Genomic DNA, 42,007 nt, shown 5'->3' on the forward strand with positions numbered 1-42,007 from the left:
AATCTCCAAAAAATGGAGTATGCCAATTCGCGATTGGGGCATTATAATTGGGCAACTGATGATATTTTTTGAGGACCGGCTGCAAGGTAAAATGGTTTCGTGATCGGGGGCGCTGCCCCCGAACCCCCGGAGTTTATCGCTTGGTTTTCCAAGACGGCAGATAAAAGCGACGGTCTCCATCGGAATCCGCCGCCTCGCCAAACCTCAAGCGCCGCTCGGGTCGCGCTCCCGCGTTGCCCTATCCTGCGCATGAGTAAAAGCATTATTAGTGTGTACAATTACTTGTGAGATTATTCCATTTACACGGAAGCCGGTACACTCCCGTTGGAGCACTCATATCTCTTCCATCCCCCTAAAAGGACCCTTCTTTAAAGGGAGGGTTATAACCCCCTCCCTTACTAATACACCATACTGACCAGAGGCATATTTCTCTCGGTTTTAATCAATTCGCTTTCTAATTCTTTGACTACTTCCCTGGCAATTTCCCTCGGGGATTTATCCGAGCCATTAATATTAATCGTGATATTTGACTGAAACGGCCTAGTCTTGGATTGCCTATTTTCTGCCGCCGTCATAACTCTTTCTCCGCGGTGCAAGAGAGCCGGGTAATTATCATAAGGAACGTAGGGCAGTCCTGAAGCATGCCCAAAGAGTCCCTGCCAACCTTTATTTTTAATTCCTCCCAATGTTCCTTCTGGAGTGCTGGTTTCCCCTATACTGTTCCAGCGTTCCTCGTTTTTATCAGGGGCACTCCCAAAAACGCCTGCTTCTTTTCTTGTTTGCCATCTACTCTCAAATTCTGTAAATGGATTTGTGAATTCTGCACCAGCATTTTTAAGTTCCGGGGTTATGGCTATAGCACCAAACGCGGCTAATTTCGCCCATGGCGGTCCTGGTACGCTTAAGCCTGCCCAAGCAGCAACCAGCAGACCAACCCTTCGATCGCTTTCGATGGTTGATATAACCCCTTTGGCAAATTTAGAGCCAAACTCTGCTCCGATTTTACTAGCTACCTCACCGGCTTTTGGGACTACTACGGTTTGGACATCATCAAGTATTGACGATAATTTACCCTGCCAATCCAGCTCTTGAAACCCAGGGTCATCGAATTTAGCCATTAACCCCCCAAGAAAGTATTCACCCTTTGACAGAATCCCCTCAAATGTTTCCTGCCCAAGACTCACAAGTCTGCTTTTCCATGCGGCAACCGTATCCTGGTTCTTGTCAAACCAGTCTGATATTTTCTGGAGTCTTGGCTGTATAGATTCAAGCATCCCTTCACCGGTACTACGAAACATGGCATTTATATTTCCAGTTATCGAGTTCCATAGACCGATTGAGGTCCGCCCTTGCTCCTTAACGGTCTCATAAGTAAACCCCAGGTTTTCAGCAGCCTTTTGAACCACTTGAAGGTATTCTTTGGCGGTTGTCTTGCCTTCTTTAAGCTGGTTAATTACACTCCTTGGTAAATTAAACCGTTCCTGAAGGGACACAAAGTCACCAGACAATGCCTCACGTAGGGCAAACGCTCCGCCCGCCATGCCCTCAGCCGGGTTTATACTTGCAAGAACTTCTGCTGTTCGCATCATTTCTTTAAAATCAGAAATGTTCTCACGGGCATATGGCGTCAAAGACAATGCAGAAGTCATCATTTCAACGTCATTGAACATGGTATCGGCTGACTCTTGCATGGTCCATGCCATGTATTCACGGGCTTTTTGCTGGTCTTTAAGCACTGCCTGCATTGTCTTTAATTGCAATTCCGATTTAGCGGCCGCGCCAATAGTGGCCTCGCCCAGCTTGCCGATTCCGAAGGCTCCAAGAGCCATGGTTGCCGCTCCCTGCAGTGAAAAAAGACCATTCTTTATTTTGCTGATCTGCCCCACGGTTTCGTCTTTGAGACGAACCACAGGCCGGACGGTCATAGCACCAATAATTTTCAGCTTGGATTGTATCTGAGTGGTATCCTTAAATGCTTTAGAAAATGTACCTGAAAACGCATCTCTAATACGTAAATCCGCACTTAAAATCATTATTCAAACACCTCCCCTTGATCAATTAAAAATATTAATTTCTCTATGGTTTTTATGAGCCCCTTACAATCCCTCAAGCTGCTTTTGGCTTGCCTTTTAATTGCCCCTTTTGAGTCGGCAATATATTCTTTAAGCTGGGCTTTCATATTGAGGTGTGAATCAAGAAGATCTACTATAATTGCCCGAAATTCTTCTACAGTTATTTTGCCGATCACAAGGTTTTCACCGGCATTACAAAGCATAGCTTCATTTTTTTTAGAAGTTGCAATCCATTCCTGAATCTTTACAGGTATTTCTTTTACTTGGGATGTATTCATTTGAGATACCACCTCTCCCTAATACGACAAGAAAAACAGTTAAAGGTAATTTGCCGTTAATTCCCGTAGTTCCTCCAAGCGTTTTACTTCAAAAGGTTTCGCTTGCCCTACAATTTGCTATATAGTTCCTCCCATTTCTTTAAAGCTTGTTCACCAAGAAGTTTTGCCTGCCTGTTAAAATTCTGGCAGGCATTTTTGAACTCATCAGGGCTTAATTTTTGAACCATTCTTAACCATGAAAACCTATTTTCCAGAATGAATAGATAATTTGTTAAAATTTTCTCCCATTCCTCAGGACTAACTTCCCCCGCCCTAATCAAATACTCCCAGTCTTCTTCATCCGGTAAGCGTTCAAGTTTTGGGTGCTCATAGGTCCACCAAGCGCCAGGTCTACGTCCTTCATGGCTCCATTTCGCCATTAAATCATCTCTATGTTCAAGCCACGCTTGCCGGCGCTCCTCTGGAGAGGAAAAAGCAGGCCGAACTTTATCCTGTTCATCGGATCTTCTTAGTCGGAGATTCCAAAACTGGTCATTAGTGAGTTTTCTACGTTTCCGGGAGCGGGTGCGTTTTTTGATTGTAGCCATATTGTTAAGCCTCCGGAACTAACAGATTTGGCATTAACTTAGCCCCCTGCTTGGTAAGCTCTTTAATCTCCCATGGCTGCAGTTCGCCAATTCGGTAGAGTAACTGAATCTTAGTTTCCGTAAGGATGTATTTAAAAACATCACCATTACCTAGATTCACCGACCTCTCACCAAATTCCAGAAACTCTTTTTTGCAATCGAATTGCCACCATGCCCATGGCCGATAGCCAGCCCTCTTCTCTGCTGCACATTTATCCATGATTTCCTTCCGGTGTTCCTTCCAGGCAGCCTCTTGGCGTTTCCTGTTGGTTTCAAAGTCTGGATCAATATCTTTTAAATCACCAAAGAAGTCGTGACCAGTTTCAAGGAATATCCTGTGCTCATCAGTGAATCCCGCGCTTTTACGTGCTCGCATCCGCTTTTTAACTGTCGCCATTTATCTCCCTCCTGGCCGGCCGACTGGTCCGGGTGGCTCAACATCAAGATTCAAAGCCCGAATACACCGCAGAACAACTGCCCGGCTTTCTTTCAGTTGTTGAAGTGCTGGGTGTACGTGTGCGGCACCGCTGGCGGGATTTACAATGGTTGTGCCTTCTCTGCGAACCTGATCGGCCAGGGACTCCGCCTCATCCCATGCCGTTGTTAGAAGATTCAAGAGGGTCAGGCCGGCCGTATCAGATAGGTCATATTCGTCCATGAATTCTTTCCATAGCTTCCTAGCTGCTGAAGATAGGTGTTTAGGTGGTTTTAGTTTTGCCATAATTACCGGACTCCTCAAAAAGTAATGTTTTTACCTAGTTTTGTTTACGCTGTGGGGCACAGTCGGTCTGGGGCCAAAGGATGGTAGAGATTTCCACCCCCCCTTACCACCCTTTGAGTAGTGTTAAATGCCTACACCTTGCAGGTCAACTAACCAATCCTTTAGACGTTGTAGTTTCCGCTCATCTGCTTCTTGTATCCGCTGGCAGGTTTGTAATTCAAGCTCCGCCTGCCTCCGTCACCTGCAATAGGAAAGTTTCTTATTTCTTCACGGATACTTGATAGTTCTGTACGACGCTGGGAAAGCAACCCCTCCGCCTCCTGGTATTCTCGTTCTGCATCCTTTAAAGCTTCCTCCGCAATTTGCCTCTGACTCTTTTTCATAGTTATAACCTCCTTATTTTTTAGATGGTAGCTAACATCTCCCAATTTCATACAGAATAATTCCGAGGGTGGCGCTCGGTCTGGGGCTGAGGACTGGCAGAAAATGATATAGCCCCTACCCCTTAACCACGCCTATGGGGCTCCCTGGTACCTTGTTATTCCTGGCCTGCCCAACCCTTGCTCTCTTGATACTTTTGCCTCTCCTTATGGCTTCCTCCCACAAAGAAGGGTTAAGAGATAGAAGGGTTTTTATCTCAATTTCCGTTAAAAACAACACATATTTGCTCAATTTTATCTCAATAAACTGCGTTTTTTGTGTCATTTCGTACCCTTTTACCTTTACACTCACGGGGTTCAAATACCCTTCTGCCGCCCTGAATAACTCTTAATTCCAGTTCCCTTGGTTCGTAGTTCCCGCATCCTCGATACTCAATCAGTAGCGGGATAAGATCATCACTAAAGCAATCACCGTTCTTATTATTTACGCAATCATCCACGGTGCAAAAGATTTGTTTGTATGATTTCATGTCAACCACAAGAATCACTCCCACAATGTTTTACCCTGCGGTTCCCTTGTCCTAGCCGTCGAAAATAAATTACCACTTTATTTCGTGACCTGACACTTCCTATAAGTCAAAGACCTTGCCGGTTTCCTTGGAGGTCCGAATACATGCCAGGCAACGGTCCTCATTGATTGGTTTGGTGTTCTTTTTGCGGGCACTGTCCTTGAAGGTCTTACCCAATGCTTTCTATCTCCCATTAATTCCCTTTTAGTTACCCATTGTTTTAATCAAGTTACCCATAGTTACCCTTTAGCAATCTCAGAAATCCAGTATTATCAAGGGTTTGAGAGCCATTAGTTACCCATAGTTACCCATTTTTCAGGTTTTTTCTATATGAAAAGAAATTTATAAAAAAAAGTGTAAATTAGGGTAACTAAGGGTAACTCTGTGCTTTGTGAATACCCAAGAAATTCAGTATTTTCAAGGCTTTCAGGGATTTCAGCCTTTTAGTCAATGGGTAACTTTTTGGGTAACTATTTTCCATGTTGTGGAATTTTAATCTTGAACCCATGACTTGCTTCCAGGTATATCCACCAGGCCGATCCCTCTCCATATATTGCGGTTGCCGGTCCCACGGTCGCGCTGGAAACCACGTTCACTCAAAGCCATACCAAACTTCCTTTGCGTCTGAGCCTCTTCCCCGTTCTCTCGGCACCATTGGCAATAAGCCCCATAGATAGCTCCAGCCTGTACAGACACCGCCGGGTGAACATGACAACAATCATCAATAAAACCTGCTATTACATCCATCTCCGCCCGGTATCCTTCTGTTGCCGCCAGTACTTCATCAGGTGTTTTGAGCCCTAACTGCTGCCATGCTAGACACCCTTTTACCGCCCAGTTCAGGATTCCCGGCAGTTCGGCTTTGAGCTTGTCCAACAAGTGCTTGTCCTGCTCTTTTTCCGGGATAGTAACAGTGAAGGGTATCATTCTAATCCTGCGCCAAATAGCATGATCGGTACCTTTAATAACAGGCTTGTGGTTTGCCGAAAGAAAAATCTTACATTGTGGTTTAAACTCGAAGAATTCTTGATGTAGGAAACGAGCTGTAATTGTATCCCCACCGGTTAACTGTTTAACCAATACCTCTGCCATCCGGCGACCTTCCCCGGCCTCCACAGCTGCCACAAAGCGGGCTCCTTTAAGCCTGGCTATGTCATTGGGTATCCCGCCCCTATCGGCCAGCATCAGCGTTTCTGTGGGCGTTTGCATTGCATAGTCACCTAACAACGCCAGCAGAATATTTATAAGCGTGCTCTTTCCATTTGCTCCAACACCATATAGAAAAAACATAACCTGTTCCCGTGTGCTTCCTGTCAAGAGATAGCCTGCAACTAACTGTAAGAAGGTTACCAGGCCTGTAGTGCCTTGAAATATCTTATCCAGAAAGGAAATCCACGTTGGACACTCGGCATGAATGTCATATTCAACAGGCACTATTTTGGTAATCAGGTCTTCTCTCCTGGGATATCTAAGCTCACCTGTAATAAGGTTTAATGTCCCGTTGAGGCAGTTCAATAGCCAGGGATTTCCGTCCAACTGGTCAGTGGTTACCGCGATCCCTGGCTCTGACTCAGCCAAGGAAACCATTGCCTTTATTCTTGCTTCACTCTCAGACCTGGCCGCATGTTTAGCAAGGGCCTTCCGTTCCTCGCTGTCTATAGCGTTTGCAGCCTCTATGTAAATGCCAGCAACGGTATCCTTAGCCAGCCGATAGATCCCCCCGGTAGTATCCTTGACCCACCGTACACCATCCCACAGGAGCCAGCAGCCCCAGGCATAACAATATCGAACATCTCGCCCATGCTGGGCAATAAAGCGGCGGGCATTACCCAGGTCGGTGAGGTTGAACCTTTCCTGCTGTCCTTCAATTTCCTTAAGTAAGGCCTGGATTTTCTCGGGAGGGACTACATCTGTCAAGCCCAACCGCACCACCGCCTTACTTGCTTATCTCCCAGGACGGCAAACCGCTCTGCCGGTGTTCCGGTCCTAAGCACCTCCAAAACGTGTTCAAGCGGCGTGGCGATATGGTACAGTCCGCCGAAAAGCTCCAGGTCCTCCTCAGTTTTTATTTCCGCCAGAGTTTGGTCTACCGCCCGGTAAAGACTGGCAAGACGTTGATAGGCCTCACCTTCCTTCACCTTAAAGCGGGCTTCCAACTCCCTTTTTGCCTTTGCAAACAGGCCCTTCCTTCGGGCCTCAGCCCGCTCCTCTGGGGTGGAGCCTATTATCATTATTCCGAAGTCAGCAGCCATTATTTGGACCGCTTCTTTGAAATCGATGTTAAAGGCCTTCATCGCCAGGTCAATGGTGCTGCCGCCCTGTCCACACCCAAAACAATGCCATCTGTTTGAATGGGTATAGATAACCAGACTTGGATTCCGATCCCCATCAGGACCACCATGCCAGGGGCAACGGGTTATCCACCGGTTACCACAGCGGCGCAAGTCATTGTTAATATAGCGCCGCCAAACTTCATCAATGGGTAATGTTTTCAATTGCTCAGTTATGTTAAAATAAGCAAGATCCATTTCAATTTTCCTCACCGCCCGGCCCGCCAGCCGGGTTTTTATTTAAGCCGACGAATTTGGCCGACCAGCTCTGGAGCAAGCGCCACGGAGGCCTGTTCCTGGGCTTCAAGCCATGACAGGAGGCTTGTCCGTCTGAACAGTACTCTACGAGATAACTTCACGTGTGGAATTATGTGCCGCCGGGCAAGGTCATACACGCTCCACTCTGAAACTCCAAGCAATTGAGCGGCCTCACCAGCTGTGATCGTCTCGCGAAGAAATGGCAGTTCATCTTCTTTCAACTGCTCTGCGCTGCGCATTAATTTTGCACCTCCTGGAAAAGTTCTTCTTCCGGCATCTTGAATGCTTCAGCCAGACGCTTCCGCCATCCTGAATAAGGAAAGATATATCCCCGCTCGATTCTGCTTAAATTCCCCGGGTCAATCCCAGTCATCTGGCAAAGTTTGACTAAACTCAGTCCTCGTTCTTCTCTAATCTTTTTAAGCCTTAAAACCACCCTTGTCCTACCCCCCTTGATTTTGTTCTTAAATCTATGTTACAATAAGGGGGTACACAGGGGGGACATTGATAAAACAGAGGGGTACAGGAGGGGGACTATAATGAATCCACTAAAGACTATTTGTGCGGACGTTGTTTATGTTCCAATCAAGTGGAAAGGCGCTTCTATAGCTGAGGCAAAAGGAATTATTATCAATAGAGGGACTATAGATCTGCATGCAAAAGATCTTTTAAAGTCTAATCCTGTTGAGGAAAATCCGCGTTTTTGGCGTGAAGTCCGTCAACTGTATTTTGATTTTGAGAACCAGAAATGGGAGTCAATTAATAATTTTTACCAACAATATGGACGCATTGGAAAAACACCAGATGATCGTCAATTTGGCGGGGAGTGGGAAATTATTAAGGATGTACAGGCATGGCTTAATTGGTTTCGTGTGCTCACCGTAATGACGGAACATGCCAAAACAGAAAGGCTTGCACCTTTATGGGAAATGTTCGGGCCACCGAGGGAAAGTAAAGATTTACAAATAATCTATTTTGTGAACATGGCGAAAGTCACCTTCCCCATATTCCCCGATGATCCACCACAACAATTAATTCAACCTATAAATGAACAGCCCACTATTAGGTATTCACCGAAGTTCGATCCCAGGCGATCAAGGATGCTATGGGTTACCCCTCAAAATGATGTTGAATTATTAGAGGCCACATGGCAGGCCGTCATTGATGCTGTAACGGATGGTTTACGGCCTATAAAGCTTGTCCCCAATAATACCCACACCTTATCAACGAAAACCCCACTTATTACATGGGGATTCCTTGTTGATGGAGCACTCCAGGCCGCTTTTATGCAATGGTTTTTTCAAGAAATAGCACATATGAACGTCACAACTTGTGAAGCCGATGACTGCAAAAACATTGTTTTACCACCTCGGGAGAGATTCTGTTCGGAAAGGTGTAGACAAAGGGAAAAGAAAAGACGGCAACGTCAGAATAAAAAGGGGGTCTAACTAATGGCTGGTTGGGTTGAAGAAAGAAGTCCAGGCCGCTGGCGCCTAAATGTGCCAAGCGGATCGGACGATGAGGGAAATCGAATTATTTACAGGAAAATGGTTGATGCCAAAAGCAAACGGGAAGCTACAAAGTTACTGGACCTATTCTCGGCCGAGGTCCAGAAAGGCGAATATATTGAACCGTCAAAACTGACCTTCTCAAGATTTGTTGAGCGTTGGCTAAGGGATTACGCCGAAACCAATCTAGCGCCAAAAACTCTTTTTCGTTACAAAGATATACTTATTACCAGGATCCTGCCGGCCATGGGCCACCTCAAGCTTGAACAGATCAAACCATTTCACTTGATGGAGTTTTACAAAAACCTGCAAGAGGATGGAATTCGAAAGGATGGAAAAAAAGGCGGGTTATCAGCAAAAACAATCTTGCAGCACCATCGGGTCATTTCAAGTATTTTTAGCTGTGCCGTAGAATGGCAGGTGGTGTCTTCTAATCCGGCATCCAGGGTTAAACCGCCTAAGGTGCAAAAGAAGCAGATCAACTGCTATGATGAAGGACAAACAGCATTACTCCTGCAGTTGCTGGAAGAGGAAGAATTGAAATACCGGGCACTTGTTCATCTCGCTTTATTTACCGGCCTCCGCCGCGGGGAATTAATGGGCCTCGAATGGCCTGACATTGACTTTAACAAAAATACCTTGATGGTAAGACAAGCCAGCCAGTACCTCCCCGGTGAAGGTATATTTCAAAAAGCGCCGAAGAATGAAACTTCTGTAAGACTCTTATCGCTACCAAAGTTCTTAATTGATATACTCCGGCAGCTAAAAAAAGAACAGGCGGCATATCGGCTTGAAAAAGTCGGTGATGCGTGGCAGAAGGATTCAAACTGGATATTTACGACCTGGAACGGCGGACCAATGCACCCGGATACAGTCACCTCATGGTTTCCAAAGTTTGTTAGAATCTGTAACCTCAAGGAAACGTTCAATGCTGAGATAAAACGCTGTGAGAAGAAACTGAGCACCGAGGAATTAGTTACGCTGATAGACCTAAAAGAACAGTATCTGAAGTTGAGTAACGATAAGTCAGCGGCATCAAAAAAGAAATTAGCCACCTTGGAAAATTCACTTGCTACACTCATTGGGAAAGACGGTCTTGAAAGGATTAAACAAAACCAAATACTACCCCCGCTCTCTTTTCATGGCCTTCGGCATACAGCAGCTACAATGTTGATTAACCAAGGACTGCCGGCCAAAAGTGTCAGTGGCCGTCTGGGACATGCCAACATCGGGACTACATATGATATTTACGGGCACTACCTCAAGAGTGCCGATAAGGAAGCCTCGGATCGGCTTGAGCAGGTTTACAAGAACATGAAGGGCAACGGCATAAAGGATGTTAAAAAAGAGCAGGCTTAGAACCTGTTCTTTTTGTTTAGAGGGGTCTTTATTGGTGGTGTTTTTAAAGTTTGCTCCCAAAATGCTCCCAAATTCCCCTCTCTATAAAATTATTCTAGAAATTAAAAAGCCGCAATCCCTTGCGGCGTCTGGTTTTCTCTGGCGTCCCAGGAGGGATTCGAACCCCCGACCTACGGATTAGAAGTCCGTTGCTCTATCCAGCTGAGCTACTGGGACATATATGGAGCGGGTGAAGGGAATCGAACCCTCGTAATCGGCTTGGAAGGCCGACGCTCTACCATTGAGCTACACCCGCTTGGGAAAACATCCATGCTGTTTATCGATGCATATAACATTATAACTAAAAACCGGCCCCACGTCAAAGTTATTTTACTCCAGACATCAAGCTTTTTATTTCAGACGCGGTAAATGGCCGGCCTGACTCCGTCCTCGTCAAACTCCAGGATACCGTAGCTGGGGCGGTCATGGTCGCGTGGTCTGGAGATGCTGCCCGGGTTGAACAGCAGCACGCCGGCCTCCCTGGTAAGCCCGGCGGTGTGGCTATGCCCGAACACAACTATATCAGCGCCGGCCTCCAACGCCCGGAGCACCAGTTTGTCAACCCGGTACTTTGACACAAAAGTGTGACCGTGCAGTAAAAGGAAACGGTGCCCGGCCAGTTCAAAGACCTCCTCCAGCTGTCTCTCATCAGGGAAGTCACAATTACCCCTTACCGCCTTGACCGGCAAAGCAGTTTCGGCGGCCAGCCTGAGAGCATCCGGGTAAAAATCCCCGGCATGTATGATTAAATCCAGTGGTCCCGCTTCTTTGAGAGCACGGATGGCATTGGCCAGGTGGCCGTGGCTGTCGCTAAACACTATCACCCGCAAGCTCTTCACTCCTCGCCGCCATTTTTTTGAGGTCGGACAGGATGTCTACCGCTCCCTCCAATGCCTTGGCCCGGTGGCTTATTTTGTTTTTAATAGAAGGGTCCAGTTCGGCAAAGGTCCGATTATATGCCGGGACATAAAACAACGGGTCATAACCAAACCCCCTTTGACCACGTGGCTCCTCCGCGATAACCCCCTCGCAGGAACCCTCGGCGATATGCACCCAACCATCCGGCTCGGCAATGGCGACCACACATTGAAAGCGCGCGGTCCTGCGTTCAGCCGGAATGTCTGACAACAGTTCCAGCAGTTTACGGTTATTAGCCTGGTCGTCTTTTTCCTCCCCGGCAAAACGGGATGAGTAGATTCCCGGCGCCCCGTCCAGCGCGTCGACCTCCAGACCGGAATCGTCGGCCAGCGCCAGCAGGCCGGTGTGCCCGGAGACCGCTGTTGCTTTAATCATGGCGTTTTCTCTGAAGGTGGCGCCGTCTTCGGTGATTTCACCGAGCTCCGGAAATTCACGCAGGGAGACCACCTCGAACCCGTGCGGGGCCAGTATATCTGCTATCTCCCGGACTTTACCCTCATTGCGGGTTGCCAAAACCACTTTCAATATCTAAACCTCCCCGATGCCTTTTGCGGCCGCCCCTAGTACTTCTTTCTGGTAGTTGATCAGCCATTCAATCCCCTGTTGGGCTAAATCGATCATCTCGTTTATTTCCTGGCGGCTAAAAGACGCTTCCTCGCCGGTGCCCTGCACCTCGACGAAGCGGCCGCCGCCGGTCATGACAATATTCATGTCCACCTCCGCGGCAGAGTCCTCCTCGTAACAAAGGTCCAGTATAACCTGCCCGGCACAACGCCCTACGCTGGTGGCGGCAATAAAGTCCTTTACCGGCATTTTCTTAATCAGACCCTGCGCCCTAAGGTTGTTGACCGCGTCCACCAGGGCTACAAAAGCGCCGGTGATCGAGGCGGTTCTGGTGCCCCCGTCCGCCTGGATAACATCACAGTCCAAAGTGATCGTGCGCTCTCCCAGCGCCGGCAGGTCGATCACCGACCGCAGAGCGCGGCCGATCAGCCGCTGGATTTCATGAGTGCGGCCGCCGATCTTTCCCCTGACTGCTTCCCTGGCGGTCCTGGTCCCGGTGGCGCGGGGCAGCATACCGTACTCTGCAGTGACCCAGCCCTTCCCCGCTCCTCTGAGAAAAAGGGGCGGTTTGTCCTCGACCGACGCCGTGCAGATCACCCTGGTGTCCCCAACTTCAACCAGCACCGAGCCTTCTGCGTGTTTATTGTATTGTCTGGTTATACGGACCGGTCGCAATTGGTCCGGCTTTCTCCCATCAATTCTGTGCATGATATTCTCCTTTTTTTGTGCGAATGAATTCGCACCTCATTGGTTCCCTATTTTTACATTACATCGTCAAATATTTCATGGACAGCCTTATACGCTTGTCACTGCCGCTTCAACCATCCCAAAGAATTGCTATTTCGAAACAATATCGAGACTATATCGATTTCTATTATACCTTATAAATTACCTTTTCTACAGCAGCCAGAGCCGGCTTGCCGAAACCGCCGGTAGCCTGCCGGCACAGTTCTGCAGGCTCATACTCAGGCCAAAAGTGGGTCAGTACAAGACGTTTTACCCCCGCCTGCCCGGCGATTTCACCGGCTTGTCTTGCAGTCAGGTGAGAGTCGCGCAGATATTCCGCATCGCTATCCAGTCCGCTTGCTTCACACAGGAAAAGGTCGGCGCCGGCGGCCAGCTTTACGAGCTCTTCAGTCCTTGCCGTGTCACCGGAAAAGACGAACTTGCCCGGCCCCTCCACTGCTATGGAATAGGCGGGCACAGAGTGCCTGGCTCTAACAAAGCGGAACGCCAGTCCGCCCCAATCAAGCCTTTGCGCCTGGAGACCATTGTCAAGAGTTTCCCAGGTCAGGGATTCAATTGAAGTAACCTCATAAGCAGCTTTATAGCATGCCAGCTCCTGATATGCCTGCTCCGGGAAAGAAGGCGCCACCAGCCTGACGGATCCGGATCTTTTACCTTCCCGCCTGGCGCCTTCCACCGCATGACGCAACGGAAAGAGGTCCAGATAGTGGTCGTGGTGCAGGTGGGTGATAATCACGCCGTCCAGCAGTCTGAAGTCCATAAATTCCCTCAACCTGCTCAAGCTCCCATTGCCTGCCTCCAGTAATATGTTCAGCCCGCCCGCGCGGAGCAGGTAGCCGGAGCAGGCGCCTCCTCCCTTGGGATAAGGCGCCCAACAGCCCAGGATAATGATTTCCACAGTCTCCCCCCGCGAGGTTATTTTTTGCTGCTCCTGCTTGCGGCAGCGTCGACACAGCAGCCCACCGCCCCGGCGTACTGCGGGTGTTCAGGGACGACCACTTCCATGCCCAGTTCCTCCCTGATGATTTCAACAAGCGCGCCGTTATGGGCCACCCCTCCTGTAAATACTATAATTTCACTGGAGAGTTTGACCAGCATGGGCTTGATCCTTTTAAATATGCTGTAATTTACGCCGGCAGCCAGGCTGGCGGTGGAATAGCCGTCGACCACGAAACCGATTAGTTCGCTTTCTCCAAAAACAGCGCAGGTGGAGGTGAGTTCCGCCGGGTCACGGCGATGCCGGCTCAATTCCTCCAAACTTATATTCAATGCCGCGGCCATATTCTCCAAGTAGCGGCCGGTGCTGGCGGCGCATTTATCGTTGGTCAAAAAATCAATCATGCGCCCCTGCCGCACCAGGGCTACCTTGCTGTCCTGGCCTCCCAAGTCCAGCAGGGTAAAATCGGACAGTCCGGTCAAGTAGGCGGCGCCAAGTACGTGGGCCTTGATTTCCGGAATAATCCGCGCGCCCTTTACGTTGACTGCCTGACGCCCGTAGCCGGTGGCAGTTATGGTTGGTCTTTCGCCGGATAAGGCTAAACCGTCGGCGTCGATGACCAGACGACCGTCTTCCCTTTTGCCATGCTCACGATAAAACCGCATTGTATCAAACTTATCCAGCCGCACGAACAAATCGTCCTCCAGCAGCGCCAGTTTCACACTGCGGCTGCCGAGGTCAAGACCGATAAACACCAGGGATCACCTCAACATATCGAGAAAGACATCCAGGCGCAAGCGCGTGCGCGCGTCCAGGCGGGCAGGCTTGTCGCCCTCCAGGGTCAAAACAGGCAGGTCAAGCTTCTGCCTGATAATCAGGTCTTCAATTTGGCGGAAGCAGAAGCTCTGGGCGTAGTGGATAATCCCGTCCAGCCTCCTTCTGTCCGCTTCGCGCCGGATTTCTTCGAGACGGAAGAAAATACCGTAGGGATAGGTGTAAAGCTGGTACTGCTCGACTATGTCAAGGGTAGCGAAGGGCATGGTGAACTGCCTCTGGGTCTCATTGTAGACCACGCGCGCGCCTCGTTCTTCCAGGTAACCATACAATTCACCGACGATTGGCGGAACACCGATATAGCCCAGGCGGAGCTCCCCCTGCCGTGGTGGTTGTGATCGCGCCTTTTCCAGAAAAACCGACGCCTCATCTGCAAATTTCTCAGGCTCCCCGTTGAAATCACTGCAGCTTACCTGGTAGATATGGTTATCCCAACCGCCCACAAGGTTTTCCTGCCAGGTCAACCGGTCAATTTCCCATACCTTGCTCCTGACAAAATCCAGGCGCTCCTTCTGTTCATGGACCTGATCCCAGGATACGCCAAAGCGTGACATCATCTTTTCCATCTGCAGGCGCAGCATGTCGGGATCCCGGTCATAGGGATAGGCAAACGGCACGACTTCCAAACCGGCCAACTGCAAGGTCTCCATGAGGGCGTGGGTATTGCTGCAGTCGCCCTGTGTAACAGCGATGATGGTCCCGATATCCGTATTGTTTAAGACAGTGCTGTAAATACCCTTGATCCAGGCGCAAAGGTTGCGGGGATAGCCGGCCAGTTCGGCTTCCTCCACCAGCGCCTGGGGGTTTTTATCAGTTATAAAGACGTTGTTTAAATCCACGGGAACCCAACCGGCCGCATAGATTATTTCCACCGGGACGGTCGTGGTTATTCCAACCTTAGGCAAGCTCTCAGCCCCATTCTTATGCAACAGTTAAGGATGTATACGCGGCTTTAGGCAATTTCCTATCATTATGCCCCCGCTTGACTGTAGTAATGCTGTCGGATTATCCTTTAGTTGTTGGATCCAAAATATAGATAAAAAGCCAGGCCTTTTTTAATATTCACGGACAAAAGGCTGTGTTCCTCTTTTTTTCAAAAAAATAACCGGCCTGCCCCGCCTGAAAGCGGAAAAGACCGGTTCCCTGATAAAATAAGTGTCCGGTTCATGCAAATTCTTTTGCACATAACCCCAGACAAATGCAGTATAGGTCTTAGCTGAATCCCACGCGTCATTACCCACATCGATTAGTTTATTCTTCAACTGGCGCTATCGATAACAATATAGGGTGTCTAAGCTGTTCTTTTCTGCATAAAATAAGTACCAATACCCTTGACGATGGCTTCAGCCGCCTTATTCTTGAAGCTGTCGGTTTTGAGCAGTTTTTCTTCCGCCTGGTTAGAAATAAACGCCAGTTCCAGCAACACTGCCGGCATATTGGAGGTACGCAATACCGCAAAGTTGGCTTGTTTGACACCGATGTCACGCAGCCTCAGGGACTTGACCATCTCAGTCTGGATGGAGCGCGCCAGCTTATTGCTTTCTGGCAGCCTGGGCGCTTCACTGGAACTGCCGGTACCACTATATATATAGGAGGTGGTGCCGCCTATGGACGGGTCCGTGTGAGCGTTGATATGGATGCTGACAAATATGTCGGCCTTGTTTTTATTGGCGATGTCGGTCCGGGCAGCCAGGCTGACATCCATATCAGCGCTCCTGGCCATGATGACCTTGGCTCCCTGTGCTTCCAGCAGCTTGGACACTCGCTTGGCGATATCAAGCGTAACGGCCTTTTCCTGGATGCCGCTCGGCCCGATAGCGCCGGGATCGGGGCCGCCATGCCCCGGGTCGAGCACAATGATCTTGTTTTTATAGGCTCCGTCCAGCTTGGGGATGTAAGTCTCGACAGTTAGCGTCTTGTTGTTGCTGGAAAGTGAGACCTCATACTGAACCCCGCTGCACAGTTCAAACACCAGCCTGGTCACATCGGGATTTTTTTGAAAATACCCTGACCTCACCTTGCTGACTGTTTTAGAAGACACATCTTTCGTTTGAGGGAGATCTCCGGGGGCAACCCCCTCAATATCTACAACCAGCCGGTCAGGGTTCCTCAGGAAAAAGGAGTTGTAGCTAACCGGAGTATCAGTCTTAATAGTGAAGGTGGTCTGGTCGGAAGCTGTTTTCTGCACATTCATTGACAGCACCTTGCCGGTGTCGCTATCATTGCTATCATCGCTATCATTGTCATCGTCACTGTCGCCACTATCGTCTGGCCTGTCGCCACCCCTGGATACTTCACTGCCGTCAGTTTGTCCGGTCGCAGGCTGTACGGGCGCCGATACAACGTCCTTAAGCGCCACCAGCCATCCGGCCACCCAACCGTTCCCGCCGGTCGGCAGACTGACCTGGAGCCAGTCGCTCGACTGGCTTAATACCGGCAGGCTGTTCCCCTGCGTAACCGTGCCGACCACCGCGTTGGATGTACCAGGGCCGCTGCGGACATTGACCACACTGCCGCTGACCACAGCCACTTTTGACCCGCCGACCGCTGTGGACGGCGCCGGCCCGGCGACAGCCGGTTGGGAAACCGCGGGCTGTGCGGTTTCAAGGCTGACCAGCCATCCGGCCACCCAACCGGTACCCGAACTCAACTGAATTTTGACCCAATCGCCGCTGCTTTCCAGGACAGGGAAACGCTCTCCGCTCCCGCCCTGCGTAATTACCCCGTAACTGGTGCCAGGCCCTTCCCTGACATTAATACCATTGCCGTTCAATACGGCTACCTGCCCGGCGCTTGCCGCAGCAGCCCCGGGTCGCTGGATATCAACCAGCCAGCCGGCTACCCACCCCTGCCCGCCGTTGCTCAGGCCAACGTTATACCAGTCGGTTGATTGGCCCAGGACAGTTAGCTGGTCACCCAGATTAGCCTGGGCGATGACTCCGTAGCTGGTACCGGGTCCGTTTCGCACGTTGACTGAACTACCCGCCACTACAGCGGTTTCTCCAGCGGCCCCCGCCGGGTTTGTGCCAGAAAGGAGAGCTCCAACCAGAAAGGCCAGTCCTATTAATATTGATAAAAGACAAGATGGTGTCTTGAGTTTCATAAGTAATAATACCTCCGCTTAAAACCGGTTAATTAGTTAAGATAGTTAACCTTAAATTTCTACATAATCACCCAGCATTCCTCTTGTCTGGGCAAATTTTTTTACAATAATAATATTTAGCTGCCAGAGGAAAAACAAAAAAACCATATGCTGTTGAAGCTTGGCTAATCCTGCAACTTCAACCCTCATATGGTTAGACCCTGCAAAATATCATTTGGTTCGAACTAATATCAGGTTTTTAGAGAATCTTCGGCTATTTTCCCTCCACTCCCTCCGCGGTACGGGATGGACGTCGCCTTGCAGACGGCCTGCGGGCCTGGTGTTTCTTTTTCAGGTAGGGCACGGCTGTATTCACGTAGACGAGGCAAACCATCAGGGAGACAGACAGATAAGCCAGCACCCACAGATTGGAGGCCAGGAGGGCCACGGCTAAAAATGCAAAAACTAGTGTGGTAAGTACCGGTATCAGATACCCGTAGGGGATCAGATAGGGGCGTGGCTCTTCAGGCATGCGGCGGCGCAGGCTGATTACAGCCAGACCTACCAGCGCATAGACGATGGATGTCACGGCTGCCGCCAGATTAACCAGCGCCATGTAGCGGTTGGTAGCCAGAGTCACCGCGGATACAGTCAGTCCGATAGCAAAAAGGGCCAAGATGGACACCCAGGGGGTAAAATAGCGCGTGCTGACCCGGCTGAAAATAGCCGGCAGGACATGTTCCCTGGCGGAGGAATACATAAAGCGGGAAACGCTGATGATACCGGCGTTAAACGTTTTCAAGGAGGTTGCCAGGATAACAGCGCTCATCAAGGAAGCGCCAAAGTCCCCCAGAATGGTCCGGGCAAATAACAGCTGGGGAGCAGGAGCGGCGAGCAGCGCCTCTTTGGGTACAACAGCGGTCATGGCCACTGTAAATATGGCGTAAACTACACTTAATACCCCCAGCGCAATCATCATGCCCCTGGAAATCTGCTTGACCTGGGTGACTTCTTCGACCAGCGGCGTTACCCATTCGAAACCCACGAAGAGGAACACACCCACCGCAACGGCTTGCACTACCCCCACAGCGCCACCAGGCGACAAGGGAGCTTCTAATTGAAAGCCATTCTTATACAAGGCAAAGACGCCGATAAAAACCAGGACGGCGAGCAGACTGTAAGTCACCACATCCTGGAATACACCTGCAAGCTTAATTCCCCTAAGGTTCATTGCGGTGACCAGCGAGAGCATCACGACAATCCAGGCATAGGGCGGTATGGCAGGAAAAGCTTCATTCAATACTCTGGACAGGATATAGCTTTCCACCCCTACGACCCCGAGCACCACGATGAGCATATAAACCAATGATACAGCAATCGAGACCTGGTCGTTGAAGGCGCGGCTAAAATACAGGCGTATGCCGGCTGCTGTAGGCAAAATTCCGTTCAACTCGGAAAAACAGGCTGCCGCCAGAAAACAAAGCGCCCCGCCAATCAAAATGGCAATCCAGGCAGTATCTCCTAAAACATAATTTGCTACCATTGTGGCCGCTACAAAAGACGAACTGGCCAAGCACAGGCCAGCACTGGTAGCGACTATGGTGCGCAGCGTCAGCACCCTTTTTAACTGCAAACTATTCACCCCAGATCATCAGGGAGATGAAATCAAGCCTGACAATATCGTCTTCGGAGCCCATGATACGCAGGGTACCGTTGTTATAAGGTTCGGTTGGCGTAATATCCCCATAAAACATATCAGCCAGCGTTTCACTGTCGGAAATGACCGTGAGGTCAGGCTGGTCAGATGCCCCTTCCCGTATCGAAACAACTCCGTCCTGCACGGTTAATGTGTGCAGGGATTCAATATCGTTGGCCTTGACCACGACCACGCGGTTCCAGTCCCGGTTCATTACTTTCAATCGCTCGTTTTTATTATAACTGTCCGTAAAAACCCTGAGGCTTTCCGTTAATTCATCATGAGTAGCCATATTCACAAACCTCCTTCGCTCTGGGCAACAAGCAGCCAGACCCCTAAATTTTACAACAAACTCAATATGCGGGGCTTGAAATTCAGCCTGTGCAGCAGGTTAAGGTATTCTTGCGGGGTGATTTCTTCCCAGGGTTTACCCAGTACAGCCAACAGGGCCGCTTCCATGACATTGGTCCCGAAGGACCTGCCTCCATACTCCGGGGTGGTGGTCACCAGGGCGCCCGCCCCCTTTGATTTCAGGAAGTCGATATCGTCCCGCGTGGTGGTATTGGTGAGAATGGTCTGCCCTTTCAGGCCCGCCGGCATGAAGCGCCGGATCAGGTGAAAATCCCCGGCGATAACTTCAGCGCCCAGGTAATAGCCGGCAAATTTTTCGACCTTGGCGTCATCCTGCGTATCCTGCTTTTTACCGGTGGGGTAAAGCATATGGAAGGGCATTTTCGTAAATTCAGGTAGAAGCCGGTTGGCAATTTCCTCGAGCTCATGCATGGTGTGGATCGGGTATGGGATGCCGGCGGCAAAAATCAGGTCGCCGAAGGTCATATCGCAGCCTATCTCAGCCATCGCCTCGGCCATGCCGAAGCGGTCCACGGAACTGACCATCAGTACTTTGGCGCCTTTCTTCAACAGGCCGGTTTCCCCGGCGAGGATGCGCACCACTTCCCTTTCCAGGGTGTTTTTGAGGCCGCTGCCGTCCACTACCGGGGTCGTTTTAACAGCTTCCATCAGCCGCAAGCCGTCCTTGACGGCGTAGCGTTTCTCTTTCACAAAAAGGTAAACGTCAATGCCGCCCAGGCCGATGGCGTCGACCTTGCCGTCGAGTTCCTGCAGCAATTCCAGGGCACGGTTAAAGTCGCCGTCCGTACCCACCCGGGCAATCTCAAAGCTCTCTCCCAAAAGTTCAGTCACAACTTTGTGGTCCCGCCTGGACGAACCCAGGCTGACGCTGACCACACGTTTCAAAATAAGACCCCCAATCACTTGCCAGGTTATTTTCTCCGCTTTTATACCTTACCATTGTATCCAATATAAGCTAAAATTACAAGTTTACCTACCCTTTTACCTCAACTGGCAACCTATTTGATTCGTTAGTTGCAAAATTGGCGCCGGGTACCAAGTTATTCACTTATTCAGTCATTGCGGAACCCATCTGCTGGTCCTTATGTATGATGCATTTCTATGGGGTCTGTGCGAATGAATTTGTACCCACATTTGCTTGGGAATTACTTCGCATGCCGAACATTTGTTTTCAGGGTAGAAATTTGTCAAGGGCTCATAATTTAACTCTTGTGGTATAATTGTCGATGCTATCGATTATACCATCCCATCATGCTTTTTAATGATCTGCACAGCCTGGTCCAGCTTATCCTCGTTGGTCACGACCGCGACCATGAAGGCCTTGCCTCCCGCCATACCGTAATCATCACAGCCATAGCCGCTCGCGGAAGGATCCGCGCCCATAAGGACTCTCTTAGCGGGGTCCTCAGAGAAGTTGTCTTTGGAAAACAAAGTCGGTCCGGTTACCGTATTGGCACGGTTGATGGGATTATTGAAAGTTGCGTCGTTGTTGTCGCCGAAGCGGGATACGCGGTCCAGCTGCACCTCGTTGATACCCGCGGCCTTAAGGTCGTCCACCGCTTGCCGGGCTTTGTTGCTGGTTGGAAAATAAGACAGGACTGATCGTTCACCGGGCGTTAACTGCATATCGGCCACCTCCCAAGTTTTATGCTAGTATGGCCCGGCGGTAGTATTAGCATACCGGGTTTTACAGGTCGCTAAGTAAAGCGAACAAATCAAACTCCCGTGTCTTTCCATGCGGCGACAGGATCGGACTGGCTTAGCTGGATGGAATAAACACGGCCTGTCACCGAGCAAAATATAACCGGAGGTGGTCAACTTGCCGGAAGAAAAAGATCCGAAAGGATTTAATGAAGAAGTAATAAATAAAGAGGCAACCGAAGAGGCTGCCCAGGGTTATATCAGGATTATCGAGGAAGAGGAATACGAAGAAGACCCTTTTGACTGGTTCTAAATTCTCTAAGTATTCTCTTAACTGGCCTCGTTTCCGGTTTACCAGCGACCATACCGTACCAGCCCGGACAGCGGCTTGCGGGTTTTTGCACCCGGGGCGTCGGCCGGGTAGCCCAGTGGTGTCAGCGCTACCGGCTCCACACCATCAGGCAGCCCCAAGATTTCCTGTGTTGCTACAGGGTCAAAGGCCGCTATCCAGCAGGTACCCAACCCCTGTTCAGCCGCCGCCAGGATCAGGTGATCCATAGCGATGGCGGCGTCAACATGACCGTAATTGGCGTTGTCCTGCCTGCGGGTCCAGGCCTGCGAGCGCACGGCACAGACACAAATCACCAGGGGCGCCTGGGTGAAAAAGGGCCTTGTGTAAATCCGCTCCAATTCCTTCTTGCGACCGGCGGTTTCGAAAATAATAAACTGGAAGGGCTGGCGGTTGGCTGCAGTGGGAGCCAACCTCGCCGCTTCGAGTACGTACTCCAGTTTTGCCTTCTCTACCGGCTCCGGCTTGTAGGCCCGCACGCTGTACCTATTTTTCATGAGGTCAAGTAATGTCACAAAACTTCACTCCTTTTTATTTTTTCCTTAATAATCCGTGTCGAATTACGTTAAATTTCCACACTATTAGGGCTGCGAACCCCCCCTTCATTCCTCACCGCTTTGAACGACTAATATAACCCGAAATGCATTAGTTTTTACATAATCCGTTATCCCGGTTATTCCCTTCCCCGGGTGTCAGCAGATCAGGGGCGTGGATCTGGCGGGTTGTCTTATCAATTACCTCCAGGGTGTCAATTTCAGCCCCGGTGGAAGCCCCCAGTTCTTTAAATTTACGGGCAGTAACCAGCACTCTTCCTTCCATGGAGCCCACCGCTTTGTTATATGCCTCTACTGAGCGGTCCAGGCCTTTTTTCAGGTCGGCGAAATGCCCGGCCAGGTTCCGGACGCGTTCGTACAACACCTTTCCCAGGTCACTGATAGCCTGGGCATTTTCAGCGATAAGCTCCTGTCGCCAGCCATAGGCTACAGCCCTTAATAAGGCAATCAGCGTGGTTGGAGTGGCTAAAATTACCCGCTGCTCCACACCAAACTCAATCAAAGAGGGGTCCTGTTCAAGCGCAGCGCTAAAAAACGTTTCGCCGGGTAAAAACAAAACTGCAAACTCTGGAGTCGGAGTAAACTGCTCCCAGTAGGCTTTACCGGCAAGCTGCGTCAGGTGGACCCTGATCTGCCTGGCATGGTCTTTCAGCTTGGTCACCCTGGCAGCATCGTCCTGACAATCCAGCGCCTCCAGGTAGGCCTGCAACGGGGCCTTGGAATCAACCACTATGTTTTTGCTGTTGGGCAGCTTGATTAACATATCCGGGCGCAGGCGGCCGTGTTCAGTAGTCGAGGATTCCTGCTGAACAAAATCGCAGTATTCCACCATGCCGGCCATCTCAACCACCCGTTTGAGCTGTATTTCACCCCAGCGGCCCCTTACGCTAGGCGCCCGCAAGGCTTTAACCAGATTGGCGGTCTCAGCCTGGAGCTGGACCTGTGTGCCGGCCAGCGACCTGACCTGTTCAGTCAGCGTGGCGTAAGCATTTTCCCGGGACTTTTCAATTTCCTGGATTTTGCCGTCCACCTTTTCAAGAGACTCCTTTAATGGCTTTACCAGGTCATCAACGGCCTTCTGCCTGGCTGCCAAATCACTTTTCGCATTATCCTGGTATTTCTCCAGGGTTGTCCTGGCCAGTTCCAAAAAAGACTGGTTGTTACTTTTTAAAGCATCGCTTGACAGCGCTTTAAAGGCGTCGGATAATTTTTGCCGGGCCTCGTCCAGGATGGCTAACTTTTCCTCCGCAGACTTACGCTCCTCCGCAAGCTGCGTGGAAAGCCTGGTAACGGCCCTGGTTTCTTGCAGATAGGCGTTTTTTTGCTTCTCCACTTCACCTTTTAATTCATTGATTTGCAGCTCTCTGGACTGGAGCCGTTCCAGTAATATTTCCTGCTCAGTCCCCGCCTCAGCCTTGGCTTTGTTATAAGCTGCAGTGATTTTGAGACGCAGGCTCAACCAGACCACAATACCCCCGACCGCAATACCTGCCAGAAACAAATATACTTCCGTTTTTCTCCCCCCGATGCAAAGATTATTTTACTTACCATTGCTGTTGCTCTGCCACACAATACCATTTTCTCGCCTATATAATAATGTTAATTGTGGTCCGCCGACAAGCATTAATATCCAAAAACAAAAGACGACTGCTTGGGGTATGTTGACGTGTATTTAAATGTGCAAGTATGTAATGAGACATTAACGAATAAATAACAAATTTCGTTATCCCTTGATTATCAATAATGATTGATTGATAAATAAAGTTGCTATAAGAATTAACATCTGTGTTATTTTCATGCAATATAACGGCCCTTGTGAAATATTTCTCAATATGCAAAAAATTTGATGAAATTAAAGGATATTACTCACCTTATAAAGAACTTTACACAAAGAACTTTATTATGTTTAAAGACAGGGAATAAGGTTTACTATAAATAAGTAAATTATTTTTGGGAGTGGGCTTATGGGAGCTTTCGATAAAACCACAGTGGCTGAACTGCTTGACCGAACATCAATGCACTACCCTGATAATGACGCTCTTATTTACACCGACCGTGGCTTGAAGTATTCCTACAAAGAGTTTCGGGAGCTCTGCAACCAATTTGCCAAAGGGCTGTTAAAACTGGGGATAAAGAAGGGCGAACATATTGCCGTTTGGGCTACCAACGTGCCCGAGTGGGTAATTACCCAGTTTGGCAGCGCCAGGATTGGAGCAGTGCTTGTGGCAGTTAATTACGGCTTTGAATTATTAGAGTTGGAGTATCAGCTGAAGCAGTCGGATGCAACAACCTTGATTATGATCGAAGGTTCGAAAAACTCTCATTTCAGGAGTATTATCAATGAACTATGCCCTGAATTAAGCGAATGTAAGCCAGGCGAGCTGGTATCTGAGAAACTGCCTCTTTTGAAGAATGTAATCATGATCGGTAACAATAAATATCCCGGGATGTTTTCCTGGGATGATGTGCTCAAAGCGGGTGAAGATGTTTCAGATGAAGAACTGGAAGACAGGAGCGCTACCCTGGACCCGGACGATGCAGTCGTGATGGTCTTTACTTCCGGTACTACCAGTCGTCCCAAAAGGGTCATGCTGACCCATCATGCCATTATTGAGAATGCCAGGGCACAAGCCGAATGTTTAAATCTCGGTCCGTCTGACCGGATGTGTATAGCGGTGCCATTCTTCCATTGCAAGGGCGCCGTGTCCAGCAACTTGTGCTGTGTTGTTACGGGGGCAGTGATGGTCCCTGTTGAAATATTTGACGCGGCGCAAGTGCTGAAAACAGTTGAAAAAGAGCGTTGTACGGTACTGCACGGGGTACCGACCATGTTTATTCTGGAACTGGAGGAGATGGAAAAGGGTAAGTACGATGTGTCTTCCCTGCGGACCGGGATGGTTGCCGGCGATGGATGTTCCCCTGATGTTATAAAAAAAATAGCTAAAGTAATGAATATGCCAGAGGTCATTACCGCTTACGGGCAGTCCGAAGCATCACCATGTATAACCAGCACCAGGACATCCGATCCGATAGAGATAAGGGCAACCACCGTGGGACAGGCGCTGCCCGGAGTAGAAGTAAAAATCGTTGATCCCAAAACAGGAGAAGAAGTACCACGGGGAGCGCATGGTGAAATTTGGGCTCGTGGCTACAATATTACCAAAGGGTACTATAAAATGCCCGAAGCCACTGCGTCTAAAATTGACAGTAACGGTTGGGTGCATACCAGGGACCTTGGGGTCATGGATGAAAACGGGTATTGCAAGATTATCTGCCGGTTAAAAGATATTATTATTTGTGGCGGTGAAACTATATTGCCCAAAGAGGTGGAGGAATTCCTGCGTATTCACCCTTTGATCAAGGATGTTCAAATCGTTGGCGTTCCCAGCGAAAAATTTGGCGAGGAAGTGATGGCCTTTATTCGGGTTCAGGAAGGATACGCGCTCACGCCTGAATCGGTTCAGAATTTCTGCAAAGGCCAAATCGCCAGCTGGAAAATTCCAAAATATGTGGTTTTTGTGGAAGACTATCCTTATACAACCAGCGGTAAGGTGCACAAGCTTAAACTCCGTGAGATGGCGGCAGAGATGCTTAAGTCACAAAAATGCAGTAAGATTAAGTAATGAGAGCAAAAGCCTCACCCATAACTCCGGTGAGGAGTTCTAAGATAAGTATTCATAATCGAAAACTGGCAAAATGCTTTGAAGCAATAAACCTCCTCCTATTGCTATCAATAAACTAACTAGAGTACCAATTAAATAGTATTCTGCAAAATCTTTGTTTTTGAGTTCGTTAAACCTGGCAATGGATTTTGCAGTAAGAACAAAAGCTACTGCTGAATACGATCCATAGAGCACTAATGTTAAAATTATTGTTCTTTCAAATATTCCAATATATTTTCCAATATGATTGGAAGGTTTGATTATTAAACAACCATCTATAACACCTTGATTTTTCTTTGGAAATATCCAGTCAATTACCATCCTAGTTAAAATAGCGCCACCAAGTGTTATATATAAATATGCAATGACAGTAATTAGGCATTTATTGATAGGAAATATTCTTAGCATATATTCTTTTTGATTAATGCCTATCTCCAAGGGAAACAGCCAAGAATAAAAACCCAAAATATTTGGCTCAATATTAAAGTCAAATAAGTCAATAAATAAAATCACCATATATAAATGGATAATTTGGTCAACAATAAATATAACCGGACTAAACCATAACTCCTTTTTCTTAACTTTAGAATATAAATAGTTTTTTGAAAAATCGATTAGTAAGTGAAACAAAGTAATTAGCAATGAAAGATATAATGCTAGCTTTAGGCCATAAAAGTGAACGGCAAGAAAAGAACAGATAAATAAAGCTATCCCGTGTTTTATAAATCCTTTCCATAGTAACTGACTTTTTTCTTCAACAATACGATCGGTTTGAAATAAAAAATCAGCCAGAACATGTGCTAAAAATAACATGTATAAAAAAGTCATAAAACCACCAGACCTTTCGCCTTGTAGACGGTGAAACCATTAATTTATCCCGTTGCAGGGTGAAATTTTTCTAGATAAGCTTGCGCCTTCGATAATGTTTTTTCAGCATGTTTTAGCTGTTTCCACTGAGCTGCCCTGCAACGTTTTTCCACATTCTGCATAGAAATACCTAGAGCCTTCGAGGCTTCTTCATAAGTACCACTCTGTTCATATTCATTCACAGCTTCCCATTGTTTTACAGTCCATTTCTTTTGAACTGTATCAATTAATAGCCATATACAATTAATAAAAGCATCAAATTCGTTAGTTCCAGTTTTCGTGATGGTTAAGGCGCCTTTAATTTTTTCAACGTCTTCGAGGGCTGCCCTAGCCAGGTAGAAAGCATTACCATTCATTTTCCAGGAATCGTCCCGAATTAGTTCCTCTTCTATAAATCCAATACCTATTCCAACTCTTATCTGAAGTGGGCGACAAAAATATCTGAGGTATCTTATTATCTCAGGATATTTCAACCATCCCTCTATGACGCCTTGAATTTCATCACCTCTGGATACAGAGAAGGGGGTAATTATTGAAGGCCGCTTTAAAAATTTCAAGCGTTCAATCGTGGCATCTAAAAACTCTGTATTTTTCTTCGAATTAATTATATCTGCTGTAACTACTGTAATTCTTTTCATGTTATTCCCCCCCCTGAGGTGACAAAGTTGATATCACCCATTATTAGGTGATATTTTCGCTAGCGTGTAATAATTTTCCTCCATGACCCAAAAAAATTCTCAAAAAACTTAACCCAATTCCCAACATCTGTTTAATACCCCTGAACTGCTCCAGTACCACCTCAAGATTATCCTATCGCAAAATATACTTTCTTAATAATCCAGTTTTCATGCTTTATCGGATTAAATGCTCCTTAATAATCTTACTTCTGACACTATTTTCAATGTGGGAGTATAAAATTGAACCTTGCTCTTTCCACTTTCGGTGGCAAAGTGGCGCATCAGATATTCGTAGGCATCGCCCAGAATATCATCACCATCAGCGCAGTATTTACTAAAAGCCAGTTCTTTACGTTCAAATATGGCGATCAGGTTGGTCAGGGGTCAACCATCTCCTTGCCGCTACCAAACTTGGTTACATCATTAAAGTCGGGCATATTGGTTAACTTGTTGGCATCCGCAATAGGCACGATGATTTTTTTGTTTATATCATCACACATGGTTGTTTTACCCTTTAAGGCAACCATATCTTTAAAGCTTGCACCGTTGGGAATTGTAATAAGTGCGTAAGGCACACCGGCGTATTTATCATTAAAAACTCACGTTAGAAGGCCGACAGGTCGTCGTGTATTACGTGAAGTTCAGGTTGCCGCCTATACTGCTTCTTTAGATTAATAATAAGTGAAACCACCCATTTTTATAATAACCTGCCCTGAGGTAAGATCGGTTAACCTTTTTGATAGGGCTTCTAAACCTTCTGGCCGTAATAAAACTTTCAATATAACTTCCTCGCCATATTCCATAGAAAAGTTTTTCCCTCCAGCCTTTTCAACCTCCCGTTTCACCACACCCACCCAATGGTAATCCAAAGCTATGTTGAGCTCCTGGTACAATAATCTTTCCACTTCACCTGCTGCCTCAATGCCCTTCACTGCCGCCTCTGAATATGCCCGCACCAGACCACCAGCGCCAAGCATGATCCCGCCAAAATATCTTGTTACGACAATTACGGCTTTTACTAAACCTTTACGGTTAATTACATCCAATACCGGCCTGCCTGCCGTGCCACTGGGTTCACCGTCATCACTGAAACGCTGTGTTTGTTCATTTATCACGTATGCAAAAACATTATGATTGGCCTGGCCGTGCGCCTTCTTAATTTTGCCGATAAAATGAAGGGCCTCTTCCTCGTCATCTACTGGAGAAGCTGATGTTATAAAACGTGATTTTTTAACAATGATTTCTGCCGTATTAGGACTTCTTAAAGTTTTATACCTGTCATCTTTCATAATTTAGCTTCCTGATCACTATGTTGACTTGCTTGCAACAGCTTTTTGCCTTCCCTTGCCAACCACGCTGATTTCCATTGCTACCACAGAAATATCGATCAAACCGTGTATGTAATAGCTGCCGGTCAGTCTTGGCTGCCATTCTTCAATCGCATCTTTGTACTTTTCCCAAAGCTCTTCGCTGATTTCTTCCTGCTCTGCAGAAATTTTATCACAAATTAAGCCACGCAGCTTTGTGTTTACCCTTTCTATCGTCACAGCGCCACTATTGAGCAAGTTTAACAAATTATGGTATTCGCCGCTAATGGGCGGCATACCGGCCTTTATGCGCCTTTCAAGCCTAACCGGCAATATTTCATAGATTTGGTTGGCTTTTTCCACGAGAGAGACGCTATAGTTTAAGAACCTTTCCGCCACAATAAACCAATCGTTTAAATTCATTAAATCATAGCCGTCTCCGGTGCTTTTCCTCTCACTCCGGTAGTATTCCGCAAGAACCAAGCATTCTTTATTTAAACGCAGCAACTCTGCCCTCTTTTCACTGGGAAATGGTATCTCTTCATCGTCGATTCTTACAAAATCACGTACTGCCCGGCTAAAATATTCAGCCGATTTCTCATTATATTCATGCAGTTTCTGAACAAACATGTGGCCATATCTAGGCGGCAATATTATGATATTGATTAACGAAGAAACTATTAGGCCGATAAAAATAACAGCAGACCTAAGCAAAGCATGTTCAAGAAAGTTATTAGCCGGGGAGCTTAAAACAAATATAGCCGCTACGATACCCATTAATATTCCGCTTTGCAGTTTTAGCCTCGTATACAAAACGATTATGCAGACTGTCACCGCTCCCATAACAAGCGGATTTCCGCCAAGCAAGTAACCAAATACAACCCCAAATCCCACTCTCAGGATATGTATAACTATCTGCTCTTTTGCTGTTTTCAAGGTTAAATAAATGGATGGCTGCATGTTGATTACTGCTGATACTGCCCCAAAAATTGCCGGTTCTAATTTAAGTATTTCACATAAATACATCGTAATAATTACTGCAATTCCTGTTTTCATGATCCTGGTTCCGATTTTCATTTATTAGTCCTCCTACCAGCATCCCATTGCTCTTAATATTAACAGGTCCAGGCCCTTCAAAGGAACTGTTTTACAGAATAATCGCCCCATCTTAATAAAAGAGACCTAAAGCAACCTGCTTTAAGCCTCTTTTTTTTTATAATTCATGCCGGTAATTACTCTGTCACTATTGCTATTTTTCCATCGGCATACTTGAATCCCCGCCCCACTCATAGATGGAGGCTTCATAGTTTCTTACTTTCTCAAAGCCAACTGCCCTGAGGATCATGGATGCATATCCAGATCTGATGCCCATAGTTCAGTAAACAATAAAATCATCAGCCGACTTTATATTATAGGAAGCCATGAGAGTTTTGATCTCTTCAGGGGTCTTTATGGTACCGTCTTTGTTCAATAATTCCAACCACAGTAAATTTACAGCCCCTTTGATGTGTCCTCCCCGCGGCTCCCCGGCATTCTGTGAGCCTTTAAATTCTCCTTCTGTTCTGACATCCAGCAGTACTTGCTTGTCTAAATTATTGAATACATAATCCTTTGTCGCAATATAGTTCTGATCGTAATCTTTCAGGATAACTCCGGTGACAGGCTTTGGCTGTGCCGCTTCTTTAGTCACCTCATAGCCCATTTCCCTCCAGTAGGATAAACCTCCTACCAGCATCTTCACATTATCCATCCCGGCCAGCTTTAACTGCCAGACCGCCCTGCCGTCAGCGCCCGGCCCCTTAAAGACATCAGAGTAAAATACAACTGTCTTTTTGTTATCAATCCCAAGGGATTCCAGCTTCTTTTGCAAATCCTCCTTGTTTTTTATAGTTCCCCAGCCCGGATCGCCTATTTTACCGGATGTATCCGAAAAAGCATTGATCCCGATACCGATGGCGCCGGGAATATGTCCTGCTGCATAGACATCCGGTTTGTTGCAGTCTATAAGGACCAGATCCTCACTCCCCAACATTGCTTGCAACTTTTGAGGAGTCATAAGAAAATCATTGTTCTGATAAACCGAGATGTCAAACTCCTTTTGATCTTGCTTGTCTACAGGCGCCGGCTGTTTTCCGCAGCCACTGGCTCCCAAAACGAGCCCCATGGCAATAAGTCCAACCAGCAACTGCTTGTACTTAAATTTCTTCCACAAAAGCCTTTCCCTCCTTTATTTTTTTATCTTTCCAGACATTCTTTATCAGTACAATCAACGCGCTCAGGGCAAAGAGTATCAAGAGGCCAAAAACCATAGTCCTGACTCCACCTGTAAGCATGCCCCCGACATAGGAATAAACAATTGTCGCCGGCAATTGACCGATTCCGGTAGCGATAAAAAACGGCCAAAAACCCATAGAAGTCAAACCGGCAGCATAACTAACTATATCAAAAGAGATAAACGGTAAGAGTCGCGCAATAAGAATGGCATATTTGCCGTAATGCTTGAAAAAATCATCTATGCTCTTAAGCGCTTTGTTGGAAGTGAATTTTACTACCGTATCCCTTCCCAGGTACCTGGCAATAAAAAAACATATTACTGCTCCGGCCATCGCGCTTGACCACGAAAGAATCGCTCCGTTAACCCACCCGAAGATACCGGCATTCGCAAAAGTAATAATGAACGCCGGCAGGGGCGCCGCGATAGACTGAAGGACCATCAAGAGAAAAGAGGTAATTGGCGCCCAGACGCCAAAACCCAAAATATAGTCGCGGGCCAGAGCCACATCCACATTGCTTAAAACAAAGATCGCCTGGTTGACGTTAACCCTGATGAATGGGACAAAATAATATAAGCAGCCAAGAATAACCAACAACAATAATTTCCCTAGATATCCGCGAAATATGTTTTTCATATACAATCACCTCCTTACTCCGATTCAAGCCTTGTATTATTTAGCGCTGAAGAACTTGGACGGACCGTCTAAAACCTGCCAGCCGGCATCCACGAGGATTTCTCTGCATTTTCCCACGTCATAACCGCGGCTCTTCTCCGTATTGTCAACTACATCACGCGGGTTGCTGCCTGCTTCAGCCCAGAGAAGATTGGCCCCTGCCACCGCCCCCATCACGTTAGGTTCATGGGTACAGTTACCTGGTATCTCTCTTGGTGTCGCCAGGCGAACTGCCGCCACAATATGGGCCATACGCGTCTCACCTAACATACCGTGCGCGCTTAAGCTTGTTCCCGGGATAGTAACACGACGCATTGCCCCGCTGAATCCGGGCTTTGCTTCCCTGGCTACGATCATTTTCTCCACTATTTCCTCATGGCTGTGTTCAGGTCCGATGGGTTCCACACACGTTCCCAAAATAAGACCTGCTTTGCCGGCGGCCTCGAAGGTCTGGAGTCTGTCTTTGAGTTCAATGCGGGTAACCTTTCCTTCACCCAGGCGGGCTGCATGATAAACCCCGGTAAAGCCCGCTTTGCGCAAAGCAACTGCCTCATCATATGAGAAATCGGCAATATTGGCGATTAACGGCACACCTGTCCGCAGTTCCCGCCGGACTGCTTGCCCCATCTCCAGGAAACTTTGGAAGTTCAAATGGGCTGTGGCCATGAGGTAGATGGCATTAGCGCCCGCTTCTTCCAGGTCGAGAGCCTGTTGAAGAATGAATTCCAAAGACTCTATCCGCTGGGTATTAAAAATTTTATTGCCGGCTGCAAAGGAACAAAAAGCGCAATTACAGCTGCAGGGCCCGCTGTTCACCCCTACCTGGCCATGTATTTCCGCCTTACCCGCACAGGCCTCCTCGCTCATCTGACGGGCTTTGAAAGCAAGGTAAAAGGACTCTTCCGAACATATGTCAAGCTCTAATAGTTCCCTGATTTCCTGGCTCCCCAGGAGGGCGCCGTTATACGACTTATCAATAATTTTTTTAACCCTCTTATTCATTACGCCACCCTTTTTCGCAAAAGTCTCAAGATATACACTGCCTATCCACAGCCATTCCCCTGTTAGCAAGCCATAAAATGCCCCCATAAAGGCTGCAGAAGCTTACCATTACCGCAAAAAGAAGGGATGCCCCCAGAGCCACGCTCCCTGCCACCCCATAGGAGTCCAGCAGCAACACGTAGGCGCCTTCGCGTATCCCATACCCGTTAATCCCGATAGGGACCATGGCTATTGCTGAAATCGCAGGTATTATATAAACCAGGTCCCACCAGCTTAATAAGTCAATATGAAGGCCTCTAAAAACAGCATAGTTTACAGCTACCACTGTAAGCTGGAACAGCACTGACAGGCACAATACCGTGATAATCATCTTTTTCTGGCCGCGTAAAGCATGACCATGTGAGAGAAAGCCACGCGCAAAGCCGCTTAATTTGCCACCTCTTTCAGCGGCCCAGGCGGGAATTCGCCCCATCATTAAAAAGAATAATAATCCTGCCGCCACAATTATGAGCATCATAAAAAGCCAACCCACATGCCAGTTGGAGTCCGTTATTGGGAACACAACTAAACCGGTCAGGGCTAGCCCCACGGTAGCCAGTAAGCGCTCGATTATGACGGAAGAAGCCGCGCCTGCAATATTGGAAATGTTACGGCCGGTCAAAAGAATTCTGATCCCGTCGCCACCGATACTGGAGGGGAGAAAGTTGTTGAAGAAAATCCCGATCCAGTATACTTTCCACAGTTGAAACCAGGGCAGATTGATGCCCTCTGCCCTTAATATCCGTGACCATTTTTCGACACTTACAACCATTGAGATAACGATGAATACCCCGGCTAAGATAAGCCAACCCGGCTCTGCAGTCAGGAAAATGTCCCGCACAGCAATCCAATCAAAACTGTAAATTAACCAGCTCAATAACAAACCAGACACAACGATCTTAATCAGAAGAATTAAACTTTTCTTCGACACGGCATAATCACTTCATTTATATAATATATAAATAATTTCCATGATCACCTAAGAACATATAAAGTATAGCAATTTAGTATTCTTAAATCCAATAGAACTTATTAATTAGTCTCTATTATCCATATAATGAATCTTTATCATATAGTTGCTGGAGCGGGTTCTTGGTCTTTCAGCTATCTTGCTTTTGTTGCAAGCCTGAATGCCAAATAATAATCCACGCCTGACCAAAGCGTAAAAACCATTGCAAATGTCAAGGCAACATAAGCAAAGGGGAAATTTATCAAATAGAAAGGAAAATTATCCAAGAGAAAGGCGCTAATAGCTATAATTTGCGTTACTGTCTTAATTTTTCCAAGACAACTGGCCGCGATGACGATCCCTTGCGCTGCTGCGACAGTTCTTAATCCGGTAACGGCAATTTCCCTGCTGACAATAATAATAGCTATCCACCCGGGTATCCTCCCTATCTCCACCAGGATAATAAGAGCCGCGGCAACAAGGATTTTATCGGCAACAGGGTCTAAAAATTGGCCCAGTAATGTTGTTTGATTCTTTTTTCTCGCAAGGTACCCATCCAGGCCGTCGGTTATTGCAGCAGTGATAAAAATGCCGGCGGCAATATAATCAGCGTAATGACATTTCATTGAGGCTGCCAGCAAGAATACCGGAATCATTATTAATCTGGCGACAGTCAGGCTATTAGGCAAATTCACAATGCCAATCTCCCGTTGAATGTTATTCAATAGTCCCTGAATAAATAGAATTGTTCAATGCTCTTCATATAATAAGTTGCGTATTTCGATAGATTTTAGAAACCGGATGGTCCTTGCCGGAATTAACTCAATATCTATTTTTTTATTTTCATACTGTCTCATCAAAGCCAGGAGGTCACCCGGGCGGTCAATATCCATCAAGCATTCCAGAAGTCCATAGGACAATTTGTTCTCTTCACATATTTTTAGAGTTTCTTCCAATACTTTTTCCGAACCCCAGCTGATACCGTCAAAAACCCTGCCCTCAAAGTATCTCATTCCAATAAGGCAATAACCGCCGTCGAGCGCCGGTCCAAAAACCAAATCGCTTTGCTCCAGCAAATAAAGAGCTTTTTGTAAATAAGAAGGCGGCAAAGCCGGTACATCCGTCCCGATTAAAATGACAGGGGCGTGACCGGTTAAAAACAATCTTTCAGCTATGTCATGCATACGCTGTCCCAGGTTTCCACCAGACTGGGGCATGACCCGCCCGCCAAATTCCAGCTTTTTAGCCAACTTGTTGAGATCGCCGGAAGGAGTTACAGCCAGATAGCGCTCAAATTCTGTCAGTCTACTTACTTTATCCAATGTATCTTCCAGAAAAGCCCACTGCAGGGCTTCCCGCTGAGCGGGTGACAGCACCGCGCCCAGGCGGCTCTTACCTTCTTTGGAAGGCGCCCTGGACATGATTGCCAGCGCCGGTTTAAGCATTTTTCACCATTCTCTCGCCAGTATTTGAAGGATTAGTAAAGGATATAAAGAACTTAAATTTTTATGATTAAGACAAAGCATCCTTTAATAAGCGTAATCATTCCAACTTATAATGAGTCCGCAACCATTGAGGGAACCCTTGAACACCTGCGCCCCTGGAGCAACCTGATAGAGGTCATTATTGCGGACGCGAGCACTGACGGAACAGCCAATTTGGTCAGCCGGGATTTTTCCCTTATACAGGCTCCCCGGGGCAGGGCAAGTCAGATGAATGACGGCGCTCAGCTGGCCGGCGGAGAGGTACTTCTTTTCCTGCACAGCGACACCCGCCTGCCAAATGACTTCATCCAACAACTTGAGCTGGCATTGTCCGACAGCAGAGTCGTCGGGGGCGCCTTTAAAATGAAAATAGATCACCCGGGGTTGTTTTTCTACCTGACCACCCTCGGTTCAAATCTGAGGGCCGCTGTCACGGGCGTATATTTCGGCGATCAGACTATCTTCGTGCGGCGGGATTGTTTCCGGCAAATCGGCGGCTTCCCGCTTATTGATTTATTGGAAGATTGGGAGTTCTCCTTGAGCATGAAAAAGATCGGGAAAACTGTGCTTCTTCCCGGTCCCGTCAAAACTTCGGCCAGGCGCTGGTTAATCCACGGCAAGTGGAGGACCACATGGCTGATGCATAAAATTAAGGTCCTTTATCTTCTAGGAACCAGCCCGGCAGACCTAAAGAGGCTGTACTCAGACAGGCGTTGACTTTTTTATCTTTGCGGCTAAAACTAATTCCATAGTCATAGCGGCTGTTGTACCGGTTATTTCCTTGCACCGGGCATTTTTAAAAGGAGATAACTTTTTCCTGAGCCCGCTGCAGCAGGCCTGGCCAAATTCATTGACAAACCGCTGATGCAGTTTTGCCGCAGTTTCTGATATCTCCTTATCAAAACCCTTGGTATCGGGATTTGCAAGCAGCAGACTGATAGCCATAACGCCTCCTGTTAAAGCGCCGCAGGCGCAACCGGCGCTCATGCCGCGACCAAAACCTGCAGCCAGTTGTATTATGCCGTCGGTTTGCCCTTTAAGCATCTCCACGGTGCTCATCGCCACTGCCTGTGCGCAATTATAGCCCTGGCTAAAATACGTCATCGCTTTGCTGCGTACGTCCTCGCAAGCATCCTGATATGCGTCACTCACTAGTATCCTCAACTACTTCCCAAGACGAATAGAATCACCCTTAAAACCATTCTTCATTCTAACATGAGTATTTATCATTAATCCAATAACAAATAATTATATAAAAGAACGGCAAGATAATGTTTTTTAATAGTTCCCCATCGTTTTCTTGATACTGCAACGCAAGCACGCTCGCTCCAGATCGCTCTTGGCGGGAAATCCAAACCGTAGTTGCATACGAAAAAAGCCTTGCTTAGCAAGGCTTTCGCGTTTTTATATGGTACGACTGGCATCTAACGTAGATTGTAACCAAAATTAACACCCGCTTAAATCGTTTATGCTTTTGTTAAAACATCTCTATTCCTAAACCCAAACAATCCGAGCCCTGTCAGTATAACTGAAAGGCAAAGCAGCCAGAACAACGGAAGCAGCGGCAGATTTGAAATATTAATGGTATAGTGAGCATAAGAGAAGGGAGAAACACGCATCAGTGACCAATCAATGATCTGCGCTTCCCAGGCAAGCTCCAATATACTAAACGATAACCAAACCACCCATCCCAGTGCTGTTATGCGAGGCCATAAGCCATACAATAAAGCTGTTACACCCAACAGTATCCATACGGGTGGGATTTTTGAAACGTTCATGCTAAAAATATGCCAAAATTCATGGCTTAGATCGCCGGTCGCAAGTCCATAAACCAGCCCCCCGGCAATGCCCATGGCTACCAGCAAGGCAGCAGAACATAAAGAGGCTACAGTTAAATGGCTGCTCATCCAGCGAACCCGACTGACCTGCTTATCCAGCAGCATCTCTGCTCGGCCTTCATTTTCTTCTATTTGCAGACGCAATACAGCGGTCATGGCATAGACAGCCACAAAAAGTGATATCAGATAGAAGCTGATACTAATAAAGACATAGCCCAAACCCACCTCATCAGACCAACTTGTGCCGCCCAGGTTCGACAGCCAATCACTCATTCCACCGGCATTGGATAAACCGGGAGAGATGGCCGCAAACACAACAATATACAATCCTGCCCCCACCAGCCAGCCGATAAAACTTCTCTTCTGCAGCCTCCAAGCCAGCGCCAAAGGACTGGAAAGATGGGGAGCTGCTTCCGGGGGCCCGGAACGGGCCAAAAGAACACCTGCCCCCAGATCTCTGCGAGCAGAAAGTACATAGGCAATAACGGCGGGTACAGCCGCAAAGGCAGCAAAATACACCAGGCTCCAGCCATGATTGCCGGCAAATGGTTGGGTCACCCGCTGCCATGCCATGGGAGTAATCCATCTTAATAAGGTATCGCCGCCTCCGAAGTTATTCAAAATCGCCATCGCGATTCCCAAGCCCAAAGCTGCGACACCAATGCCTCGCGCAGTTCCGCTGTTTTCCCGGAGCTGAACACCTAAAGCGCCTATTCCGGCAAAAAAACACCCAACGGCCGACATGGTCGCGCCAAACAGAAAGGAACCGCCTGCAGCCCCCCCAAGGGCAATGATACTCAAGGCGATCAGCACGCCTGCCGCCAGGTTTCCAACACCGGCCAGAAGCAACGCAGCAGTCAGACTGGCATAAGGGCCTACTACATAGGCACGAATCAACTCGCTGCGGCCGGTCTCTTCATCGGCACGAGTGTGCCGGATCAAGGTAAACAGGCTGCCGATCCCCAAGACAAGGGCGAGTTGTGAAGTGCCTCGCCATACGATAGCTCCTGAAAGGTCAAAGGACATGACCGGGCCAAGAAGCGCAGAAATCAATGGATCTTTATCAAATTCAGTCAGAACGCTCTGCAGTCCCTGGCTGGCCATGGCGCTAAAAGTAGCTGCCGTTACCAAACCCAGAATTACAGGAAGGAATAGCCAGAGGGGCAGCAAGAACCGATCCCGGCGCAGAAACAGCCTGAAAAGTGTTCCAATGCCCGCAAAATCCCTGGTTTTCATCTCTAAATTTCTCCTTTTTCACGAATATCGTCGCCATAATGGCGCCTGAACAGATCCTCCAAGCTGGGCGGTTCAGCCGTCAAAGATTTGATCCCCAGCGGCAGCAGCGCCTCCATCGCCTCCGTCAGGGCATCGGAGTCTACAGAAAAACGGTACTTCAACCCGTCTTGTGACACATCATGAACTCCAGACATTTTTTCTAATTCGATAGCAGCGCTGCCGGTCTCCACGTTAACGGTGGTACGGGTAAGATGCCGAAGTTGGGACAAAGTTCCCGATTCTACGATCTTCCCTTGCCGGATAATGCTTACCCGGTCGCAAAGACTCTCCACCTCCGACAGGATATGGCTTGACAGGAGCACGGTCTTGCCGTCTTTTTTTAATTCCGCCACGTATTCCTGAAAGATCACTTCCATCAAGGGGTCAAGCCCCGAGGTAGGCTCATCCAAAAGATACAATTCCGCTTCACAGGAAAAGGCTGCCACCAAAGCTACCTTCTGCCGGTTTCCTTTGGAATAGGTTCCGCTCTTTTTGGTTGGATCAAGCTGAAAGCGTTCCAGCAGTTGTTTCTTGCGAGAAACGTTAAGCCCTCCATGCAGCCGCCCAAGAAGGTCAATGATTTCACCTCCGGATAGATCGGGCCACAGAGTAACATCACCGGGGACATAAAGAAGCCGGCGATGCAGTTCCACAGCATCCAGCCAGGGATCTCCGCCAAGCAGTGAAATTTCTCCCGATGTTTTTCGCAAAATCCCCAGCAGGATGCGAATAGTCGTAGATTTTCCGGCGCCGTTGGGTCCAATAAACCCGTGTACTTCCCCTTGCATTACCGTGAGATCAATTCCTTTTAATGCCTGGGTCGTACCAAAGGACTTGGTCAGCTTTTGAATATGAATCACATTCATGTACAGTCCTCCAAATTTATATATATTATAATAAGTTATTATAATATATCTATAATATATCTAAGCATGGAGCTTTCGTCAACAAGTTTTATATATTTTATATTGATTCATTATAAAACTTTTAGTATGATTAAGCTGGGGTGAAAATACATGAACGGATATGAACGTAGGACAGAGTTAAAAAAAGATAAAATACGCACTGCCGCTTTAGAGCTTTTTTGTGCGTACGGTACAGATAAAACCAGTATCAATGAAATCGCTCAAAAGGCAGGAGTTGCACCGGCCAGTATCTATAATTATTTCGGGAGCAAGGAAGGTCTGATGAAGGATACAACCAAAAACCTCCTGGAAAGCGGCTGGCAAGCAAGAAAAGAACTCTGGGAAACCAACCTGCCCTTTCCTGAATTGGTGAAGCGTGCCGTATCAATGAATTATGATTTCATTGATCACATCAATCTGGATACTCTAAGAGTATTGTTTAATACCGATCCGGAGATAAAGAAGCTGGCGGATGATTTTTATAAACACAGATATTCATATATCGTAGGCCAATTCATCGAAAAAGGCCGCAGGGAAGGGTATATACGCAAAGATATTTCTATTGAAGCGGCTACGATTTATCTGAAAATGTATCAAGATGTATTTCAGCAGCCCGAAATACTGAAGAACAGCAACAAGGATTTGCTGAAAGAATTATGTGATTTGATGCTATATGGGCTGGCGGGACAGCCTATTACCGATCAGACGGAGTAAGCTGTATTCTGCTCCGGTAGTATTGAGATAGACACAGGCTATCTTGTTTCCAGGATTGCCAGACTAGAAAAGATGGCTAAATAAAAACCAAGGATTACTTTTGGCATTATTTGCATGGCTTCCTTGATTTCAAATCATTTCACAAAAGAAAAAACCCTTGATACATACACAAGGGTTTTGTTGTTAATATTGAGAAGTTAGGTGAAAACCGGAATAATCCTGGTGAGATTCGACGTATAGATCTAACTTGCGTCGGTTCTAACCTTCCACATTGAACAAGTTAACTTTTTATAAGCATCTTGATAGGTATCTTGGTGATAAATATCTCTTATTATGTCAGGAATATAAATTTCTTTATTCTTTACTATTAAATCATATAAAAAATCAGTATTGTTTTTCGATTTTATTGATATTCCTTTAGACAACATCATTAACTGTAACAGGCGCATTAAAGGTCAATACCACCGGAAAACCTTCTTCCCCTCCGAAGCCTCTTTTTTCGAATTGATTACTGCTTAATGTTTAATTTTACCATAGCTCTGGCAACCACATTGCGCAACGACTTAATCTGCATCCAAGGCATTCCAGTGTAGGTTTATTTAAAATCATTAGTGTATTGTTTGGTTAATTTAGATGCATCCTGTTTTTGGCTAAAAACTGTGAAATGATGCCTGAAAATCAATCTTTAACCTGTGTTGCGCCGACATCTCACTTCTCATTTATTTTGCACTTTTAGCGAGCGCGTTTTCTACAGCCTTGAGATAGGCTTTAGAGGTAATGGTTGCACCGCTGATGGTGTCCACCTGTAGTGATTGGGACTGCATTACCCTATTGAACAACTCATTCGTGAATTCAGCCGGCCGGTTCTCGGTATTCTTTAATAATTCAATATCCGTAACCTTGCCTGAGGACACTGTAACCTGAACTTCATTGGCCCTCCATTTGAACCGCCCACCCTCATATTCTCCTACATAAGTCCCGTCATTAAGATCCTTAAAATCCATGACAGCAATAAGGAGATTTCTGCCTTCACGCCGTTCACCTGCAGTAAAGAGTAACGCTCCCCCAAGTACCATAACAACAATTCCCAACACGATTATTAACATTCTGATCTTTCCTCTCCATATCATTAGCATTCTGATTTTCCCTCCATTTACTCTAAAACATTACGTTTATCCCTTCACCGGCCTGAAAGCAGTTTCTCAGGCCTTCCGTAACGTAAACCTGTAAGCCCATGTCCACGATAATGGCTTCGGCTCCAGGGAATCGCCTTAGGAGTCCAAGCCCTTTTCCCATCCCGGCTACGAATAAGATGGTGGACAAGGCATCGGCAACCGTGGAGCTATCCGCGACAATGGTCACGCTTACCAACCCTGATTCAGCCGGATATCCGGTGGACGGATCCAAGATATGATGATGCCTTTTTCCATTACTGTCAATGAAATAGCGCTGGTAATCCCCAGATGTTACCACTGCCTTGTCAACCACAGAAACAAAACCCATTAAGCTGTCTTCCAGCCTGGGATGTTGGATACCCACACGCCACGGGGAGCCATCCGGCTTTGTTCCCAAAGTAACTACATTACCTCCGATATTGGTAAAAGCTGAGGAAACGCCATATTTCTTAAATACCTCCAAAAACTTATCGCCTGCAAACCCTTTACCAATACCCCCCAGGTCAACGGACTGGCCCGCCTTTTGCAACCTGGCAGCCTTTTCGCAGGGATCCAAGACCAAGCCGGTATAATCTACCAAAGGCAGAATCTGTTTTATTCTTAATTCCTCCGGAGGTTTGGATGTATTCTGAAAACTGCCCCATAACTTTACTAAATGCCCAACAGTAACATCAAAAAAGCCCTGGCAGGTTCTTGAGAATTCAATAGCACATGACAGGATCTCATAGGTATCAGCGCTCAGCTTTTCGCCTTTCAGACCTGCTGACCTGTTGATCCTGCTTATCTCGCTTCCGGGCCTAAAGCGGCTCAACAGCTCTTCTAGCCGTACAGCTTCATTACCGACAGCTCTTAGTGCTTCTTCAGCATACTTGCCGGAAGCTCTATGGGTCATTACTGTGCCCATCCCAAGGTCCGTGGACTGGGCATCTACGGTTCTGGTCAATGGTAACCCTCCATTCTCTAACCTGTCCAGTGATACCTTTGTCCAGGAAGGATTGCTTATGAAGCATCCTCCTAATCCGGTATACGGTAGAAACAAAAACCGTGTGCCGTTCACTTTATCTTTTTGGTACACTGATAAGCTGCTGCAAGGGCGCCGGGCACACCACCGATCTGCATCGCCCAGCAGGAGCCGATGTAAAGGTTTTTGACCGGTGTTTCTATATTCACGCTCATGGTGTTTTTATAGAACTTCTTCTTAGGGTTCCAACTCCATGCGGAGCTCGCTCCATCTGTATTATGGGTGAATCTTTCATAAGTCAGCGGAGTTGCGGCGTCTTTATATTCGATACCTTTCTTCAAGCCGGGAATCAGCCTGGATGCGCTGTCTA

At 47.5% G+C, this 42,007-nt stretch carries 49 protein-coding genes, 2 tRNA genes and 1 pseudogene; 6 read left to right on the top strand and 46 right to left on the bottom strand.

The window, feature by feature from the left end:
• Positions 1–398: 398 nt before the first annotated feature.
• From Psfp_RS13500 to Psfp_RS13550, 11 genes are all read right to left on the bottom strand, one after another.
• Positions 399–2,033 carry a hypothetical protein gene (locus Psfp_RS13500; RefSeq protein WP_134219067.1) on the bottom strand — a complete coding sequence of 545 codons (1,635 nt, stop codon included), beginning with the start codon at positions 2,031–2,033 and terminating at the stop codon, positions 399–401.
• Complete coding sequence (locus Psfp_RS13505; protein WP_134219068.1) at positions 2,033–2,350, bottom strand: hypothetical protein; 318 nt, start codon at positions 2,348–2,350, stop codon at positions 2,033–2,035. The genes Psfp_RS13500 and Psfp_RS13505 overlap by 1 nt, the downstream gene beginning before the upstream one ends.
• 107 nt (positions 2,351–2,457) lie before the next feature.
• Complete coding sequence (locus tag Psfp_RS13510) at positions 2,458–2,937, bottom strand: hypothetical protein (protein ID WP_134219069.1); 480 nt, start codon at positions 2,935–2,937, stop codon at positions 2,458–2,460.
• 4 nt (positions 2,938–2,941) lie between these two features.
• Positions 2,942–3,373, bottom strand: coding sequence for a hypothetical protein (locus tag Psfp_RS13515; protein ID WP_134219070.1), 432 nt, complete (start codon positions 3,371–3,373; stop codon positions 2,942–2,944).
• Complete coding sequence (locus Psfp_RS13520) at positions 3,374–3,697, bottom strand: hypothetical protein (RefSeq protein WP_134219071.1); 324 nt, start codon at positions 3,695–3,697, stop codon at positions 3,374–3,376.
• 161 nt (positions 3,698–3,858) lie between these two features.
• Positions 3,859–4,080, bottom strand: a complete 222-nt coding sequence (locus tag Psfp_RS13525) for a hypothetical protein (RefSeq protein WP_134219072.1) — start codon at positions 4,078–4,080, stop codon at positions 3,859–3,861.
• 115 nt (positions 4,081–4,195) lie between these two features.
• Positions 4,196–4,429 carry a hypothetical protein gene (locus tag Psfp_RS13530; protein WP_134219073.1) on the bottom strand — a complete coding sequence of 78 codons (234 nt, stop codon included), beginning with the start codon at positions 4,427–4,429 and terminating at the stop codon, positions 4,196–4,198.
• Between the two features lie 709 nt (positions 4,430–5,138).
• Positions 5,139–6,569: a phage/plasmid primase, P4 family gene (locus Psfp_RS13535; RefSeq protein ID WP_192895428.1), complete on the bottom strand. Its 1,431-nt coding sequence runs from the start codon at positions 6,567–6,569 to the stop codon at positions 5,139–5,141.
• Positions 6,560–7,189 carry a CHC2 zinc finger domain-containing protein gene (locus tag Psfp_RS13540; protein WP_134219075.1) on the bottom strand — a complete coding sequence of 210 codons (630 nt, stop codon included), beginning with the start codon at positions 7,187–7,189 and terminating at the stop codon, positions 6,560–6,562. Before Psfp_RS13540 ends, Psfp_RS13535 begins: the two co-directional genes overlap by 10 nt.
• A 23-nt stretch (positions 7,190–7,212) precedes the next feature.
• Entirely contained in the window at positions 7,213–7,473 is a 261-nt protein-coding gene (locus Psfp_RS13545; protein ID WP_192895429.1) for a helix-turn-helix domain-containing protein, read from the bottom strand.
• On the bottom strand, positions 7,473–7,670 hold the full coding sequence (locus Psfp_RS13550; protein WP_205079572.1) for a helix-turn-helix transcriptional regulator: 198 nt from the start codon (positions 7,668–7,670) through the stop codon (positions 7,473–7,475). Before Psfp_RS13550 ends, Psfp_RS13545 begins: the two co-directional genes overlap by 1 nt.
• A 103-nt stretch (positions 7,671–7,773) precedes the next feature.
• Here Psfp_RS13550 and Psfp_RS13555 point away from each other — a divergent pair, with 103 nt between their 5' ends.
• Positions 7,774–8,682: a hypothetical protein gene (locus tag Psfp_RS13555; RefSeq protein ID WP_134219076.1), complete on the top strand. Its 909-nt coding sequence runs from the start codon at positions 7,774–7,776 to the stop codon at positions 8,680–8,682.
• 99 nt (positions 8,683–8,781) lie between these two features.
• A complete protein-coding gene (locus Psfp_RS13560; protein ID WP_243120651.1) occupies positions 8,782–10,101 on the top strand; it encodes a tyrosine-type recombinase/integrase in 1,320 nt (439 codons plus the stop codon).
• 139 nt (positions 10,102–10,240) lie between these two features.
• On the opposite strand, the gene Psfp_RS13565 is transcribed toward Psfp_RS13560, so the two are convergent.
• From Psfp_RS13565 to Psfp_RS13625, 15 genes are all read right to left on the bottom strand, one after another.
• Positions 10,241–10,317 (bottom strand) — tRNA-Arg (locus Psfp_RS13565).
• 5 nt (positions 10,318–10,322) lie between these two features.
• Positions 10,323–10,396, bottom strand: a tRNA-Gly gene (locus Psfp_RS13570).
• A 100-nt stretch (positions 10,397–10,496) separates the two neighbouring features.
• Positions 10,497–10,964 (bottom strand): metallophosphoesterase, encoded by a 468-nt coding sequence (locus Psfp_RS13575; protein ID WP_243120652.1) that lies wholly within the window; start codon positions 10,962–10,964, stop codon positions 10,497–10,499.
• A complete protein-coding gene (locus Psfp_RS13580; RefSeq protein ID WP_134219078.1) occupies positions 10,951–11,583 on the bottom strand; it encodes an XTP/dITP diphosphatase in 633 nt (210 codons plus the stop codon). The genes Psfp_RS13575 and Psfp_RS13580 overlap by 14 nt, the downstream gene beginning before the upstream one ends.
• A 3-nt stretch (positions 11,584–11,586) precedes the next feature.
• Entirely contained in the window at positions 11,587–12,330 is a 744-nt protein-coding gene (gene rph / locus Psfp_RS13585; protein ID WP_134219079.1) for a ribonuclease PH, read from the bottom strand.
• 166 nt (positions 12,331–12,496) lie between these two features.
• Positions 12,497–13,267: an MBL fold metallo-hydrolase gene (locus Psfp_RS13590; RefSeq protein ID WP_134219080.1), complete on the bottom strand. Its 771-nt coding sequence runs from the start codon at positions 13,265–13,267 to the stop codon at positions 12,497–12,499.
• Positions 13,268–13,284: 17 nt separating this feature from the next.
• Complete coding sequence (locus tag Psfp_RS13595; protein ID WP_134219081.1) at positions 13,285–14,061, bottom strand: acyl-CoA dehydratase activase; 777 nt, start codon at positions 14,059–14,061, stop codon at positions 13,285–13,287.
• A 6-nt stretch (positions 14,062–14,067) separates the two neighbouring features.
• Positions 14,068–15,045, bottom strand: coding sequence for a 2-hydroxyacyl-CoA dehydratase (locus Psfp_RS13600; RefSeq protein WP_134219082.1), 978 nt, complete (start codon positions 15,043–15,045; stop codon positions 14,068–14,070).
• A gap of 150 nt (positions 15,046–15,195) precedes the next feature.
• The gene (locus Psfp_RS21330) at positions 15,196–15,402 is read right to left on the bottom strand and encodes a hypothetical protein (RefSeq protein WP_153189534.1); all 207 of its coding nucleotides are present in this window, start codon (positions 15,400–15,402) and stop codon (positions 15,196–15,198) included.
• 29 nt (positions 15,403–15,431) lie between these two features.
• Entirely contained in the window at positions 15,432–17,243 is a 1,812-nt protein-coding gene (locus Psfp_RS13605) for an N-acetylmuramoyl-L-alanine amidase (protein ID WP_134219083.1), read from the bottom strand.
• 51 nt (positions 17,244–17,294) lie between these two features.
• Positions 17,295–17,432 (bottom strand): hypothetical protein, encoded by a 138-nt coding sequence (locus Psfp_RS21750; protein ID WP_192895431.1) that lies wholly within the window; start codon positions 17,430–17,432, stop codon positions 17,295–17,297.
• Positions 17,433–17,496: 64 nt separating this feature from the next.
• The gene (locus Psfp_RS13610) at positions 17,497–18,855 is read right to left on the bottom strand and encodes an APC family permease (RefSeq protein ID WP_134219084.1); all 1,359 of its coding nucleotides are present in this window, start codon (positions 18,853–18,855) and stop codon (positions 17,497–17,499) included.
• 1 nt (position 18,856) lies between these two features.
• A complete protein-coding gene (locus Psfp_RS13615; RefSeq protein ID WP_134219085.1) occupies positions 18,857–19,210 on the bottom strand; it encodes an alkyl sulfatase C-terminal domain-containing protein in 354 nt (117 codons plus the stop codon).
• A gap of 50 nt (positions 19,211–19,260) precedes the next feature.
• Positions 19,261–20,175 carry a quinate 5-dehydrogenase gene (locus Psfp_RS13620; RefSeq protein ID WP_134219086.1) on the bottom strand — a complete coding sequence of 305 codons (915 nt, stop codon included), beginning with the start codon at positions 20,173–20,175 and terminating at the stop codon, positions 19,261–19,263.
• Positions 20,176–20,526: 351 nt separating this feature from the next.
• Complete coding sequence (locus Psfp_RS13625) at positions 20,527–20,916, bottom strand: hypothetical protein (protein ID WP_134219087.1); 390 nt, start codon at positions 20,914–20,916, stop codon at positions 20,527–20,529.
• Between the two features lie 193 nt (positions 20,917–21,109).
• Here Psfp_RS13625 and Psfp_RS22530 point away from each other — a divergent pair, with 193 nt between their 5' ends.
• Positions 21,110–21,244 carry a hypothetical protein gene (locus Psfp_RS22530; RefSeq protein ID WP_282434343.1) on the top strand — a complete coding sequence of 45 codons (135 nt, stop codon included), beginning with the start codon at positions 21,110–21,112 and terminating at the stop codon, positions 21,242–21,244.
• A 38-nt stretch (positions 21,245–21,282) separates the two neighbouring features.
• On the opposite strand, the gene Psfp_RS13630 is transcribed toward Psfp_RS22530, so the two are convergent.
• Positions 21,283–21,795: a nitroreductase family protein gene (locus Psfp_RS13630; RefSeq protein WP_134219088.1), complete on the bottom strand. Its 513-nt coding sequence runs from the start codon at positions 21,793–21,795 to the stop codon at positions 21,283–21,285.
• Positions 21,796–21,925: 130 nt separating this feature from the next.
• Positions 21,926–23,302: a DNA recombination protein RmuC gene (gene rmuC, locus Psfp_RS13635; protein WP_243120646.1), complete on the bottom strand. Its 1,377-nt coding sequence runs from the start codon at positions 23,300–23,302 to the stop codon at positions 21,926–21,928.
• Between the two features lie 496 nt (positions 23,303–23,798).
• Here rmuC and Psfp_RS13640 point away from each other — a divergent pair, with 496 nt between their 5' ends.
• On the top strand, positions 23,799–25,457 hold the full coding sequence (locus Psfp_RS13640) for an AMP-binding protein (protein WP_134219090.1): 1,659 nt from the start codon (positions 23,799–23,801) through the stop codon (positions 25,455–25,457).
• 39 nt (positions 25,458–25,496) lie between these two features.
• Here Psfp_RS13640 and Psfp_RS13645 read toward each other — a convergent pair whose 3' ends face one another.
• The 12 genes from Psfp_RS13645 to Psfp_RS13695 form a co-directional block, all read right to left on the bottom strand.
• A complete protein-coding gene (locus Psfp_RS13645) occupies positions 25,497–26,324 on the bottom strand; it encodes a DUF3307 domain-containing protein (protein ID WP_134219091.1) in 828 nt (275 codons plus the stop codon).
• Positions 26,325–26,368: 44 nt separating this feature from the next.
• Positions 26,369–27,001 carry a SatD family protein gene (locus Psfp_RS13650; RefSeq protein ID WP_134219092.1) on the bottom strand — a complete coding sequence of 211 codons (633 nt, stop codon included), beginning with the start codon at positions 26,999–27,001 and terminating at the stop codon, positions 26,369–26,371.
• Positions 27,002–27,223: 222 nt separating this feature from the next.
• Entirely contained in the window at positions 27,224–27,322 is a 99-nt protein-coding gene (locus tag Psfp_RS22285; RefSeq protein ID WP_243120647.1) for an SAM-dependent methyltransferase, read from the bottom strand.
• A gap of 95 nt (positions 27,323–27,417) precedes the next feature.
• The gene (locus tag Psfp_RS22290; RefSeq protein WP_243120648.1) at positions 27,418–27,615 is read right to left on the bottom strand and encodes a hypothetical protein; all 198 of its coding nucleotides are present in this window, start codon (positions 27,613–27,615) and stop codon (positions 27,418–27,420) included.
• A 96-nt stretch (positions 27,616–27,711) separates the two neighbouring features.
• Positions 27,712–28,329 (bottom strand): YigZ family protein, encoded by a 618-nt coding sequence (locus Psfp_RS13660; RefSeq protein ID WP_134219093.1) that lies wholly within the window; start codon positions 28,327–28,329, stop codon positions 27,712–27,714.
• 18 nt (positions 28,330–28,347) lie between these two features.
• Positions 28,348–29,424, bottom strand: a complete 1,077-nt coding sequence (locus tag Psfp_RS13665; protein ID WP_205079574.1) for an aromatic acid exporter family protein — start codon at positions 29,422–29,424, stop codon at positions 28,348–28,350.
• Positions 29,425–29,722: 298 nt separating this feature from the next.
• Positions 29,723–30,559, bottom strand: a complete 837-nt coding sequence (locus Psfp_RS13670; RefSeq protein WP_134219094.1) for a rhodanese-like domain-containing protein — start codon at positions 30,557–30,559, stop codon at positions 29,723–29,725.
• The gene (locus Psfp_RS13675; protein ID WP_134219095.1) at positions 30,543–31,256 is read right to left on the bottom strand and encodes a TVP38/TMEM64 family protein; all 714 of its coding nucleotides are present in this window, start codon (positions 31,254–31,256) and stop codon (positions 30,543–30,545) included. Before Psfp_RS13675 ends, Psfp_RS13670 begins: the two co-directional genes overlap by 17 nt.
• 36 nt (positions 31,257–31,292) lie before the next feature.
• Entirely contained in the window at positions 31,293–32,297 is a 1,005-nt protein-coding gene (locus Psfp_RS13680; RefSeq protein WP_134219096.1) for a radical SAM protein, read from the bottom strand.
• Positions 32,298–32,322: 25 nt separating this feature from the next.
• Positions 32,323–33,267, bottom strand: coding sequence for a lysylphosphatidylglycerol synthase transmembrane domain-containing protein (locus tag Psfp_RS13685; protein WP_134219097.1), 945 nt, complete (start codon positions 33,265–33,267; stop codon positions 32,323–32,325).
• Between the two features lie 173 nt (positions 33,268–33,440).
• Positions 33,441–33,980: a CDP-diacylglycerol--glycerol-3-phosphate 3-phosphatidyltransferase gene (gene pgsA, locus Psfp_RS13690; protein WP_134219098.1), complete on the bottom strand. Its 540-nt coding sequence runs from the start codon at positions 33,978–33,980 to the stop codon at positions 33,441–33,443.
• A gap of 54 nt (positions 33,981–34,034) precedes the next feature.
• Positions 34,035–34,730 carry a TIGR04282 family arsenosugar biosynthesis glycosyltransferase gene (locus Psfp_RS13695; protein WP_134219099.1) on the bottom strand — a complete coding sequence of 232 codons (696 nt, stop codon included), beginning with the start codon at positions 34,728–34,730 and terminating at the stop codon, positions 34,035–34,037.
• A 63-nt stretch (positions 34,731–34,793) separates the two neighbouring features.
• On the opposite strand from Psfp_RS13695, the gene Psfp_RS13700 reads away from it, so the two are divergent.
• Positions 34,794–35,486: a TIGR04283 family arsenosugar biosynthesis glycosyltransferase gene (locus Psfp_RS13700; RefSeq protein ID WP_134219100.1), complete on the top strand. Its 693-nt coding sequence runs from the start codon at positions 34,794–34,796 to the stop codon at positions 35,484–35,486.
• On the opposite strand, the gene Psfp_RS13705 is transcribed toward Psfp_RS13700, so the two are convergent.
• From Psfp_RS13705 to Psfp_RS13715, 3 genes are all read right to left on the bottom strand, one after another.
• Positions 35,472–35,921 (bottom strand): C-GCAxxG-C-C family protein, encoded by a 450-nt coding sequence (locus Psfp_RS13705; protein ID WP_243120649.1) that lies wholly within the window; start codon positions 35,919–35,921, stop codon positions 35,472–35,474. The two genes, Psfp_RS13700 and Psfp_RS13705, sit on opposite strands and share 15 nt — an antisense overlap.
• A 314-nt stretch (positions 35,922–36,235) precedes the next feature.
• Complete coding sequence (locus tag Psfp_RS13710; protein WP_134219101.1) at positions 36,236–37,843, bottom strand: hypothetical protein; 1,608 nt, start codon at positions 37,841–37,843, stop codon at positions 36,236–36,238.
• Positions 37,844–37,845: 2 nt separating this feature from the next.
• Positions 37,846–38,748, bottom strand: a complete 903-nt coding sequence (locus Psfp_RS13715; protein ID WP_134219102.1) for an ABC transporter ATP-binding protein — start codon at positions 38,746–38,748, stop codon at positions 37,846–37,848.
• A gap of 150 nt (positions 38,749–38,898) precedes the next feature.
• On the opposite strand from Psfp_RS13715, the gene Psfp_RS13720 reads away from it, so the two are divergent.
• Complete coding sequence (locus Psfp_RS13720; RefSeq protein WP_134219103.1) at positions 38,899–39,501, top strand: TetR/AcrR family transcriptional regulator; 603 nt, start codon at positions 38,899–38,901, stop codon at positions 39,499–39,501.
• Between the two features lie 719 nt (positions 39,502–40,220).
• On the opposite strand, the gene Psfp_RS13725 is transcribed toward Psfp_RS13720, so the two are convergent.
• The 3 genes and pseudogenes from Psfp_RS13725 to Psfp_RS21335 form a co-directional block, all read right to left on the bottom strand.
• Positions 40,221–40,637, bottom strand: coding sequence for an FMN-binding protein (locus tag Psfp_RS13725; protein WP_134219104.1), 417 nt, complete (start codon positions 40,635–40,637; stop codon positions 40,221–40,223).
• A 22-nt stretch (positions 40,638–40,659) separates the two neighbouring features.
• Positions 40,660–41,619: an FAD:protein FMN transferase gene (locus Psfp_RS13730; RefSeq protein WP_243120650.1), complete on the bottom strand. Its 960-nt coding sequence runs from the start codon at positions 41,617–41,619 to the stop codon at positions 40,660–40,662.
• Positions 41,620–41,729: 110 nt separating this feature from the next.
• A pseudogene (locus Psfp_RS21335) lies at positions 41,730–42,007 on the bottom strand (hypothetical protein); the annotation flags it as partial.

The organism is Pelotomaculum sp. FP (genome assembly GCF_004369245.1).
Taxonomy (GTDB): domain Bacteria; phylum Bacillota; class Desulfotomaculia; order Desulfotomaculales; family Pelotomaculaceae; genus Pelotomaculum_C; species Pelotomaculum_C schinkii.

Excerpts from the sequence above, each read along its gene's own strand:
- Psfp_RS13500 (WP_134219067.1), bottom strand. The coding sequence starts at position 2,033 with ATGATTTTAAGTGCGGATTTACGTATTAGAGATGCGTTTTCAGGTACA.
- Psfp_RS13505 (WP_134219068.1), bottom strand. The coding sequence starts at position 2,350 with ATGAATACATCCCAAGTAAAAGAAATACCTGTAAAGATTCAGGAATGG.
- Psfp_RS13510 (WP_134219069.1), bottom strand. The coding sequence starts at position 2,937 with ATGGCTACAATCAAAAAACGCACCCGCTCCCGGAAACGTAGAAAACTC.
- Psfp_RS13515 (WP_134219070.1), bottom strand. The coding sequence starts at position 3,373 with ATGGCGACAGTTAAAAAGCGGATGCGAGCACGTAAAAGCGCGGGATTC.
- Psfp_RS13520 (WP_134219071.1), bottom strand. The coding sequence starts at position 3,697 with ATGGCAAAACTAAAACCACCTAAACACCTATCTTCAGCAGCTAGGAAG.
- Psfp_RS13525 (WP_134219072.1), bottom strand. The coding sequence starts at position 4,080 with ATGAAAAAGAGTCAGAGGCAAATTGCGGAGGAAGCTTTAAAGGATGCA.
- Psfp_RS13545 (WP_192895429.1), bottom strand. The coding sequence starts at position 7,473 with ATGCGCAGCGCAGAGCAGTTGAAAGAAGATGAACTGCCATTTCTTCGC.
- Psfp_RS13555 (WP_134219076.1), top strand. The coding sequence starts at position 7,774 with ATGAATCCACTAAAGACTATTTGTGCGGACGTTGTTTATGTTCCAATC.
- Psfp_RS13560 (WP_243120651.1), top strand. The coding sequence starts at position 8,782 with ATGGTTGATGCCAAAAGCAAACGGGAAGCTACAAAGTTACTGGACCTA.
- rph (WP_134219079.1), bottom strand. The coding sequence starts at position 12,330 with ATGCACAGAATTGATGGGAGAAAGCCGGACCAATTGCGACCGGTCCGT.
- Psfp_RS13605 (WP_134219083.1), bottom strand. The coding sequence starts at position 17,243 with ATGAAACTCAAGACACCATCTTGTCTTTTATCAATATTAATAGGACTG.
- Psfp_RS21750 (WP_192895431.1), bottom strand. The coding sequence starts at position 17,432 with ATGAGGGTTGAAGTTGCAGGATTAGCCAAGCTTCAACAGCATATGGTT.
- Psfp_RS13615 (WP_134219085.1), bottom strand. The coding sequence starts at position 19,210 with ATGGCTACTCATGATGAATTAACGGAAAGCCTCAGGGTTTTTACGGAC.
- Psfp_RS13625 (WP_134219087.1), bottom strand. The coding sequence starts at position 20,916 with ATGCAGTTAACGCCCGGTGAACGATCAGTCCTGTCTTATTTTCCAACC.
- Psfp_RS13640 (WP_134219090.1), top strand. The coding sequence starts at position 23,799 with ATGGGAGCTTTCGATAAAACCACAGTGGCTGAACTGCTTGACCGAACA.
- Psfp_RS13645 (WP_134219091.1), bottom strand. The coding sequence starts at position 26,324 with ATGACTTTTTTATACATGTTATTTTTAGCACATGTTCTGGCTGATTTT.
- Psfp_RS13650 (WP_134219092.1), bottom strand. The coding sequence starts at position 27,001 with ATGAAAAGAATTACAGTAGTTACAGCAGATATAATTAATTCGAAGAAA.
- Psfp_RS22285 (WP_243120647.1), bottom strand. The coding sequence starts at position 27,322 with ATGCGCCACTTTGCCACCGAAAGTGGAAAGAGCAAGGTTCAATTTTAT.
- Psfp_RS13660 (WP_134219093.1), bottom strand. The coding sequence starts at position 28,329 with ATGAAAGATGACAGGTATAAAACTTTAAGAAGTCCTAATACGGCAGAA.
- Psfp_RS13665 (WP_205079574.1), bottom strand. The coding sequence starts at position 29,424 with ATGAAAATCGGAACCAGGATCATGAAAACAGGAATTGCAGTAATTATT.
- Psfp_RS13675 (WP_134219095.1), bottom strand. The coding sequence starts at position 31,256 with ATGAAAAACATATTTCGCGGATATCTAGGGAAATTATTGTTGTTGGTT.
- Psfp_RS13680 (WP_134219096.1), bottom strand. The coding sequence starts at position 32,297 with ATGAATAAGAGGGTTAAAAAAATTATTGATAAGTCGTATAACGGCGCC.
- Psfp_RS13695 (WP_134219099.1), bottom strand. The coding sequence starts at position 34,730 with ATGCTTAAACCGGCGCTGGCAATCATGTCCAGGGCGCCTTCCAAAGAA.
- Psfp_RS13700 (WP_134219100.1), top strand. The coding sequence starts at position 34,794 with ATGATTAAGACAAAGCATCCTTTAATAAGCGTAATCATTCCAACTTAT.
- Psfp_RS13710 (WP_134219101.1), bottom strand. The coding sequence starts at position 37,843 with ATGAAAACCAGGGATTTTGCGGGCATTGGAACACTTTTCAGGCTGTTT.
- Psfp_RS13715 (WP_134219102.1), bottom strand. The coding sequence starts at position 38,748 with ATGAATGTGATTCATATTCAAAAGCTGACCAAGTCCTTTGGTACGACC.
- Psfp_RS13720 (WP_134219103.1), top strand. The coding sequence starts at position 38,899 with ATGAACGGATATGAACGTAGGACAGAGTTAAAAAAAGATAAAATACGC.
- Psfp_RS13725 (WP_134219104.1), bottom strand. The coding sequence starts at position 40,637 with ATGCTAATGATATGGAGAGGAAAGATCAGAATGTTAATAATCGTGTTG.